At 35.0% G+C, this 47,432-nt stretch carries 37 protein-coding genes, 1 rRNA gene and 1 pseudogene; 19 read left to right on the top strand and 20 right to left on the bottom strand.

Features of this window, described 5'->3' with window-relative positions:
- Positions 1–94: ribosomal RNA gene (gene rrf, locus ABID42_RS24005) — 5S ribosomal RNA — on the top strand; the annotation flags it as partial.
- Positions 95–200: 106 nt separating this feature from the next.
- Here the strand turns inward: rrf and ABID42_RS20080 are convergent.
- From ABID42_RS20080 to ABID42_RS20045, 8 genes are all read right to left on the bottom strand, one after another.
- Positions 201–1,085 carry a glycosyltransferase family 8 protein gene (locus ABID42_RS20080; RefSeq protein ID WP_367285179.1) on the bottom strand — a complete coding sequence of 295 codons (885 nt, stop codon included), beginning with the start codon at positions 1,083–1,085 and terminating at the stop codon, positions 201–203.
- Positions 1,086–1,155: 70 nt separating this feature from the next.
- Entirely contained in the window at positions 1,156–2,289 is a 1,134-nt protein-coding gene (locus ABID42_RS20075; protein ID WP_367285178.1) for a glycosyltransferase family 4 protein, read from the bottom strand.
- Between the two features lie 51 nt (positions 2,290–2,340).
- Positions 2,341–3,246, bottom strand: a complete 906-nt coding sequence (locus tag ABID42_RS20070) for a glycosyltransferase family 2 protein (RefSeq protein ID WP_367285177.1) — start codon at positions 3,244–3,246, stop codon at positions 2,341–2,343.
- A gap of 16 nt (positions 3,247–3,262) precedes the next feature.
- Positions 3,263–3,880 carry an acyltransferase gene (locus ABID42_RS20065; protein WP_323689771.1) on the bottom strand — a complete coding sequence of 206 codons (618 nt, stop codon included), beginning with the start codon at positions 3,878–3,880 and terminating at the stop codon, positions 3,263–3,265.
- A gap of 96 nt (positions 3,881–3,976) precedes the next feature.
- Complete coding sequence (locus tag ABID42_RS20060) at positions 3,977–4,834, bottom strand: glycosyltransferase family 2 protein (RefSeq protein ID WP_323689772.1); 858 nt, start codon at positions 4,832–4,834, stop codon at positions 3,977–3,979.
- Positions 4,835–4,901: 67 nt separating this feature from the next.
- On the bottom strand, positions 4,902–6,110 hold the full coding sequence (locus tag ABID42_RS20055; RefSeq protein WP_367285176.1) for a glycosyltransferase family 2 protein: 1,209 nt from the start codon (positions 6,108–6,110) through the stop codon (positions 4,902–4,904).
- Between the two features lie 67 nt (positions 6,111–6,177).
- The gene (locus ABID42_RS20050; RefSeq protein ID WP_367285175.1) at positions 6,178–7,368 is read right to left on the bottom strand and encodes a sugar transferase; all 1,191 of its coding nucleotides are present in this window, start codon (positions 7,366–7,368) and stop codon (positions 6,178–6,180) included.
- A gap of 130 nt (positions 7,369–7,498) precedes the next feature.
- Positions 7,499–7,882, bottom strand: coding sequence for a response regulator transcription factor (locus ABID42_RS20045; RefSeq protein ID WP_184134146.1), 384 nt, complete (start codon positions 7,880–7,882; stop codon positions 7,499–7,501).
- 531 nt (positions 7,883–8,413) lie between these two features.
- Here ABID42_RS20045 and ABID42_RS20040 point away from each other — a divergent pair.
- Positions 8,414–9,829, top strand: coding sequence for an aldehyde dehydrogenase family protein (locus ABID42_RS20040; protein ID WP_367285174.1), 1,416 nt, complete (start codon positions 8,414–8,416; stop codon positions 9,827–9,829).
- 43 nt (positions 9,830–9,872) lie between these two features.
- Here the strand turns inward: ABID42_RS20040 and ABID42_RS20035 are convergent, their stop codons facing one another.
- Positions 9,873–12,146, bottom strand: coding sequence for a GH92 family glycosyl hydrolase (locus ABID42_RS20035; protein ID WP_367285173.1), 2,274 nt, complete (start codon positions 12,144–12,146; stop codon positions 9,873–9,875).
- Positions 12,147–12,396: 250 nt separating this feature from the next.
- Here ABID42_RS20035 and ABID42_RS20030 point away from each other — a divergent pair, with 250 nt between their 5' ends.
- The gene (locus ABID42_RS20030; protein WP_367285172.1) at positions 12,397–13,467 is read left to right on the top strand and encodes an alkaline phosphatase; all 1,071 of its coding nucleotides are present in this window, start codon (positions 12,397–12,399) and stop codon (positions 13,465–13,467) included.
- A gap of 48 nt (positions 13,468–13,515) precedes the next feature.
- On the opposite strand, the gene ppk1 is transcribed toward ABID42_RS20030, so the two are convergent.
- From ppk1 to ABID42_RS20010, 4 genes are all read right to left on the bottom strand, one after another.
- Complete coding sequence (gene ppk1 / locus ABID42_RS20025; RefSeq protein WP_367285171.1) at positions 13,516–15,558, bottom strand: polyphosphate kinase 1; 2,043 nt, start codon at positions 15,556–15,558, stop codon at positions 13,516–13,518.
- A 96-nt stretch (positions 15,559–15,654) separates the two neighbouring features.
- Positions 15,655–16,608, bottom strand: a complete 954-nt coding sequence (locus tag ABID42_RS20020) for a site-specific integrase (RefSeq protein WP_367285170.1) — start codon at positions 16,606–16,608, stop codon at positions 15,655–15,657.
- A gap of 108 nt (positions 16,609–16,716) precedes the next feature.
- On the bottom strand, positions 16,717–17,124 hold the full coding sequence (locus ABID42_RS20015; protein ID WP_367285169.1) for a type II toxin-antitoxin system VapC family toxin: 408 nt from the start codon (positions 17,122–17,124) through the stop codon (positions 16,717–16,719).
- A gap of 4 nt (positions 17,125–17,128) precedes the next feature.
- A complete protein-coding gene (locus ABID42_RS20010) occupies positions 17,129–17,365 on the bottom strand; it encodes a hypothetical protein (protein WP_367285168.1) in 237 nt (78 codons plus the stop codon).
- 261 nt (positions 17,366–17,626) lie between these two features.
- Between ABID42_RS20010 and ABID42_RS20005 the strand changes: the two genes are divergently transcribed.
- The 12 genes from ABID42_RS20005 to ABID42_RS19950 all read left to right on the top strand — a co-directional run bounded on the left by ABID42_RS20005 (position 17,627) and on the right by ABID42_RS19950 (position 33,914).
- Positions 17,627–19,267, top strand: coding sequence for a carboxylesterase/lipase family protein (locus ABID42_RS20005; protein ID WP_367285167.1), 1,641 nt, complete (start codon positions 17,627–17,629; stop codon positions 19,265–19,267).
- Between the two features lie 191 nt (positions 19,268–19,458).
- A complete protein-coding gene (locus ABID42_RS20000; protein WP_367285166.1) occupies positions 19,459–21,228 on the top strand; it encodes a sugar-binding protein in 1,770 nt (589 codons plus the stop codon).
- A 37-nt stretch (positions 21,229–21,265) separates the two neighbouring features.
- Entirely contained in the window at positions 21,266–22,309 is a 1,044-nt protein-coding gene (locus ABID42_RS19995) for a glycoside hydrolase family 43 protein (protein WP_367285165.1), read from the top strand.
- Positions 22,310–22,342: 33 nt separating this feature from the next.
- Positions 22,343–23,416, top strand: coding sequence for a glycoside hydrolase family 2 TIM barrel-domain containing protein (locus ABID42_RS19990; RefSeq protein WP_367285164.1), 1,074 nt, complete (start codon positions 22,343–22,345; stop codon positions 23,414–23,416).
- A 350-nt stretch (positions 23,417–23,766) separates the two neighbouring features.
- Entirely contained in the window at positions 23,767–24,138 is a 372-nt protein-coding gene (locus ABID42_RS19985) for an Hpt domain-containing protein (RefSeq protein ID WP_367285163.1), read from the top strand.
- A gap of 210 nt (positions 24,139–24,348) precedes the next feature.
- A complete protein-coding gene (locus tag ABID42_RS19980; protein WP_367285162.1) occupies positions 24,349–25,044 on the top strand; it encodes a TolC family protein in 696 nt (231 codons plus the stop codon).
- Positions 25,045–25,088: 44 nt separating this feature from the next.
- A complete protein-coding gene (locus ABID42_RS19975) occupies positions 25,089–27,638 on the top strand; it encodes an SPOR domain-containing protein (protein WP_367285161.1) in 2,550 nt (849 codons plus the stop codon).
- Positions 27,639–27,654: 16 nt separating this feature from the next.
- Positions 27,655–29,136, top strand: a complete 1,482-nt coding sequence (locus ABID42_RS19970; RefSeq protein WP_323689788.1) for an O-antigen ligase family protein — start codon at positions 27,655–27,657, stop codon at positions 29,134–29,136.
- A 37-nt stretch (positions 29,137–29,173) separates the two neighbouring features.
- Positions 29,174–30,349: a glycosyltransferase family 2 protein gene (locus tag ABID42_RS19965; RefSeq protein ID WP_367285160.1), complete on the top strand. Its 1,176-nt coding sequence runs from the start codon at positions 29,174–29,176 to the stop codon at positions 30,347–30,349.
- A 98-nt stretch (positions 30,350–30,447) separates the two neighbouring features.
- Positions 30,448–31,656, top strand: a complete 1,209-nt coding sequence (locus tag ABID42_RS19960; RefSeq protein ID WP_323689790.1) for a glycosyltransferase — start codon at positions 30,448–30,450, stop codon at positions 31,654–31,656.
- A 69-nt stretch (positions 31,657–31,725) separates the two neighbouring features.
- Complete coding sequence (locus ABID42_RS19955) at positions 31,726–33,081, top strand: oligosaccharide flippase family protein (protein ID WP_367285159.1); 1,356 nt, start codon at positions 31,726–31,728, stop codon at positions 33,079–33,081.
- Positions 33,081–33,914: a beta-1,6-N-acetylglucosaminyltransferase gene (locus ABID42_RS19950; protein ID WP_367285158.1), complete on the top strand. Its 834-nt coding sequence runs from the start codon at positions 33,081–33,083 to the stop codon at positions 33,912–33,914. The genes ABID42_RS19955 and ABID42_RS19950 overlap by 1 nt, the downstream gene beginning before the upstream one ends.
- Here ABID42_RS19950 and ABID42_RS19945 read toward each other — a convergent pair.
- Positions 33,909–34,991 (bottom strand): Gfo/Idh/MocA family protein, encoded by a 1,083-nt coding sequence (locus ABID42_RS19945; RefSeq protein ID WP_367285157.1) that lies wholly within the window; start codon positions 34,989–34,991, stop codon positions 33,909–33,911. The two genes, ABID42_RS19950 and ABID42_RS19945, sit on opposite strands and share 6 nt — an antisense overlap.
- A 245-nt stretch (positions 34,992–35,236) precedes the next feature.
- On the opposite strand from ABID42_RS19945, the gene ABID42_RS19940 reads away from it, so the two are divergent.
- The 4 genes from ABID42_RS19940 (at position 35,237) to ABID42_RS19925 (ending at position 39,351) form a co-directional block, all read left to right on the top strand.
- Positions 35,237–35,755 carry a gluconate 2-dehydrogenase subunit 3 family protein gene (locus ABID42_RS19940; RefSeq protein ID WP_367285156.1) on the top strand — a complete coding sequence of 173 codons (519 nt, stop codon included), beginning with the start codon at positions 35,237–35,239 and terminating at the stop codon, positions 35,753–35,755.
- Positions 35,756–35,849: 94 nt separating this feature from the next.
- Positions 35,850–37,568 (top strand): GMC oxidoreductase, encoded by a 1,719-nt coding sequence (locus ABID42_RS19935; RefSeq protein WP_367285155.1) that lies wholly within the window; start codon positions 35,850–35,852, stop codon positions 37,566–37,568.
- A gap of 89 nt (positions 37,569–37,657) precedes the next feature.
- Positions 37,658–38,275 (top strand): 3-keto-disaccharide hydrolase, encoded by a 618-nt coding sequence (locus ABID42_RS19930; RefSeq protein WP_367285154.1) that lies wholly within the window; start codon positions 37,658–37,660, stop codon positions 38,273–38,275.
- Positions 38,276–38,469: 194 nt separating this feature from the next.
- Positions 38,470–39,351, top strand: coding sequence for an AraC family transcriptional regulator (locus ABID42_RS19925; protein WP_367285153.1), 882 nt, complete (start codon positions 38,470–38,472; stop codon positions 39,349–39,351).
- An 8-nt stretch (positions 39,352–39,359) separates the two neighbouring features.
- Here the strand turns inward: ABID42_RS19925 and ABID42_RS19920 are convergent, their stop codons facing one another.
- The 6 genes and pseudogenes from ABID42_RS19920 to ABID42_RS19895 form a co-directional block, all read right to left on the bottom strand.
- Positions 39,360–40,157 (bottom strand): alpha/beta fold hydrolase, encoded by a 798-nt coding sequence (locus ABID42_RS19920; protein WP_367285152.1) that lies wholly within the window; start codon positions 40,155–40,157, stop codon positions 39,360–39,362.
- 202 nt (positions 40,158–40,359) lie between these two features.
- Positions 40,360–42,642, bottom strand: coding sequence for a family 20 glycosylhydrolase (locus ABID42_RS19915; RefSeq protein ID WP_367285151.1), 2,283 nt, complete (start codon positions 42,640–42,642; stop codon positions 40,360–40,362).
- A gap of 155 nt (positions 42,643–42,797) precedes the next feature.
- A pseudogene (locus ABID42_RS19910) lies at positions 42,798–43,874 on the bottom strand (dipeptidase); the annotation flags it as partial.
- Positions 43,875–43,939: 65 nt separating this feature from the next.
- Complete coding sequence (locus tag ABID42_RS19905; protein ID WP_367285149.1) at positions 43,940–45,058, bottom strand: D-TA family PLP-dependent enzyme; 1,119 nt, start codon at positions 45,056–45,058, stop codon at positions 43,940–43,942.
- Positions 45,059–45,169: 111 nt separating this feature from the next.
- Positions 45,170–45,655, bottom strand: a complete 486-nt coding sequence (locus ABID42_RS19900) for a RidA family protein (RefSeq protein WP_323689441.1) — start codon at positions 45,653–45,655, stop codon at positions 45,170–45,172.
- Between the two features lie 256 nt (positions 45,656–45,911).
- Complete coding sequence (locus ABID42_RS19895; protein ID WP_367285148.1) at positions 45,912–47,273, bottom strand: alpha-L-fucosidase; 1,362 nt, start codon at positions 47,271–47,273, stop codon at positions 45,912–45,914.
- Positions 47,274–47,432 lie beyond the last annotated feature (159 nt).

The raw sequence follows: 47,432 nt of genomic DNA, 5'->3' as shown, positions 1-47,432 counted from the left end.
GGTGTTCACCTCTTCCCATCTCGAACAGAGAAGTTAAGCCCAGTTCCGTTGATGATACTGCAATCATATGCGGGAAAGTAAATAAACCCCAAAAACATTAAAAAAGGTTCTTGATAGTAATATCAAGAACCTTTTTAATTTGAAGATATTGGGATAGTCAAAAATAAAGGTATCTCTTTTAGAGATACCTTTATTTTTGACTATAACCAAGATGGCTTAAACTTATTTAGTATATTTTTTATTTTCTTTATGTATCTCTGAGATTCTCCAATTGCTTTAAAATTCTTCCATTCTGTTTGTTTTAAATAGAAATAGAAAATTTTCTTGAATTCTTCGCTATAATTGTAGGCTTTATAAATGGGTTTTCTTTCTACAAAATGTATTAAATAAGGTGTTTCATTGGGAGAAATCGTCGAAAAATGATTCCAAAGAGGACTTAACTCCAGCCATTGATTGGCTAAAATTACATTTAATCCATACTGATCTGGGTAGTTTGCAAATTTCTTATTATTATCAATGCAGTCAATGATTTTTTCTGTTATGTTTAACTCTCTCCATTTTTTCGTATTCATTAAAATCAAACCTGTATTAAAATAGCGAGTCTTTCCAGACAAACCTAACTCATCGTGATTTAAGACTCCTCCCCAGCTATTATCAAATGTGATAATTCTAGGGTCTAATACTGAGGCAATTACATGTTTTTCAAGGTCATTTTCAAATAAGGTAGCAACATCTTTTAATACAATCATATCAACATCTAAATATAATACTCTTTCTATTTCTTCTGGAATGAAATATGGGATGAAAAGACGCATATAAATATTTAAAGGATAAGAACTTCTATCTAATGGCAACTTCATTCCTTCAGGAATTACGCTATTCATTTCTTTCCAAACGAGCGTAGTAATGTTGGTATCAATTGACTTTTGAAGTTTCAATTTATTATTACTACTAACATTATCTTCAATAATATAAATGGTAATAGTATGACCTTCTGAAAGATTTGCTTCAATTGATTTTATGAGAGCTGCCAATAAGATGATATAATGATTATCACTAGCAACAACTATATTTAATGGCTTCATTGGAATTTGCTTTTATTGGCGTTTATTTTCAATATATTCATTATTTGACTATTGCTTAAAAATCAAATAGTTATCTATTTAAAATATCTCTGTATATATCTAACACTTGATTGGCTGTTTTTTCCCACGAAAATTGAGATGCTCTTTCAATGCCATAAGCAATTGTTTTAGCTCTTAATGCTGTGTTGTTTAATACAGAAACAATCATTTGGGCAATTTCTTCAGGTTGAGTGGGGTCTATTAATATCGCATCTCTTCCTGCAACTTCAGGCATAGCTGAAGTATTACTTGTAATAACGGGAATTCCACAACCCATTGCTTCAAGAATTGGAATGCCAAAGCTTTCTCGTAAGGAAGGATATAAAAATAATTGAGCTAACCTGTAAAGATTTGGAAGCTCTTGGTTAGGGATATAACCTGTCAACATTATATTATTCATCAAATGCTCATTGTTTTGAGCTTTCAGAATAGAAAGTAAATGTTCTTTCCCAAAGTCTGGCATTACTAATGTAAAGTCAAGCTGACCACGTTGATGAAGTATTCCTATTGATTTTAATACATTTGGAAGATTTTTCTTTGGGTCTGTATTACCTAAAAACAAGATGAATTTATCGGGTAAGTTCATCTTTTCTTTGAAAGCTTTTAATTCTTGTGGTGTTGCATCAGGAGTAAAATGTTTACCACAGGCATTATAAACTGTTTTTACACGATTTTCAGGAATTTTTAACCCTTCAATAATACGTTCTCTTTCATAATCGCTAACAGTAATTATCATTTCTGCCTTTTTAGCAATTTTTGGTACATTCCAACGACGATATAAATTTCCGAAACGTTGGTAATATGTTCCTTCGGTAATCATCCATTTTTCTAAATAAATTATGTCATGAATTGTTACAACTAATGGAATTTTAGTGGAAATAGGAGCGGTATTACTTGTACAATGAAGTAAATCTACTTTATCATTTTTGTATGATTCTGGAAGGATTTTTTGTTCCCAAACTGGGTATGAAGCGGCTTTTGAAATTTGTAGCTTCATGTTATCACTTGGCTGAAGTGCACTCATATCAGCATCAGGCTGTGCATAAACGAAGTATTCATCAGAAGTATTCATTTTTTGAAGCTCACGTAGTACTTCAAGGACAACAATGTCCATTCCATGTTTTTTCTTACGAAAAATTCTTTGTGCTTCTATTCCTATTCGCATTTGCCTAATGATTTTTTGATTTTTGTTTTACAGAATGTAATTCCGTAAAACTTATTTATCGTAAATGTCTTTTGAAGTATTACTAAAGTTCCAAATTAAGCCTTTCCAAAATGCTTTTAAATGCTCCCAATCGCCTTTTGTTACATAGCCAAGTAAGTTTTTAGGAACAGCGACTAAGAAATAATACAAAAACATTAATATCCGTTGCGGGCCAAATGTATTTCGTCTTAAATAAAGTAAACGATTTCGGCTATAATAATAAGTTTTTAATGTTGACCCTTTTCCTGTACTGATGGACTCTTTATGCCAAATCTTACTTGCTGGTTCATACCAAATTGAATATCCAGCCCTTACAAATCTTTCACAATAATCCATTTCTTCATAATACAAAAAGAATAAAACAGCCATAAAACCAACTTTATCGAAAGCTGTTCTCGAAAAAAGCATTGCTGCTCCATGAGCCCTAGAAGTAGGCATGGCTTTGTCGTGTTGACCTTTATCTTTTTCTAAATATCCGATAGAAAAACCTCGTCCAGTGATAGGATTAATAGGGGAAAAACCTGCAAACTGAATAGTATCAGGTTCGTCGAAGTATAAAATTTTAGGACAGACGACTCCTATTTTAGAATCTGTTTGGAATCTAGCAATAAGTGGTTCTAAGAAACCAGGATCAACTTCTGTATCATTATTAAGTAAAAAAAGATATTCACCTGTTGCCGCTTCAATACCACGATTATTACCACCGGCAAAACCAAGATTTTCACCAGTTTCAATGTATTTTATCCAAGGAAAATCTATCGGTAGTTGATGACCCAATTCTTTATTACTATTATCAACAACAATTACTTCAATAGAAGGATAAGTGATTTTTTCTAGTGAACGTAACAAATCGGCGGTAACAGCTGTACCGTTAAAATTGATAGTAATTATAGAAACTTTAGGTAGATGATTTGTCATATCAGTCTTTTACTTTTCAACTTACTTTTTCCCATTGTTGGGTTGCGGAATTATATTGCTTAATCACTCTGGCAGGATTTCCCACTGCAACACTAAAAGGAGGAATGTTCTTTGTAACCACAGCTCCTCCTGCAATTACACTATGCTTTCCGATAGTTACTCCTGCGGTAATAACTGCATTTGCACCAATCCAACAATCGTCTTCAATAGTAATTGTTGCTGTAGTAACTGGCTGTAAATGAATGGGTTTTGTTACATCTGTATAAACGTGATTAAGTCCACTCATTACGATGTTTTGGGCGAAAATAACATTGTTTCCAACTGTTACTGGGCCAATGATTACATTGCCAATACCAACTCTTGAATTATTTCCGATATAAACTGGTCCAACACCATTATTGATGGTGGCAAAATCTTCAACAGTACTGAAATCACCTAAAGAAAAGGGCTGAAAAGGCAATACATCTACTCTTGTTCTTCGACAAATAACAGAACCTTTCCCTTTTTTATGAAAAAAAGGATTGATAAACCACTTCACCCAAAGCCTAGGACGAGCTTGATATTTTGGAATCAAGCACCAATGCACAAACTTTTTTAAAGTGGGACTAGATTTTATGGTTTGAACGATAGACATAAGGAATAATTATGAGTGATGAATTATGAAAATATATCAATGATATATCTCAGAAAGCAACATTGTTTTTTTACTAAGTTAATTTATGTCTAAATTTTATTTAAAAAGATATTTTTTCAAACGGAAAATAAGGGCTTTTTTCAGTCCACCATCTATTTGAATTCTACGATCACTCGTCCAAACTCTTCCATCATCACCATCGACTGCCGCAATTTTTCCGCCTGCTTCTTGTAGTCTTAATGCCATCATTCCGTCTTCAGCAGCATGTCCAGCATCATCACCAGCAATACCACGAAAAGTTCTTTGAACAGCAATATCATAACCGTTTACATCAATTCCTTTTTGGCGAATAAAGCCACTATTGTAACCTAAAACATTTAAAAAAGGCTGAGTTTTTTCTTTCTTCTTGATAACATAACTACTCATTACTTCATACAAGCCATATTGCCAACGTGGAGTATTTGGAGCAGGTAAAAAAGAGTAACTACCATGAACACAATAAACAGGAATATTGGCACCATTTACCAAAGTATCTGTCATCGCTGTAATCCAACCTGCTGGATATAGCGTGTCGCTATCACCCGTAAGAATGTAAGTTCCTTTGGCAGAATGCAAACCATTTGTTCTTGCATGACCAACACCTTGTTTGGTTTCTAAAATGGTTTTTACGCCTAATTTTTTTAATAAATCGGCTGTTCCATCCGTAGAATTATTATCAATGACTAATAATTCTACAGGGTATTTGGTATTGGTATTGGCAAGTGAAATGAGTGTATGTAAAATTCCTTCCTCTTCATTCCAAGCAGGAATTACTACTGAAACGACAGGGTTTTCATTAGAAAATATAGATAATTTTTTCTTAAGTTCTTCAACTTCAGCAGCTGAGTATTCGCTAATGCGCAGTGGTTTGCTTAGTATTTGTGTTACCCAAGTTGGTAAAGAAAAATTAATCATAGTCTTTTCAATTTATGAAATAGCAAATCTATTTTCGAGCAATAATTGTATGAATATTGAAAGGTATTTATTCTGCTCTTTTTACTTTTTCCCAAATCCCAGAAGTTAATCCGTTTTTATATCTGAAATAACCTTTAATGGCGCAATAATTCATGAAAGAGAAGTAAAAAGGAACAAAAAGTATTTTTACTCTAATTTTCTTATTTTCAAGATAATAGCCAAGTAAAGCTAAAATATAAAAGGCAATTTGAGCAATCATCAAAAGATGATAACTAAAAATATCTAATAATTCAGCGCCTGTAAAAAGTATAATAGCGTTAATTAATACTAAAAGAGGAAGACAAAATGGTGCGACCGCCCAACGCATGGCACGATGTGAAACATACTGAAAAGAAAGCAAACCATATTTGAAAATATTCCAAAGAAAACCAAGACGAGCAATGGCTTGGAAACCGCCAGCTGCAATCCTGATTTTACGCTTCATTTCATCTTGAATAGAGAAAGATGGTCTTTCACTAGCATAAGCATCTGGTTCATAAATTACTCTGAAACCGTTTGCTGCAATGCGTAAGGAAATGATGAAATCATCAAGTAGTGTGTCTTTTTCAACATGTTCAAATAAATTGGTTCTTACAGCAAATAACTCGCCTGCTGCGCCAACTACTGAATAAAGCTCTGTGTCTAGCTTTTTAAGGAAAGATTCATATTTCCAATACAAACCTTCGCCAGCGCCAGCAGCGGCTTCTGAGCCTTCTGTTTGAATGCGTTTTTCGCCAGCAACTGCACCAACTACAGGGTCTTGAAAATGCCTTACAATATTTTTGATGACAAGTTGATTTAACGTAGTATTAGCATCAGTAAAAATTACGATGGGCGTATCAATGGTTTTCATTGCCATATTCATCGCTTCAATTTTACCTCTACGAGTATCTCCGCCAATCATTCTCAGGTTTGAGTATTGATTTTGAAGGGATTCTATATATTCTGAAGTGCCATCATTTGAACCTTCGGTAACGAAGAGTACTTCAAATTTTTCGGAAGGATAATCTAAACCAAAAGTGTTTTTTACTTTTGCTTCAATACAAGACATTTCATTGTAAGCAGGAACTACTAAGGTTACTTTTGGTAAGTAATCAGGATCATTATATTTCTTGAAGGTAAGTCCAAGTGCCTTTCTGATTTTTACAAAAATCCAAGCAACGATACCGTAGCCGATATAAGTATAGAAAACAAGCCCTATACAAATCCAAAAGCATAGTTCAAATAGCAATTTCATAGTTTGATGTTTTACAAGGTATCAAAATATTAGGACAACTTGCTTAAGCAGTTCTTCTTGGTTTAAACTATACGTTTTCTGACTGTAACAGCGCAGGGAATGTCATAAAGAATATCTTTAAATCATATTTAAAAGAGAAATTACGAGCATACTCAATGTCTAATTCTATTCTTTCTTGTTCTGTCATATCCTTTTTGCCTTTACCACGTTTAGTTACTTGCCAAAGACCAGTAAGTCCGCCAGGACCAGCAAAACGTTCAATATAATCGTCAGTCGTTAATTTTTCAGCTTCGTACAAAGGCAAAGGTCTGTTTCCAATCAATGACATATCTCCTAAGAAAATATTAAATAACTGAGGTAATTCGTCAATACTGCTATTTCTCAAGAAACGACCCAATTTGGTAATACGTGGGTCATTTTGGAACTTCATGAAAGCTACTTTTTCTTTCTTTTTGTTTAAGTAAATTTTTTCACAAGTTTCTTCTCCATCAAGATAGAGTTTTTGTTGGCAAGCACCAATGATAGCACATTCATCACAAAGTCCATCTTTTTTCTTTTCAGTAGCACCTTTTGTGTACATATTCAGCGATTCCATGTTTTTAATCAACTGATCTGCATCAGTACGCATGGTTCTGAATTTATAAATTTCAAAGATTTTATAGCCAGCTCCAACACGTTTAGATTTGTAAACGATAGGTCCTTTTGAATCTAATTTGATAAGGATGGAAATAACAATAAGTAGCGGAGAAAGTAACAATAAAGCAAAACCTGTTGAGGCAACGTCAATGAAACGTTTCCAAAAAGGTATTTTTACTTCTAAAATATTAGACTTTGTTTGCTGAGAAGCAACATAATGACGACGTTTGATAAAGTACTCTAAACGAGTTACCAAATCGCCATTACTGAAGTCTTTTGGGTAAATATCATCACCTTTTTTCTCGATAACTTCTTTGATAAGACCAGGAGTAACGTGGTCGCTGGTAAGTACTACAGGTAAACTCTTCGTCCAATTATCTTTTCGGATAGTCTCTAAAAATTTTAGCCCGCCTAAATTCCTCGCAATAATGATAGCATCTGGGGGATAAGTATTTTTAACAAACTCCAAACATTCGTCGGCGTTATTGAGAACCTTGATATGAAGCTTTTGACCGAATTTTTTCAAAAAATTGACCACAACAAAATCTTCATCTTCAACCAGAATTACTTTGATAGGAAAATCATCCTTTGGTGATGATATAGTCTGTGGGATACTACTCATATTTTAGTGATTTTTATAATTCTATATCAAGACTTACACGATAATTGATACTGCTTTTTTGTCAAGCTTTGAGATAGCAGATGATGAGTAAACCTTTAAATAATTTTCATAAAATGGTTAATGGCGTTACTTATTTTACTCGGCGTAAAATAGCTTTTACTTTGGCGTGTACCTCCATCGGATTAAACGGTTTTAACATAAAATCGTCAGCACCAAGGTTCAAGCACTCTATTCTTTCTTTACTTTCATCTGTTCCAGAAAGAATAATGATGGGTAAATTACTGAATAAATTACTTGCACGAACAACTTTTACAAATTCCTTCCCATCCAAATTGGGCATATTAAGGTCAGCAATAATAAAATCTGTATCGTTTCCAGCATCTAACCAGTTCATTCCTTCCATTCCATCATTTTTGACAGTTACATCAAATTCTTTGTTCAAGAAGTGCTCTAATACTTTTCTAGTACTTGCTTCATCATCAACGATTAGCAGTTTCAATTTACTGTTGCTCATTATTCTTAGTTCTTGAGTTTTTAGCTTTACTGCGAAAATAAACGAGAGTACAATTACTTAGGGGTTCTTCTATCGTTAATAGACAAAAGGAAGTCATTTTTGTATTAGTTTATTTTATACAATAGTAATCAATTTGAAATCAATAGTTAAATAAATATCGTAAAAAAAAATGATTGAAACACAATAATATAAAAAATGTTATTATTTCAATATTCTCTCTTAAAGTTAATATCAATTACCTTGCCAAACAAATGTTTTTGTGCTTTTAAACCCTCCAAATCAGATTCTACAAAAAAGGGGGACATCAAAAATTTTGCACTTATATAAAGAATACTGCTATCCACATTTACTTACTTTTCAAATATAAATATATTGATATAATATTGTTACTTTCCTATTTGATATTTTGGATTATGATTTTTTGGACGAATAAGAGTTTACTTTCAGCATGTTGCTAAAATTTTAACCTAAAGTTATTAAGGTTATGGTTTAATATCACTCAGGTTTCTGTTTGCTAATAATTTATTAATAATGATAAAAAAAGAATGGGAAAAAACGATTGATACAATCTTTTCCGAACAATTGAAAAATCAATACAACATTGGGAATACCGATGTTTTTGAAAGGAAAACCAAATTGAAAAATTTACTCAATTTGATACTTCAATATAGAAAAGATATTCAAAAAGCGATGTTTGAAGATTTCAAAAAAGCGCCAGCGGAAGTAGATTTAACCGAAATTTATACTGTAACCAACGAAATTAATCATGCAATAAAACATTTGAACGCTTGGATGAAACCCCATTATGTGGCTAGTCCGATTACACTTTTGGGTACTTCTTCTTACATTCATTATGAACCGAAGGGCGTCGTTTTGATTATTTCTCCTTGGAATTTTCCGTTTAATTTAACTTTTGGTCCATTGATTTCTGCCATCGCTGCGGGTAATTGTGTGATAATAAAACCATCAGAACATACGCCCAATTCTACCGCTTTGATGAAGAAAATGTTGGCAGAAATATTTCCAGTAAACGAAGTAGCGGTTTTTGAAGGAGATTCATCAATAGCAGCGTATCTCACGCAATTGCCTTTTAACCATATTTTCTTTACAGGAAGTCCTGCTTTGGGAAAAAAAGTAATGAAATCGGCTGCCGAAAACCTTTGTTCAGTTACTTTAGAATTAGGCGGAAAATCGCCTGTGATTATAGATGAATCAGCCGATTTAAGCAAAGCAGCGAAGAGAATAGCATGGGCTAAGTTCTTGAATAACGGACAAGTATGTATTGCGCCAGATTATTTATATGTTCATGAAAAGGTAAAAGAAGAGTTTTTATCATTGTTGAAAGTGCAAATTATCGGGTTTTATGGCGAAGAACCAGCGCTATCGAAAGACTACAGTCGGATTGTTAATCAAACGCATTTTAATCGCCTGAAACAATATTTACAAGATGCAATTTTGGATGGAGCAGTGTTAGAAATAGGAGGGGAAATGAATGCAGAAGAGCGATTTATCGCTCCAACAGTTTTATCGAACGTCAATCTAAAAAGTGCTATTATGCAAGAAGAAATCTTTGGTCCGATTTTACCTTTAATGGTTTATCAAGATTTAAACGAAGTAATTCAGCATATTCAACAACATGAAAAACCTTTAGCTTTATATATTTTCAGTAAGCAAAACGAAGTAATCAGTAAAATAATGCGTGAAACAAGGGCTGGTGGAACGGTTATCAATCATAATACTTTACATTTTTTTAATAACGAATTGCCTTTTGGTGGGTCAAATAATAGTGGAATTGGAAAGGCGCATGGAAAATATGGTTTTAAAGCTTTTTCAAATGCCAGAGCTGTGATGAAACAGTGGTCGCCTGTTAGTGCATTAGATTTATTAATGCCACCTTACGGCAATTTTAAGCAAAAAATTATTGATTTAACGATTCGATTTTTCTAAAAAAAAGCCCAAATCACCAATTTGTAATTTGGGCTTTTTGATTTTACTTAGAGTAAGAAAAAGGGAAATCAACCGCATTTACGCCTCTTTGTTTGTTAGGAGTAGGCGACATTTTGAAATCAATCGTCGCACCTTGTGTTAACTTTTGGTGACTCAACCAGTTTTTAGAATATGGTAACCCGTTGAATTTTACCGTTTGAATATACTTGTTTTGCTCGTTGTTTGCAGGAGCATTTATCGTAATTTTTTTACCGTTTTCAAGCGATAATGTTACTTTTTTGAACAATGGCGTACCCAAAACATATTGGTCGGTGGCTGGAGTAACAGGGTAAAAACCTAAAGCCGAAAATACATACCAAGCCGAAGTTTGTCCGTTATCTTCGTCGCCACAATAGCCATCTGGTGTTGGTTGATACATTTTATTCATTACTTCTCTAATCCAATATTGTGTTTTCCACGGCTCGCCAGCGTAATTGTACAAGTAAATCATGTGTTGGATTGGTTGGTTTCCATGTGCATAATTTCCCATGTTCATAATTTGCATTTCACGGATTTCGTGAATGACAAAACCATAATAAGAATCATCAAAAACAGGAGGCACAACAAATACAGAATCCAACATTTTGCTAAAACCTTTGCTTCCGCCCATCAAATTAGAAAGACCGTTAACATCATGAAAAACGCTCCAAGTATAATGCCAGCTGTTTCCTTCTGTAAAAGCATCTCCCCATTTAAAAGGATTGAAAGGCGTTTGGAAAGTACCATCTTGATTTTTGCCACGCATTAATTTTGTGCTGGGGTCAAACAAGTTTTTATAGTTCTGCGAACGTTTGGCAAAGCGGTCAATTTCTTCCTGTGGACGTTTTAAGGCTTTTGCCAACTGATAAATACAGAAATCATCATAAGCGTATTCTAACGTTCTGGCAGCATTTTCATTAATTTTTACATCATAAGGAACGTAACCCAATTGATTATAATACTTTACTCCCAACCTTCCTACAGAACTCAAAGGACCTTCGTTTTCACTATTTTTCAATAAAGCTTGATACAGTTTATTGATGTCGAAGCCTTTTCCGCCCTTCAAGTAAGCATCGGCGATAATTGAAGCCGAATTTGAGCCTACCATACAATCACGATGACCCGGACTTGCCCATTCTGGTAAGAAGCCGCTTTCATCATAAGTATTGGCTAAACCTTCCATAATTTGTGCGTTCAGCGAAGGGAACATCAAATTAAAGAATGGAAAAACGGCTCTAAAAGTATCCCAAAAACCATTGTCCGTAAACATATATCCTGGTAATACTTTGCCATTGTAAGGGCTATAATGAATTACTTTTCCTTGATTATCAAGCTCATAGAATTTTCTTGGAAATAACATTGTGCGGTATAAACAAGAGTAAAAAGTACGAGTTTGTTGGTCGGTGCCACCTTCTACTTTCAATTTGTTCAATGAAGTATTCCAGATTTTTTCAGCTTTAGCTTTTACTTGGGCAAAATTATCTTGTCCTACTTCTTTCAAATTGGTTTCAGCTTGTTCAAAACTGATGAATGAAGAAGCCACTTTTGCATTTACTTTTTCGCCTTTTTCAGTAGCAAAATCAATGACTGCACCAGTATGATTATCTTTGATTTCCAGTACATTATCAACTAATTCTTTGCCATTCCAAGTACTTGTATTGGCGAAAGCTTTGTCAAAAATAATCACAAAATAATTCTTGAAATTATCAGGAACACCTCCCGAATTTTTGGTGGTATAACCAATGATTTTTCTTTCGTTTGGAATGATTTTGATATAAGAACCTTTGTCTAAAGCATCAATTACGATGTGAGCTTTATCGGTTTTTGGGAAAGTAAAACGCAAAACTGCAGCTCTTTCCGTTGGCGTGATTTCAGTGGTAACGTCGTGGTCTGCCAAGTAAACGCTGTAATAATGTGGCTTGGCTACTTCGGCTTTGTGCGAAAACCAACTGGCACGGTCGTCTTCTTTAAAAACTCGTTTACCAGTCGTTGGCATAATGACGAACTGACCGTAATCATTAATCCACGGACTTGGTTGGTGAGTTTGTTTAAAACCTCTGATTTTGTCGGCATCATAAGTATAAGCCCAGCCGTCGCCCATTTTGCCAGTTTGTGGCATCCAGAAATTCATTCCCCAAGGTAGTGCAATGGCTGGATATGTGTTTCCTGCAGATAAGCTTGGTTTTGAGGCAGTTCCCATCAAAGTATTGACATAATCGACGGGATGTTCGTTGGATTGACCAAACGAAACGAGATTGGTTGCTATGAGAAATAAGCAGAGAAAAAATTGTTTAAACATTTTTATAAATTTTTATGTTGGATAATCCTTTAAAGTTAAGGCTTTGTTTTGTGTATTCTGTTGGTTTTTGTGCGTGAAATTTATGTAATTGAATGCCTTTTCAGCTTCTTTTATGTAAAAATAGTATTATGCTTTTATGATGTTTTAGTTGCTTTGCTTTTTAGAAAGCAGAAATGTTTATTATCGCAGTCTTAAATAGCGTTCAGTAATGAATGCTATTCATTAAACACTACCATAATCCTTTTATTTCATGAAAAAGATACTTTGTTTATTATTGCTAATGATTTCATTTTCAGGGTTTTCACAAAAAAATGCTGTATTGAAACATCCTAAAAATATTATTTTACTCATTGGTGATGGCATGGGCGCTGCCCAAGTTTATGCAGGAATTGTAGCCAACAAAGGGCATTTGAATATCGAAAGAAGTCAGTTTATTGGTTTTCACAAAAATCAAGCGACAGATGATTTTGTGACGGATTCGGGTGCTGGAGCAACAGCTTTGTCGATTGGACAAAAATCATACAATGGTTCAATCGGAGTAGATAGTTTGAAAAAAGCACAACCAACGATTTTAGAAATTGCCGAAAAAAATGGCTTAGCAACAGGCTTACTGGCTACTTGTTCCATTACTCATGCTACGCCAGCTTCGTTTATTGCGCATCAGCCATCAAGAAGTATGGTTGAAGAAATTGCCAATGATTTTTTGAAAACCGATGTTGATGTTTTTATTGGCGGTGGCAGAAAACACTTTACTAAACGCAAAGATGGCAGAAATTTGATAGATAGTTTGAAGGCTAAAAATTACCAAATTGCGAATACAATTGAAGAAGTAGCAAATGTAAAATCAGGAAAACTAGCGGGTTTTCTGGCCGATGAAGAACAAGTGAAAATTTCGGAAGGACGTGGAGAACAATTGCTAAAATCTACCAAAACGGCTTTGAATATTTTGAAGCAAAACAAAAAAGGATTCTTTGTGATGATTGAAGGTTCTCAAATAGATTGGGGCGGACATGCCAATGATACTCAGTACATTATCAATGAAATGATTGATTTTGACAAAGCTATCGGAGAAGCTTTTGATTTTGCTGATAAAGATGGAAATACTTTGGTTATCGTTACGGCCGACCATGAAACGGGCGGTTTTTCATTAATTGATGCAGATAAAGAAGGGCATATTGAAGGAAAATTCACGACGAAAAGTCATACAGGCGTAATGATTCCAGTTTATGCTTATGGCGTTGGTGCTGAGGCATTTTCGGGCATTTACTTCAATAATCAGATTTTTGATAAAATGTTGAAGGCTTTCAATTTTAAGAAGTAATATTTTAAGAGTAGCTTCTAGTTTTGCAAGAAGAAGCTACTCTTAAAACTATTGATTCAACAAATGATAAATTGCGGCTTGTGAACGCAAAGCGTTTTCAGCTTTTGGAAAGAAAACATTATTTGATTCACTATTGATTGAAACCGCTTGAGCAGTATCATGTAGTTGTAAATCAATGATTTGAAGTATTTCTTGCTTGATTTTTTCATCATAAATCGGAAAGCATACTTCAATTCTTCGATAAATATTTCTGTTCATCCAATCAGAAGAACCCATGAAAATTTCCTGATTTCCTTGGTTATGGAAGATGAAAATTCTGCCATGTTCCAAATATTTATCAATGATTCTTCGAACATTAATGTTTTCACTCATGTCTTTTACTCCTGGCATCAAACAGCAAATTCCTCTGATGATTAACTCAATTTTTACCCCAGCATTTGATGCTTCATAAAGCTTGCTAATCAGTACTTTTTCTTCAAGATTATTCATCTTGAGTGTGATTTTGGCAGGTAAACCTTTTTGTGCATGAGCGATTTCTCGGTCGATTAAGGCAAGAAATTGATGTTGTAAATTGAACTGAGCAACTAGTAAATGTTTAAAATTACTGATGTCCGAAATATTTGGTTTACGTTTCTTTTTACTTAAAAATCTGAAAATCAATTCCATTTCAGCCAACATTTCTTGATGAGCTGTCAGTAAAATATGGTCTGTATAAAACCTAGCAGTACTTTCGTTCAGGTTTCCAGTAGCAAGTAAACCGAAGTATGAGATTTTCTTCCCGACTTTCTTTTTCACCAAAGCAATTTTAGCATGAACTTTCAAAGAAGGCACGCTGTAAATGATTTTTACACCTTCTGCCTTCATTTTTTTCGCCCATTTGATGTTGTTTTCTTCATCGAAACGAGCTTTTAATTCTACTAAAACGGATACTTTTTTGCCGTTTTTAGCAGCACTTATCAAAGCATTTACAATTCTTGAATCGCTGGCAACTCGATAAAGTGTTACGTAAATTTCTTCTACATTTTGGTCGATAGCGGCTTCATTAAAAAAACGAAGTACAGTATCATAAGACTGATATGGCGGATGAAAAATAATATCTCGTTGTTTTATTTCGCCAAAAAGTGTCTGATTTTCAGGGATTTCATGATGAATGGCTTGCCAATTATCGTACTTCATTTCAGGATTATTGATAGGAATGGCATAGAAATCTTTCAAATTATGATAACTTCCGCCTTCTACAATACTCTGTTTTTTAAGGTTGAGATAATTCGTTAATGTCTCTAAATGATTCTTGGGCATTTTGGCATCAAACAAAAAGCGTGTGGCAAAACCGAAATCTCTTTTGGCAATTTGCTTTTCTAATTTTTCTACTAAATCACCTTTGTATTCATCTTCCAAAGACAAATCAGCATCACGAGTAATTTTAAAAGTATAGAAACCTTTAATATTTGATTTTTTATAAACCAAGTGAAGATGTTCTTTGATAATATCTTCTAAAAATACAATATACTGAGTGCCGTTTTGGGAAACAGTATAAAATCTTGGTAAATCGTTTGAAGGAATATTGACAATTTGGAGCTGTTCATCTTCTTGATTTCCAGTTGATAACACAACTAAAGCATATAATTTGTTATTCTCTGGAAAACAGACTTTATCGCTTTTTAAAAATGAAATAGGTTGTAAAAATGCAAGAACTTGCGTGAAAAAAAAGGCTCTTGTTGAGGCTAAAATACTTTCAGGAAGTGCCTCATTATAAACAAGATGAATATTATTTTCTTTAAGTGCAGGAAGAATTTGTTCGGAAAGAGTTTGTCCAAATCTTTGTAGTTGACTACTTACAATTTCCTTAAGTTGGCTTAAAATCTCTTTGTTTTTGTCAGCATCATCAATCTCTTCTTTTTCTGAAAGTTTTTTAAGTGCCATCAAAGCAGGAACTCTTACTCTGTAAAATTCATCCAAATTAGAAGAATAGATAGAAAGGAATTTAATTCTTTCTAATAAAGGTACTTCACTTCGTTGCGCTTCAATTAATACTCGTTCGTTGAAGTATAGCCAACTGATGTCTCTGTCGAAAAAGGTAAAAGCTTGCATGAATGATGATGAAATAGATTGAAAGGTTAAAGCTAATAGAAATCAGATAAGTTTGAACATCCGTCCGATTATTTAACAAGATATTAAAATGAATTTTTATAAACCCAATTTCATGGCAGCATTATGTTGTTTGATATTTTCTAAACGAGTATAGCGGATAATCATAGCGGAAGTTTTGTGTTTTGTTTGGCGCATTACTTCACTGTCGTCGGCGCCGTTTAGTTTGGCGATGGTAATAAAAGAGGCTCTGAGCGAATGGGCAGAGTATTTTTCACCTAAATAGCTTTTCACTAAATCGTTTACTGTTTTATCATTCAGTCTTTCTTCGGTTAAAGAATCTCCTTTTCTGATTCTCACAAATAATGGTCCAGCACCTCTTGCTAAAGTAGTAATCCAGGTTTGTAAAGTTCTTACGGGACAAAGTACTGTTTCTGGACTATAAAAAATAGCTTTTTCTTCATAATCGCCATATTGGTTGGTTTTACTGTTTCCCATCGAAACGATGAGTCCGTCTTCTGAAAAAGTCAAATCCTCCAAATTCAAAGCGACCAATTCCGAACGCCTGAAAGCTCCTGTAAAACCCAAAAGCAAAATAGCTTTATTTCTTAGTAAAGTATTGGTGTCAGTTTCGATGCTGCGCAAAACATTTTTAATTTCTTTAATATTAAAAGCGGGAGCCTGTTTTTGTCGAATACCTTTTATTCTTTTGATTCCTTCCATGACTGCCTTGAACTGGCGGTCTTGCGTCGGAGTAGCCAAATTGTTCAGATGATGAAGTTTACTGATAGCGGCAAATCGACGATTGATACTTGACCATTTATGCGTATCTGCCAAATGCGCTGCATAGCCTGAGAGCGTCGAAGCTGAAACGGGCATCATCGTGAAATTATTTTTTTCGCACCAATTTTGAAAATGTTTTAAATCTGCTCGATACGCTCTTTGCGTATTGGCGGCACCTTCCAAACCTTTGCGGCCATAAGTATCAACTTTTTCGGCAAGTGTTTGAACATTTGCTAAAGTATTGTGCTCGATGGGCGAAATTTCCTGCATGATTTGGCTTTTGTTTTAATCGCTACAAATATAGTTTTAGTTTTGATAATGTTTAATTATCGGAAGTAAAAACAAAAATAAAAGTATATGTGTTTTTTGATTAAAAAATCATAAAATGGAGATTTTTACTTTTGTGAAGCGTTGTAATTTTTGGAAATCGGATTTGTTGAAAGTATAAATTTCCGTACAACCATTATGTTCTGCAATGGCTGTGTGTAAACAGTCATTGATATTTTGAAAACCGATTAATTTAGCCAGTTGTATTCCTCTGATAAAATCTGTGCTGGTATAAGCAACAGGTTTTGCTAACATAAAATCTTGAACCATTATTTCAATATCCGATTCAGGACAGCCGATTCGATGAGCAACATAACTAAACTCTTGTAAAGTTAAAAGTGATGTAAAAAATGCTCTGGACTTTATTGCTTGCTCATAAATCTGAATGGCTTTATTATGGCTAATCTGGTTTTGATTAAATTGATAATTGATTAGTACATCTGTATCAAAATAAAGCATAGTATTATAGGTTTACTTCATTTGCTAAAGCTGACAAATCTAAATTTTCAGGAACAAATATTTTTTCATTTTTCAATCTCATTTGTTCTGTTCTTTTAAACATTTCTGAATAATCAGGATTATTATCTTGCTCACTTTCTTTTACTGTAATATCTATCATTGCAGTCGAGCCAAATAATGCTTTAACAGATTTTACAATATTTGGTAATGCGTTCACGGGAATTCTAAAAGTAGCTTCCATAAATACGTTCGTTTTTTATCAAATTTACTCTTTTACAAAATACAACAGTTAAAATATAATAATTATTAACATAAGATTTTGGCTGAATTTTATATAAAAGTCTTTAATAACTGAATCAAAAATACATTTTTAACATTAAGTCTGAAAAAATATTGAATAATTCAAATATTTTTTCAGACTTTTGTTTTATAAAGTCTCAAAGTGAGACAATAGAGGCTTTTCCCTTTCAAAACTCAATTTTATATCAATCGTCTATTTATCATGAAAAAGAAAACTTTATCACTCTTGTTATTATCTGCCATCGGCTTGTCGCCCATGACGAGTTTTAGTCAGAAAAGTACCGCTCCAGCTGATGCTATTATTGCTAACTCTTCTACAGCAGTTGTGCAAACGGTCTTTGGAAAAGTAAGAGGTTATATTCACAAAAGCACTTATACCTATAAAGGTATTCCCTATGCTGAATCTGAGCGTTTTATGCCTCCAAGTAAACCAAAACCTTGGTCGGATGTAAGAAGTTCGATGACTTACGGCCCAGTTTGTCCGATGGACGCTACTACTTCGGTGAATGATGTATTAGAATTTGCTTTCAATCATAATTGGGGTTATACCAACGAAAATTGCCAAAGTTTAAATGTTTGGACTTCGGGCATTAATGATAATAAGAAACGTCCTGTAATGGTTTGGCTTCATGGTGGTGGTTTTACGGCTGGTTCTTCGATTGAATTACCTTCTTATGATGGAGAAAATTTGAGTAAAAAAGGTGATGTTGTTGTGGTTTCACTCAATCACCGTTTGAATGTTTTGGGCTTTTGCGATTTATCAGCCTATGGTGAAAAATATAAATCTTCTGCCAATGTTGGTATCATGGATTTAGAAGCTGCTTTGCATTGGGTGAGAGACAATATTGCTAATTTCGGTGGCGACCCTAATAATGTAACGATTTTCGGACAGTCGGGCGGTGGAGCGAAAGTAACAACTTTAATGTATGCGCCTTCGGCAAAAGGACTTTTTCATAAAGCCATCGTACAAAGTGGAAGTTACAGAACTAGCTTTTTAGAAAAAGAAAATGCTCAGAGAGTAAGTGCCGCTTTACTTGAGGAATTGGGTTTAAAACCAAACCAAGTAGATTCTTTACAGAAAATATCTTACGAAAAATTGAATGCTGCGGGCAAAAGAGCGCAACAAAAAGTACAGGCACAGATGAAAGCAGAAGGAAAAGCTTTTGTGGGTGGCGGATTAGGTTGGGGTCCAAGTCAAGACGGTACTTATTTGCCCTATCAACAAGTTGACCCAGCTGGTTTAGCCATTTCTAAAGATATCCCTTTGTTGATTGGTTCAACTAAAAATGAGTTCATGGCTTCATTAATCAATCCTGCGATTAGAAGTTTTTCAACCGATGAAGCGAAAGCATTTTTACAGAAAAAGTATGGCGATAAAACAGAAGCTTATTTAAAAGCAGTTGAAAAAGCATATCCAAATACCACAAAACCATCAGATTTGATTGATATTGATTTAACAACTTTCCGTCCAGGTGCTGTAAAACAAGCTAATATGAAAGCAACAGCCGATGCTGCTCCAGTTTATATGTATATGTTTAATTGGCAGTCGCCCGTAATGGATGGAATGTACAAGGCGATTCACTGTATTGAAATACCGTTCATTTTTGATAACATTGCTCGTTGCGAAGAAATGACTGGCGGTGGTGCTTCGGCTTATGCGCTTTCTAATAAAATGAGTCAGGCTTGGATAAATTTTGCAAAATCTGGAAACCCTAACCACAAAGGTTTACCAACTTGGCAAAAGTACTCTGCTGAAAATGGTGCGACGATGATTTTTGATAATCAATGCGTTCAGAAATTCCACTATGATAAGGATTTGTTGGAATTAACGGCTGTGAAATAGTAATACGAATTTCTAATAGGGAAAAGGCTTCAGAAGAATTTCTGAAGCCTTTTTTTATGTCATTTTTTAGAAAAAACTTTGGCTTTTTACTGATATCGACACAAAATGAGACATTTTGAATAACATTTGAACGATAAAATCAAATTAAAATTATTCACTTTGTATCGTCAAAAAAATATAAATCTATCAATATGAAATTGTATAAATGGTTGTTTGTTGTCATCGCTTTTTTCTTCATTGCTAATGGTTGTGGAAAAAGCATAACACCAATGCCAAATACTCAACAGCATATAGAAAAGCCTCATCCAATTACTTCCAGAAAAGCCATTGGCGGTATTCGGATTGCATGGGATTATACTAGCCTCAAAAAAGTATCTTCATCTGCTAAAGGAGAACGGTATTGTGGTTATGCACGAGTGATTCAAGGGCGTGATAATGCTTTGATATGTGTTTATGAAGCAGATGGAAATGTTGTAATTGTAAAGAGTAACGATTTGGGGATTACTTGGACGTCTCCCATCGTGGTTGCCAGTAAAAAAGATGGAGTAAATATGGCTGTTCCTGATATTTTGGAATTGAAAGATTCCTCTATTTTGGTTTGTTATAATCCTCGTCCTGCTGGGAATGAACCATCAAAACGTTTTGCTATTCGGACTAAGAAAAGCTATGATGGAGGAAATACTTGGCAAAATGAAAGCTTACTTTATGAAGCCGATTACCGTTTTGAAAATGGTTGTTGGGAGCCTTCTGCGATTCAATTGCCCAATGGAGAAATCCAACTTTTCTTTGCTAATGAAGGGGTTTACACGAATTCCACCGAGCAAAATATTTCAATGTTTCGTTCGAATGATAATGGCTTGACTTGGACAAAAAAACCTGAAATGGTAAGTTTTAGAGCAGGTAAAAGGGATGGAATGCCATCACCTTTACTGTTGAAAAATGGGAATGAGATTGCTTTTGCAATAGAAGATAACGGTTTTGGTGATTTTAAACCTTATGTAATTAAAAACACATTGACACAAAATTGGTCGCAGCCTGTAGATGCTACAAGTAATCGTCGAACTTATGCTTTGTCAGAAAAAATAGAAGAACATATTTATGCGGGAGCACCCTATTTGCGACAACTCAAAACAGGGGAAACCATTTTATCTTATCAAGGAACAGAAGGAAGAATCAATAGAACAAGTTTTGCAGAAATGAAGGTGGTGATTGGCGATGAAAACGCACAACATTTTACTCGAAAATCAACACCTTTTAATATCCCTGATAATAAATCTGGACTTTGGAATAGCCTGAGCGTTTTGAATGATAATACCGTAATTGCCCTAACAAGTACAAATGCTTTTTCTGGAAATACAGAAATTTGGATGATAAAAGGACACATAATTCCTGAATTGAATGCCATTCAAGAAAGCCTTGTGATTGATGGATTAATGAATGAAAAAGGATGGAAAAATACTTTACCCATTTTTATCGGACAAAAAAGTGCGACCCAAGTAAAAGCCGCTGTAAGTTATGATAAAAACAACCTTTATATTTTAGCCAATATCAGCGATGCACTTGTTTCAACGAATGCTTCTACGCTGGAAAATAATGATGGACTGAGTATCAGTATTGATGCTCAGAATAAATCTTATGAAGCTCCAGATAAAGGAATTTTCAAATTTTTCATTACTGCGGATAATCAAGTATTGATAAAAGAAGGGAGTAATGGAAAATGGGTTCAAAAAATAAATGTATCTGGTTTTCAGTCTTTTGTGAAGAGAAAACAAGGAGGATATTTCCAAGAAATTTCAATTCCTTGGAGGGTTTTAGGAGGTAAACCAGCAATCAATACTCGCATTGGATTGAATATGAGCCTTACAGAAAACAGTGGAAAGTCGGAGGCAGATTATGTAGAATCTATTGCAGGAAATATTGATAGTGCTTCTTATTCATGGACAACTTTATTATTAAAATAATCGAAACAAAAACAATAATTTATCTCATAATCACACTATGAAAAACGTCAAATGGATATTTTTTATGATTTTATGGAATTGTTCATCCAGCCTTTCCCAAGTAGAATCGCCAGCTTTTTTCACTAATCCGCTGTTACCTTCTGGGGCAGATCCTTACAGTTTTTATAAAGACGGATATTACTATTATACGCATACAGCTCAAAACAAGTTGATGCTTTGGAAAACAAAAAACTTAGCAAATCTTAAAACAGCAGAAAGTAAAACGATTTGGACGCCACCACAAGGAACGATGTATTCTAAAGAATTGTGGGCGCCCGAAATTCATTTTATTCAAGGGAAATGGTATATGTATTTTGCGGCGGATGATGGCGACAACAATCATCACCGAATGTATGTGTTAGAAAATGCTTCGCCCGACCCAATGAAAGGCGAATGGATTTTTAAAGGAAAAGTAGCTGACCCTTCTGATAAATGGGCAATTGATGGAGATGTTTTTGAGCACCGTGGACAATTGTACATGATTTGGTCGGGTTGGGAAGGTGATAAAAATGGTCAGCAGAATATTTATATCGCTAAGATGAAAAACGCTTGGACGATTGAAGGAAATCGTTCAAAAATATCAGGTTCTGATTTCGACTGGGAAAAGCATGGTGATTTGAACGACCCAAATCTGCCACACGTAAATGTGAATGAAGGACCGCAGGTTTTAAAACATGGAGATAAAGTATTTATTATTTACTCTGCAAGTGGTTGTTGGACAGACTTTTACGTTTTAGGAATGTTGACGGCAGATGTAAATGCAGATTTATTGAACCCGAATAGTTGGAAAAAATCGGCAGAACCAGTGTTTAAGCAATCGCCAGAAAATGGTGTTTTTGCGCCGGGACATAATTCATTTTTTAAATCACCAGATGGAAAAGAAGATTGGATACTTTATCATGCTAATTCAAAACCTGGACAAGGTTGCGGTGGGTTTCGTTCGCCAAGAGCACAGAAATTTACTTGGAATGCCAATGGAACACCAAATTTTGGTTTACCAGTAAAAGAAAATCAATCGCTCAAAATCCCAACAGAAAAATAATCGCTCAACATAATTATTATAAACATTAATCGGATGAAAATCTTCAAAACATTACTTAGCCTATTGGCTTTCAGTTTATTAGCTCAGAGCATCGTCGCTCAGACGAAAGCGAGAGAAATTTGGTCGGTCGAAAAAGCCAATGCTTGGTACAAAACAAAAGGTTGGTTGCGAGGCAGCGATTTTATCCCAAGTACTGCTATCAACCAATTAGAAATGTGGCAAGCAGAAAGTTTTGACCCTGCGACAATCGACAGAGAATTAGGTTATGCAGAAAGCATCGGAATGAATTCTATGCGTGTTTACTTACATCATTTGGCTTGGGAAGTTGACCCAAAAGGCTTTAAAAATCGTGTCAATCAGTATTTGAAAATAGCGGATAAACATCATATTTCTACGCTTTTTGTTTTATTTGATGATTGTTGGAATCCAACCTATAGCGTTGGAAAACAGCCTGCACCAAAACTGGGTATTCATAATTCAGGTTGGGTTCGTGATCCGGGCGAATTGATTTTCACAGAACCGCAAGTAATTGAAAAATTAGAAGCTTATGTAAAAGATATTTTAACAAGCTTTAAAAACGATAAGCGAATCGTATTGTGGGATTTATATAATGAACCGGGAAACTCTGGATATGGCAATAAAAGTTTACCATTGTTAGAAAAAGTATTCGTTTGGGGAAGAGAAGTAAATCCAAGCCAACCACTTTCTGCGGGTGTTTGGGATTGGAAATTGAAAGAATTATCCGACTTCCAAATCAAAAATTCAGACGTAACTACTTATCATAATTATGGCGATACTGAAAACCATACCAAGGATATTGAAAAACTAAAATCGCTTTCTCAGCGTCCATTACTTTGTACAGAATACATGGCAAGAAGTAGAAATAGTTTGTTCAGTAACATCATGCCTATTTTGAAAAAGGAAAACATCGCAGCCTATAACTGGGGATTAGTAGCTGGAAAAACCAACACCATTTATGCTTGGGATAAGCCAATGCCAAATGGAAATGAGCCAGAGCTGTGGTTTCATGATATTTTCAGACCAGACGGCACACCTTACAAACAAGATGAAGTAAAGGTAATTAAAGACCTGACAGGCAAGAAGTAAATATTTTACATGATTTTAAATAGGCTGATGAGTATCGGAAAATGTTCTGATACTCATCAGCCTATTTTTTTATAAATTCCTGTTTATTAGGCAGTTTTGATGAAGTATCTCAATAAATTCTTTCAGAAGAGACTTTTTAAAGCGTAGCGTTCAAATAAATCTTCAAAATACTCAGGGATAAATTTTAATTTTGTGGGCTTTTCAGTACTTTTAAAAGTTATAAATGACCATTGAATAAAATACTGTTTTTGATGATTCTAAAGTAATTCTTCAAACATCACGTTTTTTTTAATTCAGTCATTTTTGTGGTATAGTTTTTGTCAACTAATTATTAGAAACAATCCAAAGATATGTTCAGCTTTAATTCTCAAATTAACGTTAGTCATTTAAACAATATTTACGGAGATGACGTAACGATTGTCAAAATAATGTTTGAGTCTTTTTTAGAAGATAGTTTACCAATTTGGGATGACATTCAGGCTAAATTACAACAAAAAAACTTCGCTGTAATAGGTGGTTTGGCACATCAATTTAAGCCTTGTTTCTCGATGATTGGGTTTCCAGACATCAGTCCTAAAATTCATGAATATGAACTTTATGCAAAAGGTAATCCAACAGGAGAAGAACTGATAAGACGTTACAACGAACTTTTGCCAGAAGTAGCAAAAGTAAAAGAGATTGTGATAGAAGAATTAAAACGAATGGAGGAAGAGGGAATCTAGCCTTTTTAATAATAAAAATCCTTTATAGTATTAACATACTGATTTAATATACTTGTTCAGTAGCTTGTTTAAATCAATGTATATTTGCTATATTGTTTAATGAATAGTTAAATAGCTTTGGTTTACTTTAAGGTAAAATTTATGGTTTGTCTAAAAAAAAATATTCTAAAGGTTGTTCTGTTCCTTGTGATCGGAATAAGCTCTTTTGAAGTGAATGCACAAACAGTATCAACAGATATTTTGATGGCGAAAGGCTTAGAATCAGAAGACTTTTTGCTTTTATTGATAGAATCAGCAATTAAGTTTTCTCCATTAGTCAAAAAGGGTACAGCAGCAGTTGAGGTTGCGAATGCCAGTTTAAAAATCAACAAAAATGCTATTTACAGTGGTGTAGCAGCATTATCTTCATACAATTATGGTACAAACTATTCTGCTGTAAATAATCCCACAGGTACTGTCCCAGGTGCCAATAGCTTTACCACATCACAAACAGGCTTTTATAATGTAGGGGTTGGTGTACAACTCTCTTTGATTAATATTTTGAATAGAAAACATACTATCAAGGCAGGACAAGCACAGATTAACAGTGCTTTGGCAGAGCAAGAAAATATTAATTTAACGATAAAACAAGAAGTGATAGGGCGATTCCAAGCACTTAAGCTAGCAAAGAAAATATTAACACTAAGTAATAGTAATTTACAATCTGTAGAATCTAGTTATATAATGGCTGAAAAACGGTTTGCGCAGAATCAAATTGGGATAGATGAACAATCGAAAGTACTAGAATCATACAATAAAGCAAAAATTGAATACGAAACATCTTTGAATACTTTTCAGACAGCATTTATGCAGTTAGAAGCTTTTGTGGGGGTGAATTTATCAACATTATTACAGCAGATTAAATGAGCTTTTTACATTTTATAAGGTTAATCATAAAAAACATCAAGTGGTTGATTCTAATCCCTTCGGCTTTAGCGTTTACTATTTTTTATTTTACTCGTAAAGAAAAGAAAGTATATTCTTCTGAATCAAATATCTATACAGGAATTGCCTCTGGCTACAGCTTGAATGGAAGTAACAAAACAGACTTTTTTGCAACAAGCAATGCCTTTGATAACCTTTTATCAGTAATTGATTCAAGAGATACCAAAATAGATGTAGCGATTGCTTTATTATCTGAACATTTACTTCTTAAAAAACATATTCCAGATGTATTATCTTGGGGTTCTTATGATGAACTTCAAAAGTTAATACCAGAAAGCGTTAAAAGCCAGATTGTTAAGCCTACTTTGGAAGAAACCAAGAAGGCCGTTAAGGCTTATATGGCGAAAGATAAAGAGAATGCTATTTACAAGCTTATCAATTCTGATAATGGATATTATTCTATCAATGCGCTTAATAAAATCAAGTCTTCTAGAATTAGTAGTAGTGACTTAATCAAGATTTCTTATGAAGCAAACGACCCTTATATCTGTAAACGAACAATAGAATTGTTGGAAGAGATTTTTATGCTTAAAAACAGAGAAATCAAAGAAGGACAAACCGTAAGTGCTTTAGGTTATTTTGAGTCGGAAACCAAAAAAGCCTTTGCCAAATTGGATTCGGCAGAAAGGTTATTTATGGAGTTTAATAAAAATAATGATATCATTAACTACTATGAACAAACTAAAGCTGTAGCAGGAGAAAGAGAAGGTCTATATGCAATGAACCATAGTTTGGAAATGGATAGAATGGCTTTAAGTTCATCTTTAGACAAAGTAAATGAAAATATCAAAGGAAAAACCTATCAGACATTGTATGGTAGTGATGTAATTAAAGAGAGAGGAAAACTATCTGATATTTATAATAAAATAGCCCTTGGAGAAGTACTTGATAAAAAAGGAGAAAACAAAGACCAAATAGATAGCTTAAAGAAAGCAGCAAGCCAACTTGAAAAAAAATTAAAGGTTTCTTTAGATAATCTTTATACAGATTCAAACACACCTAATGGGATACCTACCAAAACTGTATTAGATGAATGGTTCAAGAACACAATTGCTTTTGAACAAAGTAAGGCACGCTTAACGGTAATGGATAAACGTAAGGCAGAATTTGAAGCTGAATATAGAAAATTTGCGCCTTTAGGTGCGATGCTCAAAAAAATAGAACGCTTAATTTCTGTTTCAGAACAAGAATATTTGGATTTACTCCATAGTTTGAATGCCGCTAAGCTCAATCAACAAAATACAGAAATTACTGCAAAACTTAATGTAGTAGATCCTCCATACTTACCTTTAAAGCCTAATGCTTCCAAAAGATTAATATTGGTGATAGTAGGCTTTATGGTTGGTTTTGTTTTAGTATTAGCCTTGATTATTACTCAGGCTTTAATTAATAAAACATTAATGGAACCACAAAGAGCAAAAAATATTGTGGGTTTACCATTATTGGGAGTATATCCTTTATTGAATGAAAATCCATACTTTTTATTAAAGTCAAATCTCAGATTGATGCAACAATTGCTTGCAACAATTGACCTCTCTGTTAAACCCATTACTATTGGTTTGGTCAGTACACAAAAAAGTGAAGGGAAATCTACGTTAGCCTATTTATTAGCGAAAGAATTAACAGCTCTGGATTATTCAGTAGAAACACATACATGGAATAATGATTATGATTTAAAAGGAAGTCTAAATGCTGATTTTTCTTTGATAGAATTTCCGCCGTTAGATAATATGATTATTAAACCAGAATCATTTCCTCGTTTGAGTTGTACTATTTTGCTTTGTCGTGCCAATAGAATTTGGACAAAAATAGACAAAGAAATGATTAATATTTTCACCAAAACAACAGGAAATAAGCCATTTTTTGTACTCAATGGAGTAGATATAAGTTTTGCGGAAGAATACATCGGCGAAGTTCCTAAAAAACGAAATCTTATCAGAGCCTTCATTAAACATGTGGCTAAATTTGAATTTGGGAATAGAAATGCTATTAATAAAAATGCAAGAAATAAAAACTATACAGAGGGAGATAATCTAATCAATCCTGTAAAAAAAAATAAAGTAAGCGGAGTTGTTTTGTTTGGTGTTATAGCAGGATTGATTTTGTCTTCAATCGCCATTTATTTGTATAAAAAACAGCAGAAAGAAATTCCTGTAAAAGCCAATGAAGTTCAACAAACGATAGATTCTTCTTCCATAGACACAGGTTTTGGCAATAACTTTTCTGAAGGAGATAGTGCTTTCGTGAAAGGAACAGAAAGTAACAATGGGTTACGCTCTTCAAAGCAATTTTATGTGATAGCAGGGGCATTTAGCTCAGAAGCCAATGCCACAATCTATATGGAGGATTTGAAAAAAAATGGATTTACAAATGCACAGATAATTAGTTCAACACAAAAAAGCTCTACTGTAAGAGTAGCTTATGATGTATTTGGAACAGAAAGCGAAGCAAAAGATAAATCTGATCAAATCAATAGAAAATACGGTAAAAATACTTGGGTGTATTTTGAGCAGTAATTCTAACATTATCTAAATGGAGGGAGATTTATTCTATAATTCTAGAAATAAGCTAGGCAATGGTTGGCTTTTAGTTGCGATTGCTCTAGCTGTTTTTATGGGTATGGCTATTGCTAGAAATGGAATAGCTACTGGAATTCTATTTTTGGTTTTCCCTTTTGCAATTGGTTTTGTGATATTGATTTTTTATCAGCCAAGAGTCGGAATTATTAGTTTTTTGGTTTACTGTTTTATAATGCCCTATCTCGGTAAGCATATATCAGGTTTACAAGTGGGTATGGGTATTGAGGCAATACTCTTTAGTACTTTATTCGCAGTAATATTTTATCAGAAAAACCGATTTAGGAGAAGACACTTAAATAACGACTTGGTTTGGCTTACAATCTCGTGGATGGTACTTACATTTCTACAAATAGGTAATCCAGAAAGACCAAGTATTTTAGGATGGGTTTATGAAATGAGGTCATCTACGCTTTATTGGGTATTAACAGTAGTATTGACTTTTTTGGTATTCAATAAAAGGACAGATATTAATTTGTTTTTGAATATCATCATCATTATGTCTTTCATTGGGGCTCTTTATGGGATGAAGCAACTTTACTTGGGGGTTGATGAAGCAGAACATAAATGGCTGGAAGAAGGCGGTAAAAAAACACATATTCTTTTCGGTAAATTAAGAATATTTTCATACTATTTTGATGCAGCACAATTTGGGGCATCGCAAGGACATTTGGCAATTGTTTGTATTATTTTAGCAACAGGTCCATATAAACTACTAAAAAAGGCTTGGTTTGCTATTGCAGGATTGCTAATCTTTTATGGTATGCTAATCTCAGGAACTAGGGGAGCACTTTTTGCAATTGTTGGTGGTGGATTGATGTTTTTAATATTGATTAAACAAACAAAAATATTACTTCTTGGCGCTATTTTGGGAGGTGGATTTATCGGAATGCTAAAGTACACTAATATCGGAAGTGGTAATGCCGAGATTGTTCGCCTTAGGAGTTCCTTAGATCCCAAAGATGCGTCTTTACAAGTAAGGTTAATGAACCAAGCTATCCTACGAGATTACCTAGGTAGTAAACCATTCGGAACAGGAGTAGGTACTATGGGGCAATGGGGAGAAAAATTTAATTCAGATAAATATATTTCACATATTCCACCCGATAGTCTGTATGTAAAAATATGGGGAATGTATGGTATTATCGGTTTTATTATGTGGTTTGGTATCATGCTTTATATTCTAGGTAAATCATCAGGGATTATTTGGAAAACACGAGACCCTATACTAAAAAATCAATTAATTGCGCTATGTGGGGGAACAGCTGGGATTTTGTTGTGTAGTTATGGGAATGAAGTATTGAATACAATGCCGACTTCGGCAATTGTTTATATCAGTTGGGTTTTAATTTGGTTGAGCCCCCGTTGGGATATTCCAGAAGTTAAAACAGTATCAATTGCAGTAAATAGTGATGAAGAACAACTTTTACAGCACTAAAAAAGAAATATGAAGCTTTCGATATAACCATTTTGCTATGATACATCAAATAATTACCATTTTTGAAACAATAATACTTGCTTACCTTTCCATTCAGGTATTCTACTTACTTTTCTTTGCTCTAGCAGGAAAATTTTCTAACAAAAAGGATTTTCCTAAAGCGCAAAAGCTTAGAAAAATCCGCATTTTTATCCCCGGTTATAAAGAAGACGCTGTTATTATTGCAACAGCTAAAGATGCTATAAAACAAGACTATCCTAAAGAATTGTTTGAAGTTGTTATCATTGCCGATTCATTTAGCGAAGCTACTTTAAGTACATTAAAATCACTGCCAATAAAAGTGGTAGAAGTAAGCTTTGAAAAAAGTACGAAAGGGAAGGCATTACAAAAAGCAATTGAAGCTACTGCTATTGCTCCGGTTGATATTGTAGTGATTTTGGATGCCGATAACCACATGACACAAGGTTTTTTGCATGCGGTGAACGATGCTTATGAACAGGGTTATCAAGTAATTCAAGGGCATAGAACTGCTAAAGATTTTAAAACACCTTTTGCTCTATTAGATGCTTGTACGGAAGAAATCAACAATAATATTTTTCGTCGTGGTCATGTTGCTGTTGGTTTACCATCTGCCTTGATTGGTAGCGGAATGGCGTTTGACTGGAACTTGTTCGTAAACTATCTGAAAGATATAGGCGATACTTCTGGTGAAGATAAAGAATTAGAGTTTAGAATTATAAGAGATAAAAAAGACGTTGCTTTTCTTGACAAGAAATATGTTTTAGATGAAAAAGTAGCTAAAACAGATGTATTCAGTCAACAAAGAAGCAGATGGTTAGCCATGCAAGTAGAGTTTCTGGAAAAGTACTTTATTGAGGGTTGGTTTCAGTTATTCAAAGGAAATATTGCTTTTTTTAATAAAGTATTCCAAACATATTTATTTCCAAGAGTAATGTTAGTTGCGGTGATGGTACTGTGGTTGATTGTTTCTTTTGTTTTTTCAAGCGAACATCTCAATTATAGTATTGGTTTATTTTTGGCTTTGGCTTTTTCGTTGTTATTGAGTATTCCTTCAAAATGGTATAATAAGCAATTACTAATGGCTTTTTTACAAATTCCAGGAGCCATCATTTCCATGTTGAAGGCGATGTTCAAGATAGGAAAAGCTAGAAAACAGTTTATCCATACTCCACACGGAGATAGCGAACACTAAAAACAATAAAATTATGCCTTGGGACATTATAGCGATTCCAGTCATTATTTGCCTTATTTGGGGTTTTAGACAAGGATTGAAAGTTAAAAATAGAAAATATGTCAGAAAACGTTGAAGCATATATCGTCATTGCACAACAAGAATGGGCATTGAATTTAGGAAGCAATGCCAGAAATTTGGCAGTAGAGTTCAGTAAAACTAAACCTGTACTGTATGTTAATCCTGCTATTGACATTAACTCTATTTTGAAACAAATCAATACTCCGCATGGAAAGCAGAGAATAAAACTTGCCTTGGGTATCGGCGAAAACACTGTCAAAGCAGGGGAAAATTTATGGGTACATACCCCAGCAACAATTAGCTATTCAATTAACTGGTTGAAGAATTTAAGCTTGTATGATACTTTAAATGAACGCAATGGTAAAGGCTTTTTTAATAGCCTTAAGAAAGGAATAAAAAGTTTAGGGTGGAACCCTCAGAAAGTAGTTGTGTTAAATGATAGCCAGATGTTTACGGCATTGTTTACCAAAAAATATCTTCAACCTCTATTGAGCTTTTATTATATCAGAGATAATCTGATAGAGCATCCATATTTTAAATTTCATGGAAGCAGAGTAGAACCCAAAGCCATTGAAATGGCGGATGCCGTTTTTGCTAACTCGGCTTATCTAGCAGATTATGCTCGAAACCATAATGACATTAGCTTAGATATTGGTCAAGGTTGTGAAACCGATATTTACCAAGCTGACTTTACTTACACAGAACCTGAAGATTTGGCAAAAATACCACATCCAAGAATTGGATACGCAGGTTTGCTTACTTCTGAACGATTAGACATACAGTTACTCATAGATATTGCAGAAACGAGCCCAGATTGGCAAATAGTATTAATTGGACCAGAAGAAACAGTTTTTGAACATAGTCGTTTACATTCTATCAAAAATGTACATTTTTTAGGCGCTAAAAAACCAAGTCAGTTACCCGCTTACATGCAGTACTTAGATGTATGTATGAACCCACAATTATTAAATGCTTTAACCATTGGTAATTATCCTAGAAAAATAGATGAATACTTGGCAATGGGAAAACCAACGGTGGCAACAGATACACCAGCCATGAAAATGTTTTTGCCCCATGTTGAATTAGCAATGGGTAAAGAAGGCTATAAACAAGCGATCGAAAAAGCATTATTGCCACAAAACGCATCAGCTAGAAACGCAGCAATAGAATGTGCCAAAGGGCATACTTGGGAGGCTTGTGTAAAACAAATTTATACTATTCAGAATCAGTTATTGAATAGTAATTAATTGAATATGAGAAACCACTTTTTGAGAAACCTAAATTAGGCATACTTCAATATATATAAATCTGATGATATGAATACACAAGTTATCATTTCTAAGTTAAGGAATAAACACTTTTTGTCGCTCGTGGGTAATGGCTCAATGTCTGTTTTGGCGATGGTGACAGTTGGTATTTTACTCCGTAATATGACATCAGCAGATATTGGCTATTGGTTTTTCTTTCAAACTACCTTTTCATTGATTGATACTTTCAGAGTTGGCTTTTTACAAACTGCTATGATTAAGTTTTATTCAGGAGCAGAAAGAGAAAAAGCCGACGCCGTTTTAGGTTCAGTATGGTACTTGAGTCTTCTAATTACAGGAGTGCTAATTGTTGTTAATATTTTGGCGGCTTTTGCCATACCATTCATTGATAATTTTGGAATGGAAACGGTGATAAAATGGTTTGGAATTACTTTTTTATTCACGCTTCCTTCATCTGTTGCAGCTTGGACTTTACAGTCAGACCAACGATTTGATAGCCTTCTGTTGATTCGTGTAGTTAGCCAAGGAGCGTTTATTTTAATGTTACTTGTTACAATCTTCTTCGCAAATTTAGACCTCAATTTAGTTTTATTAATCAATGCGCTAAGTTCTATTACTGTAAGTTTGTTTTGTATTTATCAAGGGTGGACTCGTATGAAAACCTTTAGCAAAAGAACAAAAGAATGGATTTTAGAATTATTTCACTTTGGTAAATACAGTGTAGGAACTAATATTAGCACCAATTTGCTAAGAAGCTCTGATACTTTTGTGATAATGTTTGTATTGGGTACTGCTGGACCTGCTGCCATAACAATGTACACAATGCCAATGCGTTTGATGGAAGTAATCGAAATACCTTTAAGAAGCTTTTTATCAACCGCAATGCCTTCGATGTCAGCGGCTTTTAATAGAGGAAATAAGGAAGAGGTAGTAGGAATTATGCAAAAATACGCAGGAACACTTGTGCTTGCTCTTTTTCCGGTTTCGGTAGTGGCTGTTATTTTGGCAGATATAGCTATTGTTATTTTGGGGGGAAGCCAGTATTCTGGTTCTCATGCAGTTTCGGTGTATCGTATTTTTATGTCTTTTGCCATGTTTTATCCCATTGATAGATTCCTAGGAATTACTTTGGATATTATCCATCAACCAAGAATAAATTTCTATAAAGTATTAGTAATGCTTGGGATAAATGTTACGTTTGATTTTATTGGGATTCATCTCTTCGGAAATATCAATGGAGTAGCTTTAGCAACCTTTTTCACCTTTTTATCAGGAGTACTGTTTGGATATTATTGGTTGAAAAAATATTTGGATTTTACTTTGATAGGCTTTTTTACTGCGGGTTTTGCAGAGATAAAAACTATGGCTCAAGAGTATTTACTAAAAAACAAAACCGCAAAATAATGAGGATTGCACATTTAATGTTAGTCCATGCAAACCCATCTCAATTACAAAGATTAATCAATCGTCTGGCTCATCCAGATGCTGATTTTTATATACATGTAGATTTAAAAGCAGATATTAGTCCATTTCTTTTTTTAGCATCGGAGCATGTAAAGTTGATTACGAATCGAGTAAGTGTATATTGGGGTGCCTACAGTATTGTCCAAGCTACCGTGAATAGCTTTGAAGAAATTTTGGCATCATCAACAAAATATGATTACATCAATCTGTTGAGCGGTCAAGATTATCCCTTAAAAAGTACTCATGAAATTCATGCTTTTCTTGAACAGAACCCTGATAAAGCATTTATGCACACGCTTTCTGTAGCCACAGAATGGCAAGAAGCAATTCCTAGAGTCACAAAATATCATTTATCAAATTATCAATTTTCTGGGAGAAACATGGCAGAAAAATATATCAACATGCTTTTGCCCAAAAGAAAAATGCCTAATCATTTGATTCCCGTTGGGCGCTCTCAGTGGTTTACCATTACGAGCAAACATGTTGAATATATTGTAACCTACTTACAGCAAAATAAAAATGTAAAACGATTTTTTGAACTTACTTGGGGAAGTGATGAAATCGTTTTTCAAACTATTCTTTATAACTCTATTTTTCAAAATGAGATGGTGAACGATAACCTTCGTTACATTGATTGGTCAGAAGGAAATGCTAGTCCAAAAACCTTCAAAATGGAAGATTTGCCAACTTTACTTAGCTCAGGAAAATTGTTTGCTCGCAAATTTAATGAAACCGTTGATAGCAAAGTTTTGGATGCGCTTGATTCTTTATAACATCACAGGCAAACCAGTTTTTACTGATTCATCACAAGCGAAAGCGATTCTTAGGCTGTTTACGGCATCTTCAAGATGGTCAGTTAAATCAACATCTTCTTGAATGGCTTTTAAGAAAAACCTTTGTTCACGATTGCAAAGTTCTTGGTGGTCTGGCTCGTCGGTGAGATTTATCCATTTATCAGCTCTTGTAAAAGCGTTTTCTGAATTAATGTCTGAATAATGTACTCTTAAAGATTCCGTTTTGGTATGCGAATCCACATTGTCAGATTTTCCAGTTCCTCCAGCTTCTTTTGCTACAATTGAAACGCAACCTTTTGGTCCGATTACGTCTTTGATAAAGAAAGCGGTTTCGCTCATCATTGGTCCCCAACCTGCTTCGTACCAACCCACAGAACCATCTTCAAAACGAATCTGTAATTGTCCATAATTATAATTTCCTTCAGGAATATCATCTGTCAATCTCGCTCCAATGGCATTTACTTGTATCGGTTTTGAACGTGTCATTTGGCACATTACGTCGATATAATGCACGCCACAATCCACAATCGGACTTAAACTTTTCATCAAATTACGATGTACATTCCACATTACGCCATGACTTTGCTGATTCAAGTTCATACGCATCACCAAAGGTTTTCCCATTTCTTGGGCAATTTCTACAAATTTTTCCCAAGAAGGATGATGCCTTAAAATATAGCCCACTGCTACTTTTTTCCCTTTCTTCGTTGCTAAATCAGCTACTCTTTTCGCTCCTTCCACGGTATCAGCCAAAGGTTTTTCGATAAAAACATGACAATCTGCTTCCAAAGCCATTACCGCAAATGCTTCATGTGTATCTGGATAAGTAGAAATACAAACAGCATCAGGTTTTGTACTTGCCAGCGCTTCGGCATAATCGCTAAAAAGTGGATAGCCCCCGCCCAAATGTTCGTTGAGTACTTCTTTACTTTTTCCAGTAGAAACGATTCCGCAGATTTCAAAACCTTCGGTATTTTGATAAGCAATGGCATGAGAAGCCCCCATATTGCCGCAACCTACTACAAGTACTTTTATGGATTGTTTTTGAAGTGTCATGATTTGAAAATTATGATGATATGATTGAAAACAGTCTTCAAATCTAAGCAGTTCAATGAATATTTTTATCCTGTTTTTAAGATAAATCTGTTATTTGAATCCATTTTTGATTTTTTAGCTAAGTTTTTTATAAAGTGTTGATTGCGAATCGGCAACATATTTCCGTACAGGTCAAATCAATGTAAATGATATAGATTTAAAAACATAGATTTGTACAGATATATCATTAATAAATCTAAAAAAAGATGAAAAGACGCTCTGCAATAAAAAACTTATCGGTAGCATTAGGCGGATTGGTAAGTTTACCTACTTGGGCTTCGGGTTGGACGAGCCAAAGCATAGGACAATTTTCTAATTTAGCCACCAACGATGAAGTACTTCTTGCTGAAATTGTAGAAACAATTATTCCTGAAACCAATACTCCTGGAGCAAAATCGCTAAAAGTACATCAGTTTGCCATGCGAATGATAAATGATTGTTACGGCGAAAATGCACAGAGTACTTTAAAGCAAGGTTTGGTTTTAATCAATGAGCTTTCTCAACAAAATCATCAAAAATCTTTCGTAGAAAGTAGCAAATCTCAACGCATTGATACTTTTCTGAAAATGAGTGCTTCTACAAATACAGTAGCGAAACAATTTGCGGATATGATAAAAAGATTGACGATTCAAGGATATACCAATTCTGAATATTACATGGTCAATCAATTGAAATTCAATATGGCACCGGGATATTATCATGGTTGCGTTCCGATTCCAAGATAGTTTTGGCTTTCGGGTTTCAGCCGTCGGTCATCAGCTTTCAGCTACGATGGACAATTCACAATTCATCACTCACAATTCATAACTCTTACTTAACATGTCATATCTGAATATCAATGCTATAAAAGACCGAACTTTTGATGCCATCGTAATTGGTTCGGGAATTAGTGGTGGTTGGGCTGCCAAAGAACTTACGGGCAAAGGTTTAAAAACGCTTGTTTTAGAGCGTGGACGTGATGTTCAACACATTACGGATTATCCTACCACGATGATGCAACCGTGGGAATTTGAACATTTGGGACAATTACCCAAAGCCATCAAAGATGCCAATCCTATCGTTAGTAGATGTTATGCTTTCAATGAAGATGCAGCACACTTTTTCGTGAAAGATGCTGAACATCCTTATGTGCAAGAAAAGCCTTTCGATTGGATTCGTGGTTACCAAGTAGGTGGGAAATCATTAATGTGGGCAAGAGGCACGCAACGTTGGTCAGAACATGATTTTGATGGCCCCGCTCGTGATGGTTTTGCCGTAGATTGGCCTATTCGTTATGCCGATATTGCTCCTTGGTACAGTTATGTAGAAAAATTTGCAGGAATTTCTGGGAATAAAGACGGTTTAGCAAGTTTGCCAGATGGAGAATTTTTACCACCACACGAGATGTCTTGCGTAGAAAAGCACTTCAGCGAACAAACGGCTAAACATTATAACAATACTCGTCCAGTGATTATTGGTCGTTGTGCGCATCTTACAAAACCACAACCCATTCATTTACAGCAAGGTAGAGGTCAGTGTCAAAACCGTTCCTTATGCCAGCGGGGTTGTCCTTATGGTGGATATTTTAGTAGTAATTCTTCTACACTTCCGTGGGCGGCACGCACGGGAAAAATGACTTTGAAACCAAATTCAGTCGTACATTCTATCATTTTTGATGAAAAGAAAAACAAGGCTTCGGGCGTAAGAGTGATTGATGCGCATACCAAAGAAATGACGGAGTATTATGCAAAAATCATTTTTGTGAATGCGGCTACTTTAAATTCTAATTTGATTTTGTTAAATTCTACTTCAAATCGTTTCCAAAATGGTTTGGGGAACGATAATGGTTTGTTGGGCAAGTACATTGCTTTTCACAATTTCCGTACAACGATTTCTGCCGAGTACGAAGGCTTTTTGAATAGCACAACCGAAGGGATTCGTCCGAACAGTAGTTATATTCCACGTTTTAGAAATGTTTTCAAGCAAGAAACCGATTTTTTAAGAGGCTATGCTGCTGGTTTTGGTTCAAGCAGAATTACTTCAAATGATACTTCGGGCATCGGTGAATCTTTGAAAAACAGCTTGAATGAACAACAATATGGTAATTGGCGAGTAGGTTCGCACATGATGGGCGAAACCATTCCGAAAGAAAGTAATTATGTAGCTTTGGATAAAAAATTATTAGATCCTTGGGGAATTCCACAACTGAAAATTTCGGTAGCGTATGATGATAACGATGAAAAAATGATTCAGGATTTCCATACAGAAATGGCTGAAATGTTGACGAAAGCGGGTTTCAAAAATATTCAAACACATGACAAACCAGATAAAGCTCCCGGTTTGGATATTCACGAAATGGGTGGCGTGCGTATGGGAAAAGATCCTAAAACGTCGTTATTGAACAAGTGGAATCAGTTACATACTTGTAAAAATGTATTCGTAACGGATGGCGCTTGTATGACTTCTACTTCAACACAAAATCCTTCATTAACTTTTATGGCAATTACAGCTCGTGCGGCAGATTATGCCGTAAAAGAAATGAGAAAAGGAAACCTTTAAAATGTTGAATTTGGAGTGTTGAATGAGGAGTGATAATTTTAGCGTGTAAAAATAGAAAAGAAAATATTACAGTTTTTAACATTATAAATATGAGAAAAATAAATGCTTACTTGTTGATTTTTAGCTTGTTATTAATTTTTTCTTCACAAGCACAAACGCCGAAAAAAGGAAAATGGGTTAGTCTTTTTAACCAAAAAGATTTGAGTGGCTGGAAGATTTACGGTACTGAAAAATGGTACGTAGAAAATGGCGAATTGATTTGCGAAAGTGGTCCTGATAAAGAATACGGTTACTTAGGAACAGAACAAAGTTTTCAAGACTTTGAGTTGAGTCTTCAGTTTAAACAAGAAGCCGATGGCAACAGTGGCGTGTTTTTTCATTCAAGTATTGATGGAACAAAAATTACTGGCTGGCAAGCAGAAGTAGCTCCTCCGGGACATTGGACAGGCGGAATTTATGAGTCTTACGGAAGAGGTTGGTTGATTAAACCAACTGACGACAAAGACAAAGCCCTAAAAATGGGAGAATGGAATACGATGGTTGTAAAAGTAGTAGGCAACCAAGTAACAACTTTTGTAAACGGACAAGAAATGATTACGCTCAATGATGAAAAAATTGGCGGACGTGCAGGAATCATTGCTTTACAAATTCACAGTGGCGGTGGCATTAAAGTAAAATGGCGTAAATTAAAAGTGAAAAGTTTATAAGAACTGCTTGAAAATGATGAGGTAAACTTTGTTTTTACTTCATCATTTTTCATTCAATTGGATGAATAGAACTACTCAAATATTAACACTATTTTGAAATATTTAGGCTGGTGTTTGTTAAAATAAAGCTAATGTTTTATTTTTATGTAAATAGAAAATTAAATTTTTCTACTTCATTCACAATACCAAGTCTTATGAAAGTACTTCCATTTACGATTCCAGTTCCTCACGATAAAACGATTATTGTTCAAAAAGACGTTCTACCGCACTTTTATCCGCATTTACATAGGCATCAAGAAATTCAATTGATGTGGATTCAGCAAGGTGAAGGCACTTTGATTGCTGATAACAATATGCACCGTTTTCGTTCGAATGAAATTTATTGGTTGGGTGCGAATCAGCCTCATCTTTTCAAAAGTGAAGCTTCTTATTTTCATCCAAAAAGTAAAAAGAAAGTAACGGCAACAGCTATTTTCTTTAATCCAAGCGGGCAATTATCTTCTTTTTTTGACTTACCAGAGATCAATACGCTTAAAAGATTTTTACAGCAACACTCTAACGGATTCAAAATTCCGCAGGAAAATGTTTCAGAAATAGCCAATAAAATTGGCTTGCTCAATAAAAGTAATGGCGTGAGTCAGATGATTCATTTTATAGATTTACTGAGAAGTATCGCTGCTATTCCTTCGCTTTTACCACTTTCAATGAGTACACAACCACAGAATTATAGCGAAAATGAAGGCTTAAGAATTAGTAATATTTATAATTTTATCATGCAGGAATACGAAAAGCCCATCACGCTTGAAGATGCTGCCAACAAAGCCCACATGACGCCACACGCTTTTTGTAGGTATTTTAAAAAGCATACTCGTCATACTTTTTTGTCATTTCTCAACGAAGTTCGAATCAACGAAGCCTGTAAAAAATTAACGAGTAGTAATAACGAAACCATTGCCAACGTGGCTTATAGCTGTGGTTTTAATAGCATTACGAACTTCAACAGGGTATTCAAACGCATCACCAATCAATCGCCTAGCGAATACGTAGAGCGTTATTTTAATCGAGAAGCCAAGTAAGGTTTTGATTATTTTGTGATAAAACCCATAATCTCATCTGCAAAAGCTTGCGTGCGATAAGTACCGTTATGATTACCTTTGACTAATTTTAAACTAGCATTTTTGAAATACGTTTGCAGTACTTTAGGGTCACCATTATCAAGGTCTTCGTCACCACAGATGATTAAAACAGGATTTTTGTATTTCATTAATTCTGTTGGCAAAGTAACAGGCTGATATTTTTGTAAGAAACCCAAAGCAATGGTATCAACTCCGATAGACTTGGCATAAGCCACAGCTCCAGCCGTTTCTGGATGCAAATGAGCTTTTCCGCTAAAAGCGTCCGAAAACATTTTTCTTCTGTCCCAATCAGGATTGGTAAAATGTTGACCAACGCCACCTAAAATGGTTTTTGTTACTCTTTTATCTTTGGCCAATAATTTTGCGGCAACAATCGCTCCTCTCGAATAACCCACCAAAGTATAATCTTTGATTTTTAGGGAAGAAATCAAGCTCATCAAGTCTTTTACTTCGGCCTCATTTTGGTAAAATTTATCTTCATGCGGTTTGTCGGAAGCTCCATTTCCACGCATATCGGGTACGATTACTCTGAAACCTTTTTCGATTAAATCCTTGTATAAAGCCGTTTTTCGCCAATTTGCTCCAGTATTGATAAAACCGTGCAGCAAGAGTACAGCCTTGCCCCTTCCCGTATCTTCGTAAGCAATATTTTGTCCATCAAAAGAAGTAAAACGCTTAAAGTTTTGGGCTTTTATTGCTGAAAATGATAGGATTAGGATTGATAAAATGAGTGCGTATTTTTTCATAGTTTTTGGGTTTAAAATTGAATTTTTGGAATAAGTTGGCAGTGAAGACACTGCCAACGGCATAGCAAATTCCATTGTGGAACGGCAAACCCTTGCGGTTGCCGTATTCGCCGAAACGACAACCGCAAGGGTTTGTCGCTACACTTATACTTTTTAATTATTCGCTATAAAAAGCTCAAAGCTCATCTCTCAAAGCTGCCCCCTATTCCACATAAATCTCATCAATCAACAACCAAGCTTTCGCTCCTACACCATATTCTCCTGCTGGAATGATGCCTTTATTTTCTGCCTGTATTTTAATAAAACGAGCTTTCGTTGGCGTAATTTTTGCCCTAATTTGATTGATACCATTCGCAGGAAAATTACTGGTACGATAAACTTCCTTATAAGAAATCCCATCTTCCGAAGTAGAAAAAATCAACACATTAGGTTCCCACATTTTTTGCCAATGATACTTCAGCAAATTTAAACCTAAGGTTGAAATGCTTTGGATGCTTTCTAAATCAATCGTTGCGTCTAAATTTTCGCCACTAAAACCAATCCATTGTGTATTGTTGTAGCGAGTGTTTCCTGTCAACCCATTGGTCAAAGCATAAGGTGTGGTAGGATTATAATTTGCTTTTGGGTGATACTTCAAAATGACGTTTTTAGCAATGGCTTTATGATATTCAAAAGCTTGTTCAAATACTTTTCCATAAGCTTTTTTACCGACAAATATTTGGGCTTTCAAAATGACACTTTTGTTGATAATATGCTGATTTTTAAATACTTTATCGTTCGAATTTGGAGCTTTTCCATCGACAGTATAATGAATCTTAGCATTGGGTAAAGTTGTCGATAAATGAACGATACTTTTGCCTGATTTTTCCATTGAGAAATCATAAGTAATTTCTTCAAATCTGTCGAAAAAATTCACTTTTTTCTGTTGTAAAATACTCCTATGCTGACGTAATCTACTTAGAAAATTATCATAATTTTTATGCGTTTTGAGTGACCAAGCAATTTCTGATAAGGCTAAAGCTCTTGGGAAAACCATGTACTCTACTTGTTCTGGTTGAGGCGTGTATTCCGTCCAGATATTTGCTTGTACGCCTTTGATGTACTGTTCGTCTTCGTGATTTAATTCCGTCGAAAAAGGCTCATAACTATACACTTTTGAAAGCGGTGTAAAGCTTGCCGCCGCCGTTGGTTCGTCAGCGTGAAGCGACTGGTAATAATCTAAATACAAATGACTTTCTGGCGTCATGATTACTTCGTGTTTTTGTTTGGCGGCTGCAATGCCACCCGCTTCTCCTCGCCAACTCATCACCGTAGCTTTCGGACTTAAACCACCTTCTAAGATTTCGTCCCAGCCAATTAATTCACGATTTTTACTGTTTAAGTATTTCTCCATTTTTTGGATAAAATAGCTTTGTAATTCGTGTTCGTCAGCTAAATGTTCATCTTTCATGCGTTTTTGGCATTTTGGACAAACTTTCCAACGAGTTTTTGGGCATTCGTCTCCACCAATATGAATGTATTTTGAAGGAAAAAGTGGAATTACTTCGTCCAGAACATCCTGTAAAAAAGTAAAAGTGCTGTCGTTCCCTGCACAAAAAACATCCTCAAAAACACCCCAAAAAGTTGCTGCTTTGTATGAACCACCGACACAACCCAAATGCGGATAAGCCGACAAAGCCGCCTGAGCATGCCCCGGCATTTCTATTTCTGGGATGATGGTTACGTACTTTTCTGAGGCATATTTTACTAAAGCTTTTACTTCTTCTTGACTGTAAAATCCGCCATACTTTTTGCCATCAAAACGGTGTGGAGAATCTTTTTTATGTCCAATAATGGTTTCGTCACGAAATGCTGCAACACTTTGTAAACGAGGATATTTTTTGATTTCAATTCGCCAACCTTGGTCGTCAGTAAGGTGCCAGTGAAAAGTATTGATTTTATAAAAAGCGAGTAAATCGATGTATTTTTTCAAAAAAGAAAGCGGGAAGAAATTTCTACCAACATCCAAATGCAAGCCACGGTAAGTAAATCTTGGATAATCTTCGATGCGACAGCCAGATAAGTTAAATCCTTTATTTTGAGCTTGATACGCCATTTGTATCAAACTTTGTATGCCATAAAAAACACCAGCTTCGTCGTGTCCAGTCAATTGAATGGAATTTTTGGAAATGATTAATTGATAGCCTTCTTTTTGTGTGACTTTATCGGCATCAATACTTAATTGTATAAAATTGGATGTTGTATTTTTGGTAATCGGGAAAGAAAAAGGCGTTAAAGTGTGCAAGGCTTCTTGTAAAAATTGAACATTTCTACTTAAAGAAGCCGACGTTTGAAGTATCGAAGTAGATGAATTTAACGTAAATTTTTCTTTTATAAGCTGTACAGAAACAGGTTTTGGAATAATGGCAATACTTTGGGCAAACGTGTAATTTGATGTAAAAAAGTACATCAAGAAGATGATGAAAAATGATTTTGTCTTTGACATTGGAAGAAAATGATAAAATAAAATATGTAGGGGCAATCCCTTGCGGTTGCCCACGTGTACAATCTTTACAATGGGCAACCGCAAGGGATTGCCCCTACGGATTTAGATAATTATTTGTAAATCATAATTCAGCACTCACAATTCACAACTCCTAATTACTTCGCCCAATTCTTTCTCAAAAATCTCAGCCAGTTACCGTGCATGATATTTTCGATGTCTGTTTGGGTATAACCTCTTTTTTCGAGAATAGACGGAATTGTTTGTAAATCAGCAATGGTATCTAAATCATAAGGACCTTGTTCTGTGCCAAAAGCTCCATCCAAATCTGAACCAATACCCACGTGCAAAGCGTTTCCTGCCAATTGACAAATATGGTCAAGATGGTCAACCATCACAGCCAAATTACAATTCATTTCTTTGGGTGTTGATTTGCCTCTTTCCCAATTTGGTACCATCATCCAAGCGTCTAATGCTCCGCCAATTACGGCATCTCTGCTAATTAATTCCTTAATTTGCTCGTCGCTAAATTGGCGATTATGATTCACCAAACTTCTACACAAATTATGGCTTGCCCAAACCGCACCATTGAAATGATCCATGGCTTCCCAGAAACTATCGTCACAAAGGTGCGTCGCATCTAAAATGATGTTCAGCCTTTCCATTTCTTTCAATAAATCTTGTCCAGCTTTTCCCATAAAACCAGTCGCATCCGTTCCTTGAGCGTAACGCCCCGGCCCGTAATGAGCTGGGCCAATGGCACGCAAACCATACTGATAAGCTTTCTCGACATGATTAATTGTTACGAGTGAATCAGCTCCTTCTAAGCTTAGAATATAGCCAATGGGTTTGTTGTCGTTGGGCGTGCCGTCGTTCCAAAGCAGTAAATGTTTTTCTAAAGATTCAAGGTTATTGATTTGAACCATTTCGCCACATTCTTCCATGCTTTTGTACCACGCTACTTGTCCTTGTGTTTGTGCCCAAGCCTGTTCGGGAGAAGCCCAACCCGGTAAAGTGCTGTCTAGTTTTACAAAGCGAGCAATTTGTGTAGCAACGACCAAACCAATGTTTCCTGCTCTTAATGCAGGAAAAGTAACCGTTCCTTTGGCACGGTCTGGCTTGTCGGTCATGCCTTTTTCTCTTTCACGAATTTCAGAGACCGATAATCTTAAATCACGATTCCATTCCATCGCATTCATGCTGAGGTCAAGATGTGCGTCTATTGTAAACATATTTTGTAAAACGGATTTTCAACCCGTAAAATTTATCTTTTCAGACGGGTTGGAAACCCGTTTTACGGCTATATGGAAATGAATCTATCTCTTGCAATCGTTTTCCATTGTTCGCCTGTCAATACTTCATTTTCTACAAGATTTGCCCTTTCGTACAAAGCACAGGTCGGACAAATATGAATGGGCAAACCATAAAAAACATCTCCAATCTGATAAGTATGATTTTCTGGAACACCCAATACTAAATGTTCTTCGCTTTGTCCGATAAAAGTGGCATCTGGAGCATTCAAGAAAAATACTCTTTTATCTAAAGGGTTTTCTGCAGCAACAGATTTATGTCCTAAATCCAAACAGATTTTATCTTTTTCGGGCAAAGAAATTACTCTGCTAATTACCAAAGCTGCCGTTTCAAAATCTTGCTCTGGATAAGCATCTTGATAGCCTTTATCCCAATACACAAAAGTGCCCGGACTGCATTCTACCTTTGCTCTTTGAGCATGAATCGGAAATGTAGGCGTTCCACCAGCTACGATATTGAGGTTTTGAATGCCTTCTTCGTTTAGTTTTTCTACTAAATTTTCTACGGATTGGAAAGCCGTGTTACAATTTTGTGTACGAATGGTAAGTTCAAAATCTCGGATATGTCCATCGTAAATATGCAAACCTTCAAGCTTTAAGGAAGGTAATTTTTGTAATACAATTGCTAAATCAAAAGCCTTTTCAGGAACAATTCCTGTTCGGTTCATGCCCACATTTAAGTCGATATAAAGCGATAAAGTAAGCTTATTTTCTAAAGCAATTTTTGACATTGCCTCACCAACTGCCAAAGAATCAACCAAACAAGAAAAATGTGTTTTTTGAAACTTTTTGATGATTTCAATCAAACGCAAGACCTTCGCTCCCACTGGCTGATACGCTAAGAGTACGTCTTCTGCTTCACAAGTCGCCAATAATTCAGTTTCGGCAATCGTTGCACATTTGAATTTTTGAATCCCAACTTCTTGCAAAAGCTTGGTTATTTCTTTGGTTTTATGCGTTTTGATGTGTGGTCGCAAGCGATTTACATCATCAATCGAAGCCAAAAGTTTTTGAATATTACGCTTTACGATACTCGGAAAAACCACCAAAGCAGGCGTATCAAGCGTTTCAATATTTTTTATGTTGTACTCAATCGTTTTGTTACTCATGGCTTAAGTAGGAGTGATGAATTATGAATGATGAATTGTGAATTAAAATATTGAAATTCAATGTGTTAATTCAAATAAAACATCGTTTATTTTACCAAAACCACTTATCAATTAGTCTTCGTGGAGTTCAAACAACGCTTCAATTTCCACTGGAATATTGTCTGGAAGTGTTCCCATTCCTACCGCACTTCTTACGCCAATACCATTTTCTGTTCCCCACACTTGGGCAAAAAGTTCGCTACAACCATTGATGACATAAGGGTGACGTTCAAATTCTGATACGCAGTTGACCATACCCAAAATTTTAATCACACGCTTTACTCTGTCTAAACTTCCTAAATGTGTTTTGATGGTCGAAAGCATGGTTAAACCTACTTGTTGAGCCGCCAATTTCCCTTCTTCGATGTCTAAATCTTTGCCAATTCTACCAATAATCAAGCTTTTATCGTCTCTTACTGGGCCATGACCAGATAAGTATAAGTATTTGCCATCAATCAAATATGGTTTATAAACACCCAAAGGAAGTGGTGCTGGAGGTAAAGAGAGTCCAAGACTTTCGAAAGAAATTTCAGGTGAAAGTAATTCAATAGTGTTCATAATTGTTCTTATTTTTTGTTTCAAATTGTTTTTGATGATGAAGGAAACGATACGTTTTCTTCTGTTTTGCAAGGTTTAAAAATTAATAAAAAGAGCTACCCTTTTTAGTGATGAGTTTTGAATGAAGGGTTGGGAGTTTTGAGTGCTGAATTTTGAGTTATGAATTGTTTTTTATGCAATTTATTGTAAATCAAATATTTATACTCTGATTTGGTAATCAATTCAAAATTCAAAACTCATAATTCAAAACTCCTATTTACTTGGCTCCATCAATATTACTTTGGCTCGCTTTGGGCGTATTGAGTTTTCTGAATTTCGCATTTTCGATTTTCAAAACCACCGCATTTTTCCATTGATTATTCGTATAAAATCTTTGTCCGTTTACGGCACTTACTACCAAACCAATATTGGTTGGAGCAGTATAAATTTTGGCATCAAAATCTTTTTTGTACTCTACCAATTCACTTTTATAACCTAAAATACTCACTTTGGTATTGGCATTCCCTTCGATGTGCGTCAATACAAAATTTTTGCGTGTTCCGTACTTCCAATCTTCGTAGCCACTTCTTTGTACGATGGCATAAATATATTTCTCATCGTTCGACTGCGTAAACCAAATATTTTCTTCACGTACCACAGAAAGTGGTTTTACTTCATGAATGGCTTCTGCATTGGCAAAATTCCAAAGGGCAATTTCTTGTAAAAGTGATTGTTGTTCAATCTGTAATTCTCCGTCTTGTTTGGGACCAACATTCAATAAAAAGTTCCCGCCTTTTGCTCTGATTTCAACCAACATATTGATGATTTCCGTGCCAGATTTATGCGGGTCGTTAGTGGGTTTATATTGCCAGTCTGTTCCCATCGTGTAGCACGCTTCCCACGGACGAGCCATCGGTTCGTCAGGCGTGTTTTGTTCTGGAGTAGTCATGATGTCACGAGTAATCACCAATTCAGGGTTCAAACTCCAAGCATATTCACGCAAGCCATCACCTGGTCCGTCGATGAAAAGAATGTCAATTTTTCCGTAGTTCGTCAGTAATTCTTTCAATTGTTTTTTATCATAATCCATCAAACCTTTATTGTTTGCAGGAAAATGTTCAGGCAATTGTAAACGACCGATTTGGATATTATTTTTATGAAAATAATTGAAGTCTTCTGGCGAAAAGTAAATCCCAATTGCAATACCTTCTTTGCGAAAAGCGTCGATAATTTCTTTGGTAATGTCTTTTCCGTAAGGAGTATTCATTACATTAAAAGGCGTAGTTTGCGTATTGAACATACAAAAACCAGAATGATGTTTTGTCGTAAAAACAACATATTTCATGCCTGCTAATTTGGCATTTTTTGCCCATTCGGTAGGATTGAATTTCTTTGGATCGAAATATTTAGGTAATTCTTGAATGTATTTTTCAACGTATTCATTTGAAGCTCCAGCCATTGAATGACTAATCACTGCTCCTAAAGAAACATCTACATTCCAGTGAATAAACATCCCGAAAGCTAAATCTTGAAACCAATTTACTCGTTCGGGTTTATTATTTACTTGTACTTTTTGTGCTTGAGTTTGTATCGTAAAACAAGTACAAATCAAGAGTATTACGAACTTTTTTGAAAACATGAGATTGTGTTAAACGATTGTTAATGAGCAATCTATGAAGTTACAAATTTTGTTGGAGAAATAAACAAAACCTCATCCCCCCGCCCCTTCTCCTGTTGAGAAGGGGAGTATAAAGAGTAGTATAAACTCCCCTCTCAGCAGGAGAGGGGTTGGGGCGAC

The sequence above is a fragment of the Arcicella rosea genome (assembly GCF_040543805.1).
Lineage (GTDB): Bacteria > Bacteroidota > Bacteroidia > Cytophagales > Spirosomataceae > Arcicella > Arcicella rosea.
This window is presented reverse-complemented; position numbering and strand designations above follow the sequence as displayed.

Coding starts and splice junctions, on each gene's coding strand:
- ABID42_RS19945 (WP_367285157.1), bottom strand. CDS start 34,991: ATGACACTTCAAAAACAATCCATAAAAGTACTTGTAGTAGGTTGCGGC.
- ABID42_RS19970 (WP_323689788.1), top strand. CDS start 27,655: ATGGAGGGAGATTTATTCTATAATTCTAGAAATAAGCTAGGCAATGGT.
- ABID42_RS20070 (WP_367285177.1), bottom strand. CDS start 3,246: ATGACAAATCATCTACCTAAAGTTTCTATAATTACTATCAATTTTAAC.
- ABID42_RS19950 (WP_367285158.1), top strand. CDS start 33,081: ATGAGGATTGCACATTTAATGTTAGTCCATGCAAACCCATCTCAATTA.
- ABID42_RS19905 (WP_367285149.1), bottom strand. CDS start 45,058: ATGAGTAACAAAACGATTGAGTACAACATAAAAAATATTGAAACGCTT.
- ABID42_RS19995 (WP_367285165.1), top strand. CDS start 21,266: ATGAAAAACGTCAAATGGATATTTTTTATGATTTTATGGAATTGTTCA.
- ABID42_RS19900 (WP_323689441.1), bottom strand. CDS start 45,655: ATGAACACTATTGAATTACTTTCACCTGAAATTTCTTTCGAAAGTCTT.
- ABID42_RS19935 (WP_367285155.1), top strand. CDS start 35,850: ATGTCATATCTGAATATCAATGCTATAAAAGACCGAACTTTTGATGCC.
- ABID42_RS19925 (WP_367285153.1), top strand. CDS start 38,470: ATGAAAGTACTTCCATTTACGATTCCAGTTCCTCACGATAAAACGATT.
- ABID42_RS20000 (WP_367285166.1), top strand. CDS start 19,459: ATGAAATTGTATAAATGGTTGTTTGTTGTCATCGCTTTTTTCTTCATT.
- ABID42_RS20030 (WP_367285172.1), top strand. CDS start 12,397: ATGAAAAAGATACTTTGTTTATTATTGCTAATGATTTCATTTTCAGGG.
- ABID42_RS20075 (WP_367285178.1), bottom strand. CDS start 2,289: ATGCGAATAGGAATAGAAGCACAAAGAATTTTTCGTAAGAAAAAACAT.
- ABID42_RS20040 (WP_367285174.1), top strand. CDS start 8,414: ATGATAAAAAAAGAATGGGAAAAAACGATTGATACAATCTTTTCCGAA.
- ABID42_RS19920 (WP_367285152.1), bottom strand. CDS start 40,157: ATGAAAAAATACGCACTCATTTTATCAATCCTAATCCTATCATTTTCA.
- ABID42_RS20015 (WP_367285169.1), bottom strand. CDS start 17,124: ATGCTTTATTTTGATACAGATGTACTAATCAATTATCAATTTAATCAA.
- ABID42_RS19895 (WP_367285148.1), bottom strand. CDS start 47,273: ATGTTTTCAAAAAAGTTCGTAATACTCTTGATTTGTACTTGTTTTACG.
- ABID42_RS19990 (WP_367285164.1), top strand. CDS start 22,343: ATGAAAATCTTCAAAACATTACTTAGCCTATTGGCTTTCAGTTTATTA.
- ABID42_RS20020 (WP_367285170.1), bottom strand. CDS start 16,608: ATGCAGGAAATTTCGCCCATCGAGCACAATACTTTAGCAAATGTTCAA.
- ABID42_RS19965 (WP_367285160.1), top strand. CDS start 29,174: ATGATACATCAAATAATTACCATTTTTGAAACAATAATACTTGCTTAC.
- ABID42_RS20010 (WP_367285168.1), bottom strand. CDS start 17,365: ATGGAAGCTACTTTTAGAATTCCCGTGAACGCATTACCAAATATTGTA.
- ABID42_RS20005 (WP_367285167.1), top strand. CDS start 17,627: ATGAAAAAGAAAACTTTATCACTCTTGTTATTATCTGCCATCGGCTTG.
- ABID42_RS19930 (WP_367285154.1), top strand. CDS start 37,658: ATGAGAAAAATAAATGCTTACTTGTTGATTTTTAGCTTGTTATTAATT.
- ABID42_RS19915 (WP_367285151.1), bottom strand. CDS start 42,642: ATGTCAAAGACAAAATCATTTTTCATCATCTTCTTGATGTACTTTTTT.
- ABID42_RS19940 (WP_367285156.1), top strand. CDS start 35,237: ATGAAAAGACGCTCTGCAATAAAAAACTTATCGGTAGCATTAGGCGGA.
- ABID42_RS19960 (WP_323689790.1), top strand. CDS start 30,448: ATGTCAGAAAACGTTGAAGCATATATCGTCATTGCACAACAAGAATGG.
- ABID42_RS20080 (WP_367285179.1), bottom strand. CDS start 1,085: ATGAAGCCATTAAATATAGTTGTTGCTAGTGATAATCATTATATCATC.
- ABID42_RS20065 (WP_323689771.1), bottom strand. CDS start 3,880: ATGTCTATCGTTCAAACCATAAAATCTAGTCCCACTTTAAAAAAGTTT.
- ABID42_RS20035 (WP_367285173.1), bottom strand. CDS start 12,146: ATGTTTAAACAATTTTTTCTCTGCTTATTTCTCATAGCAACCAATCTC.
- ppk1 (WP_367285171.1), bottom strand. CDS start 15,558: ATGCAAGCTTTTACCTTTTTCGACAGAGACATCAGTTGGCTATACTTC.
- ABID42_RS20045 (WP_184134146.1), bottom strand. CDS start 7,882: ATGAGCAACAGTAAATTGAAACTGCTAATCGTTGATGATGAAGCAAGT.
- ABID42_RS19985 (WP_367285163.1), top strand. CDS start 23,767: ATGTTCAGCTTTAATTCTCAAATTAACGTTAGTCATTTAAACAATATT.
- ABID42_RS20050 (WP_367285175.1), bottom strand. CDS start 7,368: ATGAGTAGTATCCCACAGACTATATCATCACCAAAGGATGATTTTCCT.
- ABID42_RS19955 (WP_367285159.1), top strand. CDS start 31,726: ATGAATACACAAGTTATCATTTCTAAGTTAAGGAATAAACACTTTTTG.
- ABID42_RS20055 (WP_367285176.1), bottom strand. CDS start 6,110: ATGAAATTGCTATTTGAACTATGCTTTTGGATTTGTATAGGGCTTGTT.
- ABID42_RS20060 (WP_323689772.1), bottom strand. CDS start 4,834: ATGATTAATTTTTCTTTACCAACTTGGGTAACACAAATACTAAGCAAA.